The sequence below is a fragment of the Stenotrophomonas sp. 22692 genome (genome assembly GCF_052045015.1).
GTDB lineage: Bacteria > Pseudomonadota > Gammaproteobacteria > Xanthomonadales > Xanthomonadaceae > Stenotrophomonas > Stenotrophomonas geniculata.
This window is the reverse complement of sequence record NZ_JBQEMR010000033.1, coordinates 1-42,789: the sequence shown is the minus strand read 5'-3', so window position 1 is coordinate 42,789 and position 42,789 is coordinate 1. Positions and strand designations below refer to the sequence as shown.

General features: G+C 66.6%; 38 protein-coding genes. 24 read left to right on the top strand and 14 right to left on the bottom strand.

Annotated features, from left to right (window positions below):
* Window positions 1-251: 251 nt before the first annotated feature.
* Together ACTJJM_RS17210 and gshB are read right to left on the bottom strand one after the other, a co-directional pair.
* Window positions 252-1,136, bottom strand: a complete 885-nt coding sequence (locus ACTJJM_RS17210; RefSeq protein ID WP_010482701.1) for an energy transducer TonB family protein — start codon at window positions 1,134-1,136, stop codon at window positions 252-254.
* On the bottom strand, window positions 1,136-2,083 hold the full coding sequence (gene gshB, locus ACTJJM_RS17205) for a glutathione synthase (protein ID WP_012511876.1): 948 nt from the start codon (window positions 2,081-2,083) through the stop codon (window positions 1,136-1,138). The genes ACTJJM_RS17210 and gshB overlap by 1 nt, the downstream gene beginning before the upstream one ends.
* A 240-nt stretch (window positions 2,084-2,323) precedes the next feature.
* On the opposite strand from gshB, the gene pilG reads away from it, so the two are divergent.
* From pilG to ACTJJM_RS17170, 7 genes are all read left to right on the top strand, one after another.
* Window positions 2,324-2,725, top strand: coding sequence for a twitching motility response regulator PilG (gene pilG, locus ACTJJM_RS17200; protein WP_005418455.1), 402 nt, complete (start codon window positions 2,324-2,326; stop codon window positions 2,723-2,725).
* Window positions 2,726-2,743: 18 nt separating this feature from the next.
* Window positions 2,744-3,106, top strand: a complete 363-nt coding sequence (locus tag ACTJJM_RS17195; protein WP_005410717.1) for a response regulator — start codon at window positions 2,744-2,746, stop codon at window positions 3,104-3,106.
* Window positions 3,106-3,636, top strand: coding sequence for a chemotaxis protein CheW (locus tag ACTJJM_RS17190; protein ID WP_171955128.1), 531 nt, complete (start codon window positions 3,106-3,108; stop codon window positions 3,634-3,636). The genes ACTJJM_RS17195 and ACTJJM_RS17190 overlap by 1 nt, the downstream gene beginning before the upstream one ends.
* A gap of 41 nt (window positions 3,637-3,677) precedes the next feature.
* Window positions 3,678-5,714 (top strand): methyl-accepting chemotaxis protein, encoded by a 2,037-nt coding sequence (locus ACTJJM_RS17185; RefSeq protein WP_010482706.1) that lies wholly within the window; start codon window positions 3,678-3,680, stop codon window positions 5,712-5,714.
* A 100-nt stretch (window positions 5,715-5,814) separates the two neighbouring features.
* Window positions 5,815-12,510, top strand: a complete 6,696-nt coding sequence (locus tag ACTJJM_RS17180) for an Hpt domain-containing protein (RefSeq protein WP_440865840.1) — start codon at window positions 5,815-5,817, stop codon at window positions 12,508-12,510.
* Window positions 12,497-13,837 (top strand): chemotaxis protein CheB, encoded by a 1,341-nt coding sequence (locus ACTJJM_RS17175; protein ID WP_049481817.1) that lies wholly within the window; start codon window positions 12,497-12,499, stop codon window positions 13,835-13,837. Before ACTJJM_RS17180 ends, ACTJJM_RS17175 begins: the two co-directional genes overlap by 14 nt.
* Entirely contained in the window at window positions 13,834-14,298 is a 465-nt protein-coding gene (locus tag ACTJJM_RS17170) for a chemotaxis protein CheW (protein WP_010482710.1), read from the top strand. The genes ACTJJM_RS17175 and ACTJJM_RS17170 overlap by 4 nt, the downstream gene beginning before the upstream one ends.
* A 104-nt stretch (window positions 14,299-14,402) precedes the next feature.
* On the opposite strand, the gene ACTJJM_RS17165 is transcribed toward ACTJJM_RS17170, so the two are convergent.
* Window positions 14,403-15,140: a 16S rRNA (uracil(1498)-N(3))-methyltransferase gene (locus ACTJJM_RS17165; RefSeq protein WP_440865839.1), complete on the bottom strand. Its 738-nt coding sequence runs from the start codon at window positions 15,138-15,140 to the stop codon at window positions 14,403-14,405.
* Window positions 15,131-16,522 carry an adenosylmethionine--8-amino-7-oxononanoate transaminase gene (gene bioA, locus ACTJJM_RS17160; RefSeq protein WP_341927164.1) on the bottom strand — a complete coding sequence of 464 codons (1,392 nt, stop codon included), beginning with the start codon at window positions 16,520-16,522 and terminating at the stop codon, window positions 15,131-15,133. The genes ACTJJM_RS17165 and bioA overlap by 10 nt, the downstream gene beginning before the upstream one ends.
* Window positions 16,523-16,599: 77 nt before the next feature.
* Between bioA and nudE the strand changes: the two genes are divergently transcribed.
* The 9 genes from nudE (at window position 16,600) to gcvH (ending at window position 23,310) form a co-directional block, all read left to right on the top strand.
* The gene (nudE, locus tag ACTJJM_RS17155) at window positions 16,600-17,163 is read left to right on the top strand and encodes an ADP compounds hydrolase NudE (protein ID WP_010482713.1); all 564 of its coding nucleotides are present in this window, start codon (window positions 16,600-16,602) and stop codon (window positions 17,161-17,163) included.
* Window positions 17,160-17,963, top strand: a complete 804-nt coding sequence (gene cysQ, locus ACTJJM_RS17150; protein ID WP_010482714.1) for a 3'(2'),5'-bisphosphate nucleotidase CysQ — start codon at window positions 17,160-17,162, stop codon at window positions 17,961-17,963. Before nudE ends, cysQ begins: the two co-directional genes overlap by 4 nt.
* 13 nt (window positions 17,964-17,976) lie before the next feature.
* Window positions 17,977-18,816, top strand: coding sequence for a nucleoside triphosphate pyrophosphohydrolase (mazG, locus tag ACTJJM_RS17145; RefSeq protein WP_440865838.1), 840 nt, complete (start codon window positions 17,977-17,979; stop codon window positions 18,814-18,816).
* A complete protein-coding gene (locus ACTJJM_RS17140; protein ID WP_010482716.1) occupies window positions 18,813-19,142 on the top strand; it encodes a YnfA family protein in 330 nt (109 codons plus the stop codon). The genes mazG and ACTJJM_RS17140 overlap by 4 nt, the downstream gene beginning before the upstream one ends.
* 160 nt (window positions 19,143-19,302) lie before the next feature.
* A complete protein-coding gene (locus ACTJJM_RS17135) occupies window positions 19,303-19,605 on the top strand; it encodes a DUF962 domain-containing protein (protein ID WP_010482717.1) in 303 nt (100 codons plus the stop codon).
* 65 nt (window positions 19,606-19,670) lie between these two features.
* Window positions 19,671-20,630: an SPFH domain-containing protein gene (locus ACTJJM_RS17130; protein ID WP_005410704.1), complete on the top strand. Its 960-nt coding sequence runs from the start codon at window positions 19,671-19,673 to the stop codon at window positions 20,628-20,630.
* Window position 20,631: 1 nt separating this feature from the next.
* Window positions 20,632-21,066 (top strand): NfeD family protein, encoded by a 435-nt coding sequence (locus ACTJJM_RS17125; RefSeq protein WP_043399171.1) that lies wholly within the window; start codon window positions 20,632-20,634, stop codon window positions 21,064-21,066.
* A 642-nt stretch (window positions 21,067-21,708) separates the two neighbouring features.
* Window positions 21,709-22,821: a glycine cleavage system aminomethyltransferase GcvT gene (gene gcvT / locus ACTJJM_RS17120; protein WP_010482722.1), complete on the top strand. Its 1,113-nt coding sequence runs from the start codon at window positions 21,709-21,711 to the stop codon at window positions 22,819-22,821.
* A 93-nt stretch (window positions 22,822-22,914) separates the two neighbouring features.
* Window positions 22,915-23,310 carry a glycine cleavage system protein GcvH gene (gene gcvH / locus ACTJJM_RS17115; RefSeq protein WP_010482723.1) on the top strand — a complete coding sequence of 132 codons (396 nt, stop codon included), beginning with the start codon at window positions 22,915-22,917 and terminating at the stop codon, window positions 23,308-23,310.
* Between the two features lie 292 nt (window positions 23,311-23,602).
* Here gcvH and ACTJJM_RS17110 read toward each other — a convergent pair whose 3' ends face one another.
* Window positions 23,603-23,974 carry a hypothetical protein gene (locus ACTJJM_RS17110; protein ID WP_160317669.1) on the bottom strand — a complete coding sequence of 124 codons (372 nt, stop codon included), beginning with the start codon at window positions 23,972-23,974 and terminating at the stop codon, window positions 23,603-23,605.
* Window positions 23,975-24,085: 111 nt separating this feature from the next.
* Here ACTJJM_RS17110 and ACTJJM_RS17105 point away from each other — a divergent pair, with 111 nt between their 5' ends.
* A complete protein-coding gene (locus ACTJJM_RS17105; protein WP_019338693.1) occupies window positions 24,086-24,604 on the top strand; it encodes a hypothetical protein in 519 nt (172 codons plus the stop codon).
* Window positions 24,605-24,724: 120 nt separating this feature from the next.
* Here the strand turns inward: ACTJJM_RS17105 and ACTJJM_RS17100 are convergent, their stop codons facing one another.
* Entirely contained in the window at window positions 24,725-25,618 is an 894-nt protein-coding gene (locus tag ACTJJM_RS17100; protein ID WP_019338692.1) for a LysR family transcriptional regulator, read from the bottom strand.
* 114 nt (window positions 25,619-25,732) lie between these two features.
* On the opposite strand from ACTJJM_RS17100, the gene ACTJJM_RS17095 reads away from it, so the two are divergent.
* Window positions 25,733-26,491 (top strand): SDR family oxidoreductase, encoded by a 759-nt coding sequence (locus ACTJJM_RS17095; protein WP_099560659.1) that lies wholly within the window; start codon window positions 25,733-25,735, stop codon window positions 26,489-26,491.
* Between the two features lie 141 nt (window positions 26,492-26,632).
* Here the strand turns inward: ACTJJM_RS17095 and ACTJJM_RS17090 are convergent, their stop codons facing one another.
* Entirely contained in the window at window positions 26,633-28,030 is a 1,398-nt protein-coding gene (locus ACTJJM_RS17090) for a serine hydrolase domain-containing protein (RefSeq protein ID WP_440865837.1), read from the bottom strand.
* A gap of 286 nt (window positions 28,031-28,316) precedes the next feature.
* Here ACTJJM_RS17090 and ACTJJM_RS17085 point away from each other — a divergent pair, with 286 nt between their 5' ends.
* On the top strand, window positions 28,317-29,645 hold the full coding sequence (locus ACTJJM_RS17085) for an NTP/NDP exchange transporter (RefSeq protein ID WP_053443390.1): 1,329 nt from the start codon (window positions 28,317-28,319) through the stop codon (window positions 29,643-29,645).
* A gap of 30 nt (window positions 29,646-29,675) precedes the next feature.
* Window positions 29,676-30,023 carry a DUF1304 domain-containing protein gene (locus ACTJJM_RS17080; RefSeq protein ID WP_191849829.1) on the top strand — a complete coding sequence of 116 codons (348 nt, stop codon included), beginning with the start codon at window positions 29,676-29,678 and terminating at the stop codon, window positions 30,021-30,023.
* A gap of 29 nt (window positions 30,024-30,052) precedes the next feature.
* Here the strand turns inward: ACTJJM_RS17080 and ACTJJM_RS17075 are convergent, their stop codons facing one another.
* From ACTJJM_RS17075 to ACTJJM_RS17060, 4 genes are all read right to left on the bottom strand, one after another.
* On the bottom strand, window positions 30,053-30,436 hold the full coding sequence (locus ACTJJM_RS17075; RefSeq protein ID WP_238794406.1) for a hypothetical protein: 384 nt from the start codon (window positions 30,434-30,436) through the stop codon (window positions 30,053-30,055).
* 27 nt (window positions 30,437-30,463) lie between these two features.
* Window positions 30,464-30,943, bottom strand: coding sequence for a hotdog fold domain-containing protein (locus ACTJJM_RS17070; RefSeq protein WP_057503480.1), 480 nt, complete (start codon window positions 30,941-30,943; stop codon window positions 30,464-30,466).
* Between the two features lie 75 nt (window positions 30,944-31,018).
* On the bottom strand, window positions 31,019-33,496 hold the full coding sequence (locus tag ACTJJM_RS17065; protein WP_043399155.1) for an acyl-CoA dehydrogenase: 2,478 nt from the start codon (window positions 33,494-33,496) through the stop codon (window positions 31,019-31,021).
* Window positions 33,493-34,410 (bottom strand): alpha/beta fold hydrolase, encoded by a 918-nt coding sequence (locus tag ACTJJM_RS17060; protein WP_043399152.1) that lies wholly within the window; start codon window positions 34,408-34,410, stop codon window positions 33,493-33,495. The genes ACTJJM_RS17065 and ACTJJM_RS17060 overlap by 4 nt, the downstream gene beginning before the upstream one ends.
* A 141-nt stretch (window positions 34,411-34,551) precedes the next feature.
* On the opposite strand from ACTJJM_RS17060, the gene ACTJJM_RS17055 reads away from it, so the two are divergent.
* Complete coding sequence (locus tag ACTJJM_RS17055) at window positions 34,552-35,154, top strand: TetR/AcrR family transcriptional regulator (protein WP_006464233.1); 603 nt, start codon at window positions 34,552-34,554, stop codon at window positions 35,152-35,154.
* 148 nt (window positions 35,155-35,302) lie between these two features.
* Here the strand turns inward: ACTJJM_RS17055 and ACTJJM_RS17050 are convergent, their stop codons facing one another.
* The 3 genes from ACTJJM_RS17050 to hslO all read right to left on the bottom strand — a co-directional run bounded on the left by ACTJJM_RS17050 (window position 35,303) and on the right by hslO (window position 40,307).
* Complete coding sequence (locus ACTJJM_RS17050; RefSeq protein ID WP_049454381.1) at window positions 35,303-38,065, bottom strand: TonB-dependent receptor domain-containing protein; 2,763 nt, start codon at window positions 38,063-38,065, stop codon at window positions 35,303-35,305.
* 383 nt (window positions 38,066-38,448) lie between these two features.
* The gene (locus tag ACTJJM_RS17045) at window positions 38,449-39,297 is read right to left on the bottom strand and encodes an XOO1806 family protein (protein WP_010482736.1); all 849 of its coding nucleotides are present in this window, start codon (window positions 39,295-39,297) and stop codon (window positions 38,449-38,451) included.
* A gap of 116 nt (window positions 39,298-39,413) precedes the next feature.
* The gene (hslO, locus tag ACTJJM_RS17040) at window positions 39,414-40,307 is read right to left on the bottom strand and encodes an Hsp33 family molecular chaperone HslO (RefSeq protein ID WP_010482737.1); all 894 of its coding nucleotides are present in this window, start codon (window positions 40,305-40,307) and stop codon (window positions 39,414-39,416) included.
* A 77-nt stretch (window positions 40,308-40,384) separates the two neighbouring features.
* Between hslO and mtgA the strand changes: the two genes are divergently transcribed.
* The 3 genes from mtgA (at window position 40,385) to ACTJJM_RS17025 (ending at window position 42,608) form a co-directional block, all read left to right on the top strand.
* The gene (gene mtgA, locus ACTJJM_RS17035; RefSeq protein ID WP_440865836.1) at window positions 40,385-41,134 is read left to right on the top strand and encodes a monofunctional biosynthetic peptidoglycan transglycosylase; all 750 of its coding nucleotides are present in this window, start codon (window positions 40,385-40,387) and stop codon (window positions 41,132-41,134) included.
* A 63-nt stretch (window positions 41,135-41,197) separates the two neighbouring features.
* Window positions 41,198-42,217: a glycosyltransferase family 2 protein gene (locus tag ACTJJM_RS17030; RefSeq protein ID WP_053443387.1), complete on the top strand. Its 1,020-nt coding sequence runs from the start codon at window positions 41,198-41,200 to the stop codon at window positions 42,215-42,217.
* Window positions 42,177-42,608, top strand: a complete 432-nt coding sequence (locus tag ACTJJM_RS17025; protein WP_019336409.1) for a CBS domain-containing protein — start codon at window positions 42,177-42,179, stop codon at window positions 42,606-42,608. The genes ACTJJM_RS17030 and ACTJJM_RS17025 overlap by 41 nt, the downstream gene beginning before the upstream one ends.
* The last annotated feature ends 181 nt before the right edge of the window (window positions 42,609-42,789 follow it).

Below are 42,789 nucleotides of genomic sequence, written 5' to 3'. Positions count from 1 at the left end.
ACCGTTGGCGCCATGGGCCCGAGGCATGCCTCGGGCGGGTTGGGCAGGACGCCCAGCCCCGGTCTTGCCGTATGCGCAGGATGGCGCATACGAGCAAGGCGCCATCGAGCCCCCAGGGACGGGTTTACGGCGTGTCCTGCAAGCCCACACCGCCCCGCCAGGTCCAGCATCCCCGCCGCCGCTTCTGCTGTTGGTTCGGCTGTGGCCGTTGCCTCTGCGGGTCCCGGGCCGCAGGCCCGGGCAACAAAACCCTACCGATCGTCGTGCAGGGTGCCGCCCGGCAGGAACACCCACGTGCGGGTGACCTGCAGGATGTCGATCTCGTCTTCGGTCTTCGGCAACGGCGGGAACGGCTGGGCCAGCTTCACCACCCGCAGTGCCGCCTCATCCAGCAGCGGCGTCCCGCTCGAACGCAGGATCCGGCTGCTCTCCACGCTGCCATCGCGGCGCACCCCCACGCTGATCACCACCTGGCCACCGAGGCGGCGCTGCCGGGCCTCGTCCGGGTAATTCAGATTGCCTACGCGCTCGGCGCGGTCGACCCAGGCACGCAGGTAATTGGCATAGGCATATTCGCGCGTGCTGGCCGACACGAACTTGCGGTTCGGGCGCTTGGCGTACTGCGCCGAGCGCAGATGCACTTCGGCAGCCAACCGCGCCATCTCCACATCGCGCTGCTCGCGCGCGCTCAGCGGTGCGTCCGGTTCGGGCTGATCCGGCGTGGGGCGGGACTGTGCCTGCGCCACCACCTCTTCGCCATTGCGGCTGCTGACCACCCGTGCCTGCGGCGGCGGAACCGGCGCGGCCGATTGCTGCTGCTGCGGCACCGGGCTCAGCCCGGACTGGGCCTGTGGGACGATGCCGGCCTGGTTGTCGCGTGGACGCTGTGCGCGGTCGTGCTCGCCACCGCCTTCCTGGTTGGCCGCGGCCAGGAAATCAGCCTGCTTCGGCGTCAGCGCGGTGCGGGTCTGGCTGAAGATCACTTCCAGCGTCGGCACCAGTGGTGCATCGCCCTTCACGGCAAAGCCCACGCCCAGGATCAGCAGGGCGTGGACCAGCACAGACAGCGCGATGGTCGCCCCCAGCCGTTGCGCTTCGCGCGGCGGCGGGGGCAGGACGGCAGGTGCGGACGGCATCAGCGCAGGCCGGCCTCGAGTGCGTCGAACAGGGTGCCGGCAATGTTCAGGCCGTACTGCGCGTCCAGTTCGCGCACGCAGGTCGGGCTGGTCACGTTGACCTCGGTCAGGTAATCACCGATCACGTCCAGGCCGACGAAGCGCATGCCGCGACGCTTCATCTCCGGGCCCACCTGGGCGGCGATCCAGCGGTCGCGCTCGCTCAGCGGGCGGCCTTCACCGCGGCCACCGGCGGCGAGGTTGCCGCGGAATTCGTCGCCCTGCGGGATGCGCGCCAGGCAGTAGTCGACCGGTTCGCCATCGACCAGCAGGATGCGCTTGTCGCCGGCGGTGATGTCGGGAATGAACTTCTGCGCCAGCGCCATCCTGTGGCCGCCGTCGGTCAGCGTTTCCAGAATCACGTTCAGGTTCGGATCGCCCTGGCCGCTGCGGAAGATCGAGCGGCCGCCCATGCCGTCCAGCGGCTTCAGCACGGCCTGGCCATGCTCCAGCGCGAAGGCCTTCAACGCCTTGGCGTCGCGGCTGACCAGGGTCGGCGGGCAGCACTGCGGGAACAGCAGCGCGGCCAGCTTCTCGTTGTAGTCGCGCAGGCCCTGCGGATTGTTGACCACGCAGGCGCCGGCCGCCGCGGCCACGTCCAGCACCTGGGTGTCGTAGATGTATTCGGCGTCGACCGGCGGGTCCTTGCGCATCAGCACGATCTGGCCGGGGCCGAATTCGGTGCGGCTGAATGCGCCCAGCTCATACCAGCCGGCCGGGTCGTCGCGCACCTGCAGCGGGGCGGTCTGGGCCACCGCTACGCCACCCTCCAGGGCCAGGCCACCCGGACGCACGTAGTGCAGGGCATGGCCGCGGCGCTGGGCTTCCAGCAGCATGGCGAAGGTGGTGTCCTTGGCGATCTTGATGTGGGCGATGGGGTCCATCACCACGATGACGTTCAACGGCATGGGCGCACCTGTCAGGCAAGGCGTTGATGGTAGCGGCAACGCCGCCCGCGCGCCTCCCCGCCGTACTGCAACGCAGCGTCCGCCCGGCGCCCGCGCACGCATTGCGAAACCCGTCACGTTCAGGAGGGTGCCATGCCCCGCGCCATGGGGCGGCCTTGAAGCGGGCGCGGAAAGTGCGATATAGATACGCTTTCGTAGCGGCCCCCGCCAGAGATCGGGCCGTGCGCTTGGGGATAGGCAATGACTGAAAACACGACTGCGGGCGGGGAACTCGCAGGACTCCGGGTGATGGTCATCGATGATTCGAAGACCATCCGCAGGACTGCGGAAACGCTGCTCAAGCGCGAAGGCTGCGAGGTGGTCACCGCCACCGACGGCTTCGAAGCGCTTGCGAAGATCGCAGACCAGCAACCGCAGATCATCTTCGTCGACATCATGATGCCGCGCCTGGATGGGTACCAGACCTGTGCGCTGATCAAGGGCAACCAGCTGTTCAAGGCGACCCCGGTCATCATGCTCTCGTCCAAGGATGGCCTGTTCGACAAGGCGCGGGGACGCATCGTCGGCTCGGAGCAATACCTGACGAAGCCTTTCACGCGTGAAGAACTGCTGGGTGCCATCCGCACATACGTCAACGCCTGACCAGGGGGGAAAGGCACAATGGCTCGTATCGTTCTGATCGAGGATTCACCGACCGACCGCGCGGTGTTCACCCAGTGGCTGCGCCGTGCCGGCCATGAGGTGCTGGAAGCGGACAACGCCGAGGATGGACTGCAGCTGGTCCGCGACCAGGTGCCGCAGCTGGTGCTGATGGACGTGGTCCTGCCCGGCATGAGCGGCTTCCAGGCCACCCGTGCGATGGCCCGTGATGCGGCGATCAAGCACATCCCGGTGATCATCGTCAGCACCAAGGCGATGGAAACCGACAAGGCATGGGGCCTGCGCCAGGGCGCGGCCGATTACATCGTCAAGCCGCCGCGCGAGGATGAACTGATCGCGCGGATCAACGAACTGGTGGCCTGATGCGCTCGCCCTTCGACATTCTCGAAGCCTACGAACGGCGCAGCCTGGCCCACGCGGTGCAGCTGCCCGAGCGGCAGTTCGCCCAGGACCTCTGGCGTGGCGTGGGTTACCGCGTCGGCCAGCGCCGGCTGGTGTCCGATTTCCGCGAAGTGGTGGAAATCGTGCCGATGCCGCCGGTGACCCCGGTGCCGTGCGCACAGCCGTGGCTGCTGGGCGTGGGCAACCTGCGCGGCAACCTGTTCCCGGTGGTCGACCTGAAGTACTTCCTGGAAGGCACGCGTACCGTGCAGCAGGAAGGCCAGCGCGTGCTGATCATGCGCCAGGCCGGCGGCGACGTCGCGCTGACCATCGATGAGCTGTTCGGCCAGCGTAGTTTCGAACTGGACCAGCAGATCGAAGCCGGCACGCTGGCCGAAGGGCGTTACGGCCACTTCGTCGATCGCGCCTTCCACGCCGACGACCACGACTGGGGCGTGTTCTCGCTCTCGCTGCTGTCGCGCACCCCTGAATTCCGGCAAGCCGCGGCCTGAGGCCGGGCAACGCCCCCTGCATTGAAGATCGAGGTTGAACGATGAGTACTGCTTCGGACGCCACCAAGACCGGCAAGCTGCGGCTGGGCGGCAGCAACCTCTGGCTGTTCCTGCTGCTGGCATCGATGATCCTGTTCGGCGTCAACACCGGCGTCGCCACCTGGCAGGGCAGTCGCCTGGCCGATGCCGGTTCCAAGGCGGCCGACCTGCAGGTGCTGTCACAGCAGCTGGCCAACCAGGGCCGTGACGCGGTGGGCGGCAACGCGCAGGCGTTCACCGCCTTCAAGGCCACCCGCAACGCGATCGAACAGAACGTGTCGACCCTGCAGGGGCGCTACGGCAAGGAACCGGGCGTGTCCGGTGCGATCGCCACCCTGGGCGAAACCTGGGCGCCGCTGGGCAAGCAGGCCGGGCAGCTGGTCGCCAGTGAACCGGCGGTGCTAGCCCTGGCCGGCAACGCCAACAACTTCACCGGCGCCGTGCCGGGGCTACAGGCCCAGCTGAACGAGCTGGTGCGTGCGATGTCCGCTTCCGGCGCCCCGTCGTCGCAGGTGTACAGCGCCCTGCAGCAGGTGGTGGTGGCCGGCTCCATGGCCCGCCGCGTGACGGAAATGCGTGCCGGTGGCAGCGCCGCTGCCACCTCGGGCGATGCACTGGCCCGTGACATCACCGTGTTCTCTCAGGTGCTCGACGGCCTGCGCAACGGCAACGAGGAACTGGGCATCACCGCCGTGCGCGGTGCCGCCGCCGTGGCCGCGCTGGAGCAGTCGCAGCAGAAGTGGGAAGCGATGAAGCAGGACGCCGACGCGATCCTGGCCAGCTCGCGCCAGCTGTTCGCCGCGCAGTCCGCAGCCACCGCGCTGGGCCAGGGTTCGGCGCACATGCTGGACGACAGCCGCAAGCTGTTCGAGGCGTTCTCCTCGTTCGGTTCGGTGTCCGATACCCGCCTGTTCCCGAATTTCTGGATCGGCGTGGTCTCCGGTGCGCTGTCGCTGATTGCGATCATCGGTTTCGTCTCCACCAACGTGCGCAGCCGCTCGCGCGAGCAGGAACTGCGCTACCAGACCCAGGTGGAGTTCAACAGCCGCAACCAGCAGGCGATCATGCGGCTGCTGGACGAAATTTCCTCGCTGGGTGAGGGCGACCTGACAGTGAAGGCCTCGGTGACCGAGGACATGACCGGCGCCATCGCCGACGCGATCAACTACGCCGTCGACGAGCTGCGCCACCTGGTGACCACCATCAACGACACCTCGGCCAAGGTCGCGCTGTCCACCCAGGAAACCCAGGCCACCGCCATGCAGCTGGCAGAGGCGGCGGGCCACCAGGCCAACCAGATCACTTCGGCGTCGGACCGCATCGGCGAAATCGCGGCGAGCATCGAACAGGTGTCGCGCAACTCGGCTGAGTCGGCCGACGTGGCACAGCGCTCGGTGGTGATCGCCGCCGAGGGTGCCGGCGTGGTGCGCGAGACCATCCAGGGCATGGACCAGATCCGCGACCAGATCCAGGAAACCTCCAAGCGTATCAAGCGCCTGGGCGAGTCGTCGCAGGAAATCGGCTCGATCGTGGAACTGATCAACGACATTTCCGAGCAGACCAACATCCTGGCGTTGAACGCGGCGGTGCAGGCGGCCTCGGCCGGTGAAGCCGGCCGTGGTTTCGCGGTCGTGGCGGACGAAGTGCAGCGCCTGGCAGAACGTACCTCCGGCGCGACCCGACGCATCGAGAACCTGGTGCAGGCCATCCAGGCCGACACCAATGAAGCGGTCACGTCGATGGAACAGACCACCGCCGAGGTGGTGTCCGGTGCACGCCTGGCCGAGGACGCCGGCACCGCGCTGACCGAAATCGAGCGCGTGTCCAATGCACTGAACACCCTCATCAAGAACATCTCCATCGCCGCCCAGCAGCAGTCGGCCGCGGCCTCGGACATCACCCGCACCATGGGCGTGATCCGGCAGATCACCGGCCAGACCTCGCAGGGTGCCGGGCAGACCGCCGAATCGATCGGCCACCTCGCGCAGCTGGCGGCCGACCTGCGTCGTTCGGTCGCCGACTTCAAGCTGCCGGCGTGACGCGGGCAGGGCGGCGAGCAAGGAACCAGTCGATGAAGCATTTCCATTCCCCACGCCAGAACTCGCGCGGCTTCCGCGCGGCGGCGAACGGAGCGCGTCCATGAGCAGTCTGCGCGATGCGATGAGCCACGCAGCGCTGGGTTGGGTCAAGCCTGAGCTGGACGAGACCCTGCGCCAGGTGCGCAACGAGGTCGAGTACTACGCAGAAGACCCGGCCGATGCCAGCCGCATGCGCATCTGCGCCGGCTACCTGCACCAGGTGCAGGGCACCCTGCGCATGGTCGAACTGTATGCCCCGGCGATGGTGGCCGAGGAGCTTGAACAGCTGGCCAATGCCATCGGCGCCGGTGGTGTGGCAGATCGGGATGAAGCCTGCGCGACCCTGATGCGTGGCAGCGTGCTGCTGCCCGACTACCTGGAGCGCCTGCAGAACGGGCATCGCGATATTCCGATCGTGCTGATGCCACTGCTCAACGAAATCCGTGCCGCGCGTGGCGAAGAAGGGGTGCATGACAGCGTGCTGCTGGCATTCGCACCGGACAGCGTCACCGCCACCGAGGCCGAACTGGACCATGCCCGTGGCAGCCTGAGTGGACGCAATCGCGAACTGCTCGACACCGTCGGCAGTGCGGTGAAGGAAGAACTGCTGCGCATCAAGGATGCGCTGGACCTGCACCTGCGTACCGGCGGCGCGCCCGAACAGCTGCAGACCCAGGCCAACGAACTCGGTGCCGTGGCCGATACACTGGGCATGATGGGCCTGGGCGTGGCCCGCGGCGTGGTCGTGCAGCAGCGGGACGCACTGCGTGGCGTGGTCGAAGGGCGCCAGCAGATCGACGAGAACCTGCTGCTGGATATCGCCGGGGCACTGCTGTACGTGGATGCCTCGCTGGATGACCAGGTTGCTCATCTGGGCGCCGGCGGCAGTGGCGAGGACGATCCGAGCGCGGTGGAGAACCGGCGCACGGTAGAAGTGCTGGCGCATGAGGCCATCGCCAACTTCGCCGCCGCGCGCGAGCACTTCGTCGCGTTCATTGAAACCAGCTGGAACCATGCCGAGCTGCAGGACGTGCCGCGCCTGCTGGGCGATGTCTCCGGCGCGCTGCGCATGCTGGATCTGGGCACGGCTGCCGATTACCTGCGCGGTGTGCAGCAGTACATCGAAGCCGAGCTGATCGGTCGCCAGCGCGTCCCCAGTGGCCGTCAGCTGGACACCCTGGCCGATGCCATGGCCAGCCTGGAGTACTACCTCGAAGCACTGCGCGACCGCCGCCCGGGCCGCGAGGACATTCTCGACATCACCCGCAGCAGCCTTGAAGCGCTGCGCTACTGGCCGTTGCCGGACCGCAACGCGGTGGAACCTGTTGCCGCCGCGCCGATTCCGTTCGCATCGCTGCTGATCGAACGCGAGCCGGTCGCGCTGCAGACCGAGCCGTTGCAGCCGGAGCGCATCGAGATTCCGGTGCAGCCGGCCGCGCCCGCCGCTGGCACTGTGCCGGTGCCGCTGCCGGACTTTACCTTTGATCCGCCACCGGCCACGCCTGCACCGGAGGTGGTGGACAACAGCCTGATGTTCGGTGCGCTGGGGACCGTTGCATCCGCACCGCTGTCGCTGCAGGACGACGCAGATGCGCCCTTGGTCTTCGCCGCCTCCAGCGCGCCTGCACCCGACGTGCCGCAATGGGATCTCGCACCGTTCCATTCCGACTCCGATCCGGCCGCGAGTGCCGAAGACGAGCGCAGTCCGACCTTCGCCAGCTTCGAGCCGGTCAGTTTCGAACGGGCCGAAACCGGAGTGGGATCGGCGCCGCAGTGGACACTGTCGGAGGCAGCGCCGCCGGCAGTGGCCGATGCGGCCGTGATGGCTGTCGAGGGCGACGTCGACGCCTCGGTGCCCTTCGACACCGCTGACTTTGCCGCGCCGGTGTTCGACCCGGTCGCTGCCGAGCACGATGCGGTTGCCGCCGGCGAGGACGTGGTATTCCGTTTCGACGGCGATGCACTGGACAATGCCGACGACGTGCTGTCGCTGCACGCGATGGAGACGCTGTCGCTGGACGACGACGCCGGATTGCATCCGTCGCTGGAGATCGTCGATGCCGCCACGCCCCTGCGGGTAGACGAAAGCCCTGTGGTTGCCGGAGTGGACGCCGTTCCGGCGGATGTGCCGGAGGACGTGCCCGCGCCGATGGCCGAGGTGCTGGCGCCGGCCTCCGATGCACCGGCACCGGCGGTGTCGGTGATTGATATCGACACCATCGCGCCCATCGATTTCAGCGAAGCCGACGCGCAGTTCTTTGCCGAGCTGAGCGCCGCGGCGGCCGACTTCAATCCGCAGGCCATGGCGGCTCCGCCCGCTGCGGACATCCCGGTCGTGGCTGGGACCGAGGCCGGCTTCGAGGCGGGCTTCGACGACGATGCCGAGAACATCGACGAGGACATCCGCGAGGTGTTCCTGGAAGAGTTCGACGACGAGCTGGCCAACCTTGGCACGCTGCTGCCGGCATGGCGTGTGCAGCTGGACAGCATGGACCGGCTGCGGCCGATCCGGCGCATCTTCCACACCCTCAAGGGCAGTGGCCGACTGGTCGGTGCACGCACCCTGGGTGAGTTCGCCTGGAAGATCGAAGGCATGCTCAACCGCGTGCTTGATGGCAGCCGCCCGGCCACTCCGGCCGTGCTGGCGATGGTCGATAACGCACATGCCGCGCTGCCGCAGCTGAACGCCGCGCTGCGCCATGGCCAGCGCATCAGCGTGGACCTGCAGGCGATGCAGGCCATCGCCGATCGTGTCGGCGCCGGTGAGGAAACCTATTACGTGCCGCTGCCGGTAGCGGCCGCGCCTGTGGCACCGGTGGCCGAGGCCGAAGGCGAGGACGAGGACGAGATCAGCCGCATCCTGGCGGCCGAAGCCATCGCGTCGGTACAGGACGAAGCCGAGCCGGTGCCCGAGGCCGTGGGCACGCCAGCCAACATCGACAGCGTGCTGCGCGAGATCCTCGAAGCCGAAGTGGAAGTCCACCAGGCGACCCTGCAGGATTGGCTGCGCTCGGCGCAGCAGGCACCGCAGCCGGTCAGCGACGCGTTGCTGCGCGCAGTGCACACCATGAACGGCGCCTTCGCGATGACCGAAGTGCCGGAAATCACGGCGGTCACCGGCGCTGCCGAGTCCTACATCAAGCGCGCACTGGCCGCCGACGTGGTGCCTGGCGACGAAGGCGTTGCCGCACTGGATGCGACTGCGCAGGCGATCACCGCGACCATGGAGGCGCTGCAGGCCGAACAGCCGCGCATTGTTCCGCAGGGCGCGTTGGTGCAGCGGCTGCAGGCGTTGGCCGGCAAGCTGCCGGAAGCACGCTGGCCGCTGTTCGCGCTGGAAGACGAGGATGAGGAGGGCGTCGAGCTGGCGGCTGATGTCGAGCAGGCATCCGAAGCCGAAGCGCCGCTGGCCGGGCTGGACGCGCTGGACGAAACCGGCATGCCGTCCGCTTTGGATGCGGCGCCCGATCTCATTGCCGAGCCGCAGCTGCTTGCCGAAGATGCGCTGGAACCGGTTCCAGCTGCAGCCGAGTCGCAGCCGCTGGATGTCGCGGCCGACAGCGGCCTGGACGTGGGCGAGCTGACCGCCAGCGATGATCTTTCCCGTTACTTCGACGCCGGCTGGCCGTCGGTGCCAGGCGAAGCTGAACCTGCCGTGGCGGACATCGGCGCGATTGAATCGATCCAGCCGGCCGAGAGTGCGCCTGCTGTCGAAGTGGCCGACGCAGATGCCGTGCCCACGATCGTGACGGTCGACGACGCTGATCTGACCATGGCCGACGATCTGTCGCCGTACCTCGACGCCAGTGCGCTGCCGGTGGATGACCGTGACGCGGAAGAGCTGCCGGTGTCTGCGGAAGTTGACGCGATCGACCTGAATACGTCGCTGTCCTTTGATTCGGGCCGTGGCGATGACCGCGTCATTGACGACGCTGCTGCACTGCCACTCGACAGCGAGCTGTCGAGCCTGCAGGATGAAATGGCTGTGCCGGGTTTTGCAGAACCGGTCACGCTGGCAGCCGCGCTCGAGGCCGGCCTGCACGTGATCGAGGAAGAGCAGACCCTGGACGACGACGGGCAATGGCCCGTGATCGGCCTCCAGGCCAGCGAACTCGCGCCGGGCGAGGCAGATGCCTTTGCCGAGGATGCGGACGTCGGCGGGGAGGCGGCGGTCGGTGAAGGAGAGAGCGCCGATCAGCCGTCCCCGGCGACGGTGATTGAGGAGATCACCGCGGAGGCCCCGCAGGGCGGCGCTGCTGCGGTGCGCTTCTTCGAGATGGAAGAGGCGCCGGGCCAGGGCACGGTCGAAGCCGATGCCGAGATTGCAGAGGCCGACGTCACGCCCCGTGCGCCGCACCTCGAGCAGGCGCCTGATGCGGCCGATGCCGAAGACGGCGCCGACGCACTTGACTTCAGCGTGTACGACCGCGAGCTGGTCGATATCTTTGTCGATGAAGGCAAGGACCTGCTCGACCACTGTGATGGCCTGATCAGCGAACTGCGCAATGCACCGCAGGATCGCGAGGTGCTGGCCGGCCTGCAGCGCGACCTGCACACCCTCAAGGGTGGCGCGCGCATGGCCGGCATCAACGCCATCGGCGATCTCGGCCACAGCATCGAATCGCTGCTGGAAGCCGTCGCCGCCGGCCGCACCGAGATCGAGCGCCGCGATGTGCAGCTGCTGGAGCGTGGCTTCGATCGCCTGCACCAGCTGCTGACCCGCACCGGTGATCATCGCGTGGTGGAACCGGCGCAGGACCTGGTCGACGCGTTCGAAGTGCGTACCACCACCGATATCGCTGCGGCTGCGGCGGCCAACGTGGCGAGCGTCGCAGAAACCGACTCGGCACCGGTCGCCAGCCCGGCTCCGGCACTGCTCGATGCGCCGTTGTCGGCACCGCTGCCGGCAGAAGGCGTGGTCGATGAAGATCCGCTGGCGCGTCCGCAGCAGGAGCAGGTGCGCGTGCGCGCCGACCTGCTCGACCGCCTGGTCAACCATGCCGGTGAAGTGGCGATCTACCGCTCGCGGCTTGAACAGCAGCTCGGTGCCTTCCGTGGTGCCATGGGCGAACTGGAGCGCACCAATGCGCGACTGCGCGACCAGCTGCGCCGACTCGACCTGGAAACCGAGGCGCAGATCGTCGCCCGCTACCAGCGCGAACAGGACCAGGCCGACCAGAAATTCGATCCGCTGGAACTGGACCGCTTCTCCACCCTGCAGCAGCTCAGCCGTGCGCTGAACGAGTCGGCGGCCGACCTGGGTGGCCTGCAGGGCGTGCTTGACGATCTGTCGCGCCAGTACGATTCGCTGCTGCAGCAGCAATCGCGCGTCAGCTCCGAGCTGCAGGATGGCCTGATGCGCGCGCGCATGGTGCCGTTCGACGGCCTGGTGCCGCGCCTGCGCCGCGTGGTCCGCCAGTCCGGCATGGATACCGGCAAGCAGGTCCACCTGACCCTGGAAGGGACCCACGGCGAACTGGACCGCAACGTCCTCGACCGCATGGTCGCGCCGCTGGAACACATGCTGCGCAACTCCGTGGCCCATGGCCTGGAGGCGCCGGAGCAGCGCCGCGCCGCCGGCAAGCCGGAGGAGGGCGAGATCGCCATCCGCCTGCACCGCGAAGGTTCGGAAATCGTGCTGGAAGTGGCCGATGACGGCGCCGGCCTGGACCGCGAAGCGATCCGCCGCCGCGCCATCGACCGCGGCCTGCTGGCCGCCGATGCGCAGCCGAACGAGCAGGAGCTGGACAACCTGATCTTCGCGTCCGGCTTCACCACCGCCGATCAGGTCAGCCAGCTGGCCGGCCGCGGCGTGGGCATGGACGTGGTGCGCAACGAAGTGCGCCAGCTCGGCGGTTCGGTCGACATCCAGTCGGTGCGGGGCCAGGGCGTGCGCTTCACCCTGCGCCTGCCGCAGACGCTGGCCGTCACCCAGGCGGTGTTCGTGCAGATCGGCGAAACCACCTTTGCGGTGCCGGTCGCCTCGGTCAGTGGCATCGGCCGCCTGTCGCGCGAGCGTTTCGAAGCGGCCGACAGCAGCTATCGCTACAGCGGCGAGGACTATCCGCTGTACGACCTCGGCAGCCTGGTCGGGCAGGCTCCGGCGCGTGCCGACGGCCAGGACCAGGTGCCGCTGCTGCTGGTCCGCGCCGGCGACCTGCGTGCCGCCGTGGCAATCGACCAGGTGCTGGGCAACCGCGAAATCGTGGTCAAGCCGGTCGGCCTGCAGATCGCATCGGTGCCGGGCATCTACGGCGCGACCATCACCGGCGATGGCCGTGTGGTGGTGATCCTGGACGTGGCGCCGCTGGTGCGCCGCTTCCTCGCCAATCCGACACTGCCGGTACTGGCCAATGCGCCGCGCCAGGAGCGCCAGGTGCCGCTGGTGATGGTGGTGGACGACTCCCTGACCATGCGCAAGGTCACCGGCCGCATCCTCGAACGCCACAATTTCGAGGTCAGCGTTGCCCGCGACGGCGTGGAGGCGCTGGAACGCCTGGAAGAGCGCGTGCCGGACCTGATGCTACTGGATATCGAGATGCCGCGCATGGATGGCTACGAGCTGGCCACCGCGATGCGCGCCGACCCGCGCTACAAGGATGTGCCGATCGTGATGATCACCTCGCGCAGCGGCGACAAGCACCGCCAGCGCGCCTTCGAGATTGGTGTCCAGCGCTATCTGGGCAAGCCGTACCAGGAACTGGACCTGATGCGTAACGTGTACGACCTGCTGGGGATCGCCCGTGCCCGTGAGTGAAACCCAAACGGCTCCGGCCGTTGCCCTGCTGGCCCGCCCCGGCGCGGCGCGTGAGCGCCTGCGCGAGGCGTTGTCGCACGCCGATGTACAGCTGGTGCTGGAAGATGATCCCAATACGCTGGAGGTGCGGGTCCTGCAGGAGGCGCGCCCGCAGTTCGTGGTGATCGCGCTGGAGGCCGCCATCGAGGATGCATTGGAGCGCCTGGAAGCGGTGCTGTCCGCACCGGGCCTGACCCTGGTCTTCGACGAGGCCGAGCTGGCCGCACGTCGTGATGGTTGGGAGGCTCAGCGCTGGGGCCGTCATCTGGCCGCCAAGCTGCATGGCCACCAGCAGGTGTTGCCGCCGGGGGCCGAAGAAGAACCCGGCCTGCAGCTGGAGCCGGGCCACCCGGCACCACCGCCGGCGCCGCAGGAAGAAGCGTTGCAGCCGCACCTGGACCAGGCATTGAGCTGGGCCGACGAGGTCCCTGCTGACAGCCTGTACTCGCCGCCCGCGCAGCTGCACGAACCGATCGCGCTGGAACAGGCGCTGGCGGCGTTGCAGCCGGTCGTGCCCGAGCCGCTGGAGCCGCCCGTACTGCCGTCGCTGGCAGATACCGCGCCCGCAGCAGCGCCCCTGCCGCCGGTCTCCTTCGACCACACCGCCTGGTCCCTGGTCGAAGACGGGGCCGATGCCCCGGCCGCCGCTCCGCACCACGCTGCAGTGGAGGCATCGCTGCCTTCCTTCGATACCGGTCATCTGAGCCTGGTCGACCTGGATGCCGCAGCGCCCGTGGGCGCACGCGCCGGATCGCTGCTGGTGCTGGCCGGCATCGGTGGCCCGGACGCGTTGCGTCGCCTGCTCGGCGCGCTGCCGTCTTCGCTGAGCGTGCCGGTCCTGGTGCACATGCGCCTGGATGGCGGACGCTACGGCAACCTGGTCAAGCAGATGGCACGCGTGTCGCCGTTGCCGGTGCAGCTCGCCGAAGCTGGCCAGCGTGCAACACCCGGTGAAGTGCACGTGCTGGCCGATGACATTGGCGTGCAGGCAGCCAGTGACGGCCTGCATTTCGTCAGCGACGCGCAGGGCATTTCGATTGCCGCGCTGCCGGCTGACCACACTGCGCTGGTCCTGCTCAGCGGTGCCGATCTTGCACATGTTGGTCCGGCGCTGGATCTGGCCGCCGCCGGCGCCTGGGTGGCCGGGCAGGTCGGCGAGGGCTGCTATGACCCTGCCGCGGCCACGGCGGTGGTCGCCGCTGGCATGGTGGCGGGTGAGCCACAGGAACTGGCGCAGGCCATCGCCTCGCGCTGGGGCTCGGAAGACGATAACGGAGAGGCACCATGAGCTACGCCAGCAATGACGAAATCCGCGGCGTCCTGATCCAGGCCGGCAACGAGCGCGTACTGCTGCCCAATGCCACCGTGGCCGAAATGATGTCGCGCGTGCCGGTGCAGCCGGTCTCCGATGCGCCGCGCTGGCTGGTTGGCGAAATCGGCTGGCACGGCTGGCAGGTGCCGCTGGTGTCGTTCGCACGCCTTTCGGGGCTGGGCGAAGAGGCGGTGGCCGGCCACAACAAAGTGGTGGTGCTGAAGGCCCTGAGCGGCAACGCGCAGCGCCCCTACTATGCGCTGCTGACGCAGAATTTCCCGCAGCTGATCTCGGTGCCGCGCGACGGCTTGCTGGCCGACGCCTCCGAAGAAACCCTGCCGCAGATCGTGCACATGCGCGTGCTGCTGGGTGAGCAGAGCGCGCTGCTGCCAAACCTGGATGCACTGGAAGCCGCGCTGGATTCACTGGCGGCCTGATGGGGAATCCGCCGGGCATGGCCCGGCGCTACCACAGGTGACCCGGATTCCCGGGGTAGCGCCGGGCCATGCCCGGCGAGCGCCGCGGTCACCGGACCTGCTCCTTATCCCAGATCGCCCAACCGCGCTTGCAGTGCCGCGATCGCGGCCAGGCCGGCGGTTTCCGTGCGCAGGATGCGCGGGCCCAGCTGCAGCCCCTGGAAGCCTGCCGCCGCCAGTTGATCGCGGTCGCGCGGCGACCAGCCGCCTTCCGGGCCGATCGCGATCACGATGCCGCCTGCCGGAGCGGCCGCCAGCGTCGACAGCCGATGCGCGCCGTGCGGGTCCAGCGTCAACCGCAGCGTATCCACCGGTAGTGCTGCCGTCGCCTGCGCCAGCGACAGTGGCGAGCCCACCTGCGGAATGCGCGCGCGCCCGGACTGGCCACAGGCAGAGGTCACCACATTGTTCCAGTGCGCCACGCGCTTCTCCGCTCGAGCTGCATCAAGCTTCACCTCAGTGCGCTCGGCGTTGACCGGAATGATCGCCGCCACGCCCAGTTCGGTGGCCTTCTGCAGGATCAGGTCCATCTTCTCGCCGCGCGCGATGCCCTGCAGCAGGGTGATCGCCAGTGGCGATTCATTCTTGATGGCCTGCACGGCGTCGATGCGTACCTGCACCTCGCGTTTGCCGGCCACCGTCAGCGTCGCGCTGTAGTCGTGGCCATCGCCGTTGAACAGGACGCAGGTATCGCCTTCGCGCAGGCGCATCACCCGCACCAGGTGGTTGGCCGTCTCTTCCGGCAGGGTCACGGTCTGGCCGCTGTGCAGCGCCAGGTCGATGGGGCAGCGGGTCACGCGCATGCAATCGCCTCGTCAATCGCTGCCAGTGTGGTATGTGCCAGCAGCTCCAGTTGTTCGTCGTCCACGCAGTAGGGTGGCATCCAGTACAGCACGTCGCCCAGCGGGCGCAGCACCACGCCGCGCTTCAAGGCGGCCTTGTAGGCGTGCAGGCCCAGCCGCATGGCCGGGTCGAACGGCGTGCGCTTGTTACCGTCGCGCGACAGCTCGAAGGCCACCACCATGCCGGCCTGGCGCACGTCGGCCACGTGCGGATGGTCGTTGAACGGTGCCGCCAGCGTACCCATCACGGAAGCGATGCTGCGGTTGCGGGCGATCACATCGTCGTCGCGGAAGATGTCCAGCGTCGCCAGCGCGGCCGCGCAGGCCAGCGGGTTGCCGGTGTAGCTGTGCGAGTGCAGGAACGCGCGCTCGCGCGAGTCGTCAAGGAAGGCGTCGTACAGCGCCTGCGTGGCCAGCACCGCGGCCAGCGGCAGGAAGCCGCCGGTCAGGCCCTTGGACAGGCACATCAGGTCCGGCATCACCCCGGCCTGCTCGCAGGCGAACAGGGTGCCGGTGCGGCCGAAGCCGGTGGCGATCTCGTCGGCGATCATGAACGCGCCATGGGCATCGCACAGTTCGCGCACGCGCTGCAGATAGACCGGGTCATGCATGCGCATGCCGCCGGCACACTGCAGGCGCGGTTCCAGGATCACCGCGCAGATCTCGCCCTGATGCTGGTCGAACAGGGTGGCCAGGCCGTCGGCAGCCTGCCGCGCGCGGTCGGCCGCGCTCTGGCCGGGTTCGGCCAGGTAGGCATCGGGCGACGGCGCGAACAGCGCTTCGGCCAGCAGCGGCGCATAGACGCGGCGATACAGCGGGATGTCACCCAGCGCCAGCGCGCCCAGGGTCTCGCCGTGGTAGCCGTTCTCCAGTGCGATGAAACGCGTACGCCGCGATTCCCCACGGTTCTGGAAATACTGGAAGGCCATCTTCAGGGCCACTTCCACGCCGGCCGAGCCGTTGTCGGCGTAGAACACCTTGGCCAACGGCTCGCGGCCGGGCTGGCGTGGCGCCAGCGCCAGCAGGCGTTCGGCCAGGGTAATGGCCGGCTCATGGCCGAAGCCGGCCAGCATCACCTGTTCCAGCTGCGTCGCCTGGGCGGCGATGGCGCCACCGATGCGCGGTTCGGCATGGCCGAACAGGTTGGTCCACCAGCTGCTGACCGCATCCAGATAGCGGTTGCCATCGTGGTCGATCAGCCAGGCACCTTCGCCACGGGCGATCGGCACCAGCGGCAGGGTGTCCGGATGCTCGCGCATCTGCGTGCAGGGATGCCACAGCACCTGCAGGTCGCGCTGCCGCCAATGGTGGGCCAGCGGGGAGGGGGTTGGGTCTGCTAGCATTTCGGGCTCATGAACATGTTGCTGCCTGCACATTCTATCGGCCCCGGCGCAGGCGCCGGCCGCCGCGGAGATTCCGCATGAACGATGACCGTGCCGGCCGTCGCTTGCCGATCATCCATCGGATCACCGATGAGGAGAACGGTCCCTTCCAGCGCCAGCACCTGGACCTGGAGTTCTCCAACGGCGAACGCCGCCGCTTCGAGCGCCTGGTCAGCCGTGGCCATGGTGCGGTGGTGGTGGTGCCGATGCTCGACGACGAGACCGTGCTGCTGGTACGTGAATACGCCGCAGGGATGCACCGCTACGAACTGGGCCTGGTCAAGGGCCGGATCGATGCCGGCGAGACTCCCGAGCAGGCTGCGGACCGCGAACTGAAGGAAGAGGCCGGTTACGGTGCGCGCCGGGTCGACGTGCTGCGCGCAATGACCCTTGCCCCGACCTATATGAGCCACCAGTCGTGGTTGGTGGTGGCGCGCGACCTGTACCCGGAAAAGCTGGCCGGCGACGAGCCGGAAGAACTGGAAGTTGTCCCGTGGAAGCTGGCCGAGCTGGACCAGCTGATGCTGCGTGAGGACTTCTCCGAGGGACGCTCGCTGGCGGCGCTGTTCATCGCCCGCCAGTGGCTGCAGGGATTGCGATGATCAAACTGACCACGGACCTGCGCGAGACCGCCATCGCCATCGCCCAGGAAGCCGGACAGGCCATCATGCAGGTCTATGCCGATGGCTTCGAGGTGCAGATCAAGGACGACAACAGCCCGGTCACCAGTGCCGACCTGGCGGCCAACCAGGTCATTGAACAGGGCCTGCAGCAGCTGACCCCGGACCTGCCGATCCTGTCCGAGGAATCGGCGCAGGTGGGCTGGGAGCAGCGCCGCCACTGGGGGGCCTACTGGCTGGTCGACCCGCTCGACGGCACCCGCGAGTTCGTCAAGCGCAACGGCGAGTTCAGCGTCAACATCGCGTTGATCTACCAGGGCGCACCGGCTTTCGGCGTGGTGCTGGCCCCGGTCACCGGCATCGTCTGGCATGCCATGCGCGGCGAGTTGGCCTATCGCCGGCAGGGCCTGCACGACACCGTGCTGCGCACCCGTACACCGGCCACCGCACCGTTGCGGGTTGCCGCCAGCCGTTCGCACCGCTCACCGGAGACCGAGGCGCTGCTGGCGAGGATGGGCCGCATCGAGACCATCGCGCAGGGCTCGTCGCTGAAATTCTGCCGGATCGCCGAAGGTGGCCTGGATGTCTATCCGCGGCTGGGTCCGACCTCCGAATGGGATACCGCTGCCGGCCAGTGCGTGCTGCACGCCGCCGGTGGTGCGGTACTGTCGGCCGCGACCGGCAAGCCGTTCCGCTACAACCGCCGCGAGACCCTGTTGAACGGCGATTTCATTGCCCTTGGTGATACCAGCCTGCCATGGCGTGACTGGTTGTCCGATTGACCCTGGAGGCCGCATGATCGCGCACGACACCCCCACCACCGGCAGCGCCGCAAGCAACGAACTGGAGCGCCTGCTCGCGATCATGGCGCGCCTGCGCGACCCGCAGGGCGGCTGCCCGTGGGACCTGGAGCAGAACTTCGCGACCATCGCGCCGTACACCATCGAGGAAGCCTACGAGGTGGCCGATGCGATCGACCGCGGCGACCTCGACGACCTGTGCGACGAGCTGGGCGACCTGTTGCTGCAGGTGGTGTTCCATGCGCGCATGGCCGAAGAGCAGGGCAGCTTCGCCTTCGCAGACGTGGCCCGCGCGATCAGCGACAAGATGCAGCGCCGCCACCCGCACGTGTTCGCCGAGGTCAGCGTCGATGATGCCGATGGGGTGATGCGCAACTGGGAGGCGATCAAGCGGGCCGAGCGCGCCGCCAAGGGCGAACAGGACACCTCCGCGCTGGCCGGCATCTCGCGCGGCCTGCCGGAATGGCAGCGGGCAGTGAAGCTGCAGTCGCGCGCGGCCAAGGTCGGCTTCGACTGGCCGGGCCCGTTGCCGGTGCTGGACAAGGCGGCCGAGGAACTGCAGGAGCTGCGCGAGGAGTTCGAGCGCGGCGATATCGCCGGCAACAAGGCGCGCTTGCAGGAAGAACTGGGCGACCTGCTGTTCGTCTGCGCCAACCTGGCGCGCCACGCCGATATCGATCTGGGTGCGGCGCTGCGCGGGGCCAACCACAAGTTCGAACGTCGCTTCCGTGCGATGGAAGCGCAGGCCGATGCGCAGGGTGGGGCGCTGGCTGCGATGGACCTGGAGGCGCAGGAAGCCCTCTGGCAGCACGCCAAGGCGGCGGAGAAAGCGTGAAGACGCTCGGCCTGTTCCTGCTGACCGCGCTGGCCGAGATCGTGGGCTGCTATCTGCCCTGGTTGTGGCTGCGCAAGGGCGGCAGCATCTGGCTGCTGCTGCCGGCGGCCGCCAGCCTGGCCCTGTTCGCCTGGCTGTTGACCCTGCATCCGACCGCCAGTGGTCGGGTCTATGCCGCCTACGGTGGCGTCTACATCGGCACCGCGCTGTTCTGGCTGTGGCTGGTCGATGGCATCCGTCCCAGTCGCTGGGACCTGTTCGGCGCCGCGCTGTGCCTGGCCGGCATGGCGGTGATCATGTTCGGGCCGCGCACCTCATCGGTGTAGGTCCGGGCAAGGCGGTTCTGTAGAGCCGAGCCCACGCTCGGCTGCTCTTCTTTCCGACCGCGCTGGCACGCGCAAGCCGAGCATGGTTCGGTGCTGCAAGGCAGCGCAGCGCCCCCCGAAAGGCGCATGATGGGCCTGACCATGGCCCCGGAGCATGCGCATGTCCCGCTTCGCCAGCTTCCGCGAGTTCTATCCGTTCTACCTCAGCGAGCACCGCCATCCGGTGTCGCGCCGGCTGCACTTCGTCGGCAGCTGCGGGGTGCTGCTGCTGGTTGCGGCGGCGATCCTGCGCGGCCAACCCATCCTTGTGCTGGCCGCCCTGTTCTGCGGTTACAGCTTCGCCTGGGTCGGCCATTTCTTTTTCGAGAAGAACCGCCCGGCCACCTTCCAGCACCCGCTGTACTCGTTCATGGGCGACTGGGTGATGTTCGCCGACATCCTGCGCGGGCGCGTGCCCTGGTAGCTCCACTGTGAATGCGGCCTTCACGCGCTATGCTGGGCCTGGACGTCATCGATAAGGAAAGCAAGATGTTCCCGACTATGTTCTTTACCGTGGTACTGGCCTTCGTGGCCGTGGTGATCCTGTTCAAGGCCGTACGGATGGTGCCCCAGGGCTACGAGTGGACTGTCGAGCGCTTCGGGCGCTACACGCACACCATGACCCCCGGCCTGCATTTCCTGATCCCGATCGTGTACGGGGTGGGGCGCAAGGTGAACATGATGGAGCAGGTGCTGGATGTGCCCAGCCAGGAAGTGATCACCAAGGACAACGCCGCCGTGCGCGTGGACGGCGTGGTGTTCTTCCAGGTACTGGATGCTGCCAAGGCCGCCTATGAGGTGGCCAACCTGGAAGTGGCGATGATCGCCCTGGTGCAGACCAACATCCGTACCGTGATCGGTTCGATGGACCTGGACGAATCGCTCAGCCAGCGCGAGGTGATCAATGCCCAGCTGCTGAGCGTGGTCGACCATGCCACCAATCCCTGGGGCGTGAAGGTCAACCGCATCGAGATCCGCGACATCCAGCCGCCGCGGGATCTGCTGGACGCGATGGCGCGGCAGATGAAGGCCGAGCGCGAAAAGCGCGCGCAGATCCTCGAGGCAGAGGGTTCACGCCAGTCGGAGATCCTGCGCGCCGATGGCGAAAAGCAGGCCACCGTGCTGGAGGCCGAAGGCCGTCGCGAAGCTGCGTTCCGTGATGCCGAGGCACGCGAGCGCCTGGCCGAGGCCGAAGCGATGGCGACCAAGGTGGTGTCGGCGGCGATTGCCGAGGGCGACGTGCAGGCGATCAACTACTTTGTCGCGCAGAAGTACGTGGAAGCGTTCAAGGAACTGGCCAGTTCGCCGAACCAGAAGCTGGTGCTGATGCCGATGGAGGCCAGTGGCGTGATCGGTTCGATCGCGGGCGTGGCCGAACTGGCGAAGCAGGCGCTGGCCAGCCAGGACAACAAGGCCGCCGGCAAGCGGCCGCCGCCGCTCGGAGGCTGACATGCGCTGGGAAGTCGTCGGTTGGGGTGCGTTGGCGCTGCTGCTGTTCGCGGCAGAGGCGTTGGCACCTGGCGCGTTCATGCTGTGGATCGGCATCGGCGCAGCGGCGGTGTTCGTATTGGTTGCGGTGTTCAGCGGCATTCCGTTGCTGTGGCAGGTCGTTGCCTTCGTCGTGCTGAGCGTGGTCTCGATCCAGTGCTACCGGCGCTGGGGCAAGGCAAGGGCGCGGCCCAGCGATGCACCGTTGCTCAACCGCCGCGCCGAGCAGCTGGTCGGACGGGTGGTGCCATTGCAGCAGGGCATCATCGGCGGGCAGGGCCGGGTCAGTATCGATGATGCGTACTGGCAGGTCAGTGGGCCGGAACTGCAGGCCGGCAGCCTGGTGCGGGTGGTGGCGGTGCAGGGCAGCACGCTTGTGGTCGAAGCGGTGGCCTAGGGTTTCCATCCAACGACGCAGCCCCTCGTGGGTGGTCGCGGAACGCGGTTCATGTGTTTGGGTCGGGCGGGTTAGGTTCGCGGTACACGTCGTAAACCCATCCCTGGGGCTCGATGGCGCCATCCATGGCGTCAACGGTCCCGCGAACCCAACCCGACCGACCCCCGACAGTTTCCGTACGCGTACAGCCCACGGACGAGAAATCAAAAGCGAGAAGCAAAAGCCGGTCGCTGCGCTCTCTGAACTCGGGGTCGGATCCCGTTCCGCAGGAAAGGGCTCCGACACCTCTCTATATTTGTATCGACACCCAAATCTGCTCTTGCTCCTGCATTTGACTTCCGTTCCGTCAGTGGGAACGTTGAAAGGCTGGAGCGATATAGGCGAGCGGGACCGTTCGCGCCATGGATGGCGCGAACGAGCCCCCAGGGATGGGTTCACGGCGTGTCCCGATCACCCATACCGCTCCGGCCAAGCCGTCGACTTCGCCGAGCCGATACGCTCTGGCTGTTGCCGTTGCTTGGCTTGTAGAAAGCGGCGCCGGCCGCAGGCCGGCCAAACATCCCCGCTGCGCTGCGGCGCGACCTGCGGGCGACCGATCTGGGATAATGGGGATTCTTGTTTCCTCTGCTGCCGGACCCGGTCATGACCCAGAAGACGCTGCTCAACGATACCCACCGCGCCCTTGGCGCCAAGATGGTCGATTTCGGGGGTTGGGACATGCCCATCCACTACGGCTCGCAGCTGGACGAGCACCACCAGGTGCGTCGCGAGTCCGGTGTGTTCGACGTCAGCCACATGACGGTGGTCGACCTGCGCGGTGAGCAGGTCAAGCCGTTCCTGCGCCGCCTGCTGGCCAACTCGGTCGACAAGCTGAAGGTGACCGGCAAGGCGCTGTACTCGTGCATGCTGAACCCGCGCGGCGGCGTCATCGACGACCTGATCGTCTACTACTTGGGCGACGATTTCTTCCGCATGGTGGTCAATGCCTCCACCCGCGAGAAGGACCTGGCCTGGCTGCGCGAGCAGGCTGCGCCGTTCGGCGTCACCGTCGAGCAGCGCCCGGACCTGGCCATCCTGGCCGTGCAGGGACCGCAGGCGCGCGACATCGTGATCGGCCTGGCGCGTGATGCGGACCGTCAGGCGCTGACCAAGCTGGGCCGTTTCGCCGCCCTGCAGGTGCAGTCCGATGACGGCGTCGAACTGTTCGTCGCCCGTACCGGTTACACCGGCGAAGACGGTTTCGAGATCCTGCTGCCGCAGGACGCCGTGGTCGCGTTCTGGAACCGCCTGCTGGCGGCGGGCGTGAAGCCGGCCGGCCTCGGCGCACGCGACACGCTGCGCCTGGAAGCCGGCATGAACCTGTACGGCCAGGACATGGACGAAGAGATCAGCCCGTACGAAGCGGCGCTGGCCTGGACCGTGTCGCTGGACGAAGGCCGCGACTTCATCGGCCGCGACGTGCTGGAAGCGCAGAAGGCCGCCGGCACCGCACGCCAGATGATCGGCCTGGTGATGGACGAGAAGGGCGTGCTGCGCCACGGCCAGGCGGTGACCACCGCGGGCGGCCAGGGCGAGATCCTGTCCGGCACCTTCTCGCCGACCCTGGCCAAGGGCATCGCCTTCGCCCGCGTACCGGCCGGTGAACTCGGCGAGGTCACCGTCGACATCCGCGGCCGGCAGGTACCGGTACGCGTGGTCAAGTTCCCGTTCGTGCGCGAAGGCCAGGCCCAGCCCGGCGTGCTCGCCGACGCCTGATCCGAAACTGCCGATCGTCACTGACAGCAGTGGCGGCCGGTTGGTTACACTAGCCCCGTTTTTTCCACCCCTGCATATCTCTGGAGCAGTCCCATGAGCGAGATCCCCGGCGACCTCAAGTTCCTCAAGTCCCATGAGTGGGCCCGTGTCGAAGGCAATGGCCGTGTCACCGTCGGTATTTCCGACCACGCCCAGGGCCTGCTGGGTGACCTGGTCTACGTCGAACTGCCGGAAGTCGGTGCCGACGCAAAGGCTGGCGAGCAGATCGCCGTTGTCGAGTCGGTGAAGGCCGCCTCGGACGTCTACAGCCCGATCAGCGGCAAGGTCGTCGAGGTCAACTCGGCGCTGTCCGACAAGCCGGAAACCATCAATGAAGATGCCTACGGCGAAGGCTGGATGTTCGTGGTCGAACTGACCAACGCCGAAGAGCTCAACGAACTGCTGGATCCGGACGCGTATGCCGAAGCCCTGGAAAACGACGACCACTGAGTCGTCACTTCCGGGTTCTGGAACGGCCACCTTCGGGTGGCCGTTTTTGTTTTGGCGAGTGCGTCGGACTCATGACGGCGGGTTCGCTCTGCACCCTCGGCGTGGCATCAGCCGACAGACGAACGGTGCCGATCGGCGTGCGCAGTTTTGCGCAAATCCGCGTTTCCGCCCTGCGCCGAAGCGATCAGATGTGAAAACTTTTCGCCCCCCGTTGCGGCCCCGTTGTGCTGGCGTTGGCGACGGTGCCGGTGACCATCGGCGATGCACGTGCGCTGTTGTCCAGAACATGTGCCTATCTGCGCAGAGTGCTTATTTCAAGTGTTTTTTGTTCAGAGAGCGCATCGACGTCGTCGCATGCAACGCGCGTGCGCGCCGCTTCAATGGTCGTTGCAGGGCGCGCACGGCGGTGGCGCGGGCGGCGTCCGGGCTGGCGCGGATGTGAAAATTTTTCGCGGGGGTTGTTGACAGTAAAAAAAACCGTGATTAGGTTTCGCCTCAGCAGACCTTGCCTGCCCAACCGAGTGCGCAGAATCAATCGTCCGATGCGAAGCAGCCCCTTCAAGACCACCGCGACCCTGATGACGGTGGACATGGCCCCGCTTCCCCCGGAGAAATGCAAGGCAACTCCCGTTCCGATGTCCGCTCCGCCGATCGAGGCGGGCATTGCCGCATCCGTAACGGCGCGCCTGACGCGCCGGCGGTCCCCGCACGCAGCATCCGCGGGTTTGATCCAACTGGGCGTTTCAACTCCCTATCACTGACGAGGAGCCATCCCATGGCAACCAAGAAAGCTGCGAAGAAGAAGCCCGCCGCCAAGAAAGCGGTGAAGAAGGTCGCGAAGAAGGCTGCTGCCAAGAAGGCAGTGAAGAAGGTCGCGAAGAAGGCGACCGCCAAGAAGGCAGTGAAGAAGGCTGCGAAGAAGGTCGCCAAGAAGGCCACTGCGAAGAAGGCAGTGAAGAAGGCGGCGAAGAAGGTAGCCAAGAAGTCCACTGCCAAGAAGGCCGTCAAGAAGACCGCCAAGAAGGCCGTCAAGAAGGTAGCCAAGAAGGCCACCAAGAAGACTGCCAAGAAGGCAACGGCCCGCAAGCCGGCCAAGAAGGTCGCGAAGAAGGCGACTGCCAAGAAGGCCGTCAAGAAGACCGCCAAGAAGGCAGTAAAGAAGACCGCGAAGAAGGCCACCAAGAAGGCTGCCCCGAAGAAGGCAGCGAAGAAGGTTGCCAAGCGCAAGCCGGCCGCCCGCAAGAAGAAGGCCGCTCCGGTCGCTCTGCCGGCAACCCCGGCGCCGCTGATCTAAGTACTTCCCGATAGCCGCATCCTGAAACCCCCTTCCCTGGCTGCCCAGCGGGGAGGGGGTTTTTTTATGGAGCGGTTTGTAGCGTCGGGCCATGCCCGACGGCTTTTCTGACGGTCGACGCTAGCGGTGCGGCGCCGGTGGAAAGCGCTCCACCAGGAAGTCCAGGAAGCTGCGCAGGCGGGTCGAGTGGTAGCGATCGTGGGCGTAGACCACGTGCATCGGCCGACCGGTCTGGCCATGCTCCGGGAACAGCTGCACCAGACGTCCGGCGTCGACGTCGGCAGCCAGCAGCAGTGCCGACTGCAGCACGATGCCCAGCCCATGCAGCGCCGCCGTGCGCAGTGCTTCGCCGTTGTTGATCTGCAGCCGGCCGTCGGGCACACGCTCAAGCCCGCCAGCATCGACCTGCAGCCACTGCGCCAGTGCGCTGGGTTCGAAGGACAGGCATTGGTGCCGGGCAAGCGCCTGCAGGTCGGAGGGCGTACCGTGCCGGGCGAGGTATCCGGGCGATGCGCACATCATCAAGCGATACGGTGCCAGCGCACGCGCCACCAGCATGCTGCTGTCGGCCAGCGTGCCGATGCGCAGCGCCGCTTCGAAACCCTCCTCGGCGAGGTCGACCACGCGGTCGGTCAGCGTGGCTTCGACCCGGACCTCCGGATGGCGCGCCATGTACTCGGCCAGTGCCGGTACCAGCGCATGCGTGCCGAAGATCACCGGCGCACTGATGCGCAGCGTACCCGCCGGTGCCAGCTGCTGGTGCTGCGCCTGCGCATCGGTTTCTTCCACCAGGCGCAGGATCTCCCGGCAGCGGGTGTAGTAGTCCTCGCCGAAGGGCGTCATATGCTGGCGCCGGGTGGTACGGCTCAACAACTGCATGCCCAACCGTGCCTCCAATGCGCGCAGATGCTTGCCGACCATCGTCGCGGAGATATCCATCGCCGCCGCCGCTGCACTGAGGCTGCCCTTGTCCACGATCAGCACGTAGACCTGCATGCTTTCCAGCAGGTTCATCTGACACTCCGGGTGTTGAATGCTGAAACCTGCGCGGAGTTTATCAATCAGGGGTGATCAAACAGCATGTCGTGCAAGGGCTGGATTGGCCGGCCACGTGGACAGGAGAACACCATGGACTTGAATCTTGCAGGCCGTACCGCATTGGTCACGGGGGCGGGCAGTGGCATCGGTGCCGCCGTCGCCAGGCATCTGGCGGCCCAGGGCGTGCGCGTCGCCATCACGTCGCGGCAGCGCGCGCCCCTGCAGGCGCTGGCGGCGCGGATCGAAGCCGAAGGCGGCGCGGCACCGGTCATCGTGGTCGGCGATGTCACCGTCGCCGACGACGTCCGGTCCATCGCGGAGGCATCCCGGGAGGCATTGCAGCGCGTGGACATCCTGGTCAATGCCGCAGGGGGCTCCCGGCCGACCACGGTGGATGCCGATGACGAGGTCTGGGAGGAAGCGATCGCCCTGAACTTCTCCGCCGCACGACGGCTGACCCAGACGCTGTTGCCCGGCATGCAGGCGCAGGCATGGGGGCGGGTGATCAATTTCAGCGGTTCGATGGAGCCACGTTCGGTGAATGCCGCCACCGCGGCGAAGGCGGCGCTGCATCTGTGGAGCAAGGGGTTGTCGTCGGAGGTGGCCGGGCAGGGGATTACGGTGAATGCGATTGCACCGGGGCGCATCAACAGCCCGCAGATTCTTGATCGCCTGCATCCCACCGAGGAAAGCCGGCGCGAGTTCATTGCACGCAACATTCCGATCGGGCGCTTCGGCGAGCCGGACGAAGTGGCGCCGCTGGTGGCCTTCCTGGCTTCGCCGCTGGCCGGCTACATCACCGGTGCGGTGATTCCGGTGGATGGCGGCATGCACTACTTCGCGCATTAGCGCTGCGGAGCTGTAGAGCCGAGCCCATGCTCGGCTGCCTCGCGCCAGAATTCCGCTCAGCCGATCACGGCTCGGCGCTACACAACAACAAAAAGGGCAGCCCTCAGGCCGCCCTTCATGTTTACGGTCGAGCCCGCCTGATCAGCGCGGGGACGCCACCGCGCGGTTGCTCGAGGCACCCTTGCCCTTGCGCTTGTCCTGCTGCGCCGGGCTTGCGCCCTCGGCCATCAGGTTGTCGCTGCCGAAGTCGGTGTCCACATCCAGCCAGCGCTGCGCCGGCAGGCCGAGCGCGGAATCGAGCACGGTCGGCAGCAGGCCGCTGGGCAGGCCGCTTTCGCCATTCCAGAGGATGGCGATGCCGAGATCGCGTTCCGGCACCAGCGCGACCAGGCCGCGATAGCCCTGCACGGCGCCGGCATGGAACACCACGTCGTGCCCGGCGTAGTCGAAGGTACGCCAGCCCAGCGCGTAGCCGGCCGAATGCAGGCGCTCGCGTCGCCAGCCCGAACGCATCTCCCCGGGGGTGTTGATCAGGCTGGAGTGCAGGGTGGCCAGCAGCGGTGCCGGCAGCACGTCCGGGCGGTGGCCGGTGTGGGCCAGCAGCCATTGCGCCATGTCGCTGGCGCTGGCGTTGACGCCGGCGGCCGGGGCGACGCGGTAGTAGGTCGGCTTCGGTGTCAGCGACACCCAGCCATTGCGGCTGCGCACGTGCGGACGCGCCCAGCGCGAGCTGGCCTGGATGCCAGCCAGGCCAAGGCTGGCATCGTTCATGCCCAGCGGCTTGAAGATGCGGCGCTCGACCGACTGCTCGTAGAAGCTGCCGGAGGCGGCATAGACGACGTCGCCGATCAGGCTGAAGGCCACGTTCTGGTAGGCGTAGCAGTCGCCCGGCAGGCACTTCAGGCTGGTGTTGGCCAGCTTCTGGGTCAGCGAGTAGTACTCGGCGTTGCCTTCGATGTCGCGGTCGTAGGCGTTGTAGGGCAGGCCGACGCGATGGCTGAGCACGTCGGCCACGGTCAGGCGATCGGTCGCTTCCGGCGAGTTCAGGCGGAAGCCCGGCACATAGTCGGTGACCTTGCTGTCCCAGCGCAGCGTGCCGTCGTTGACCAGCAGGCCGGCCATGGTGCCGGCGAAGGCCTTGGACAGCGAGGCCAGGCGGAACACGGTGTGGGCATCGACCGGCAGCGGGTTGTTGACGTCGGTAACGCCATAGCCGCGCGCGCTGAGGATGCGCCCGCCCTGCACGATGGCCACCGCCATGCCCGGCACGCGCTCGCCATAGGTAAGCTGCTGCGCCATCGATTCGATATTGGCCACGTTGAAGCCGGCCGCCGGCAGCTGCACCTGCGGCACCAGGCCGGTGCGGTAGGCGGCGGGCTGCGTGTGGGCGACGGCGGTGGCGGCGGATTCGATGTTGGCCGGCATCGGCGGCAATGGCGGCGGGGTCTGCGCGGTGGTGGACAAGGCAACGGGCATCAACATGCCCAGCAAACCGGTGGCCGCCGAACGGATCGGACGACGCAGGCTGTTCTTTTTCATCGTGGAGACCCGTGCGCGACTGCTGATTGCGATTCTAGCGCCGCTTTTCCCTTGTGCACAAACAAAGCGAAGATGAATGCGCATCTCGTTGAAAAAGTTGGAATTTTGACGCCCAGAATGCATGTATCGGAACGTGTCGTATGGGTGGGGCCGTGACACTGCGTTGCAGCCTTCTGCGTGGTGGCTGCTGGCGATGTTGCAGTGCATTGGCTAACGTACGCGCTTCACCGCCCCCGGAGCCTGCCATGCCGCTGTCCAACCGCCGTCTTCTGGCGAGGGACGCCGCGTGAGCGCGGTGAAGGGCAAGGGGCCGCTGCGTGGGCTGACGGTGGCACTGCGTGAGTCGCCGGCGCTGTGGTGGTCGTTCCTGTACTTCTTCTGCCTGCTCAGTGGCTACTACGTGCTGCGCCCGGTGCGTGAGGCGATGGCTGCCTCGGCTGACCTGGAGACCGTGTTCCCGCCGATGCTGATCGCCTGGTTTGCCAGCCATGGCATCGCGCTGAAGGACTTCGTCCTGCAGTTCCTGTTCTCCTGCGTGTTCGTGATCATGCTGGTACTGCAGCCGGTGTACGGCTGGCTGGTCAGCCGCTTCCCGCGGCGGGTGTTCCTGCCGGCGGTGTATGGGTTCTTCATCGTCACTCTGCTGGTTTTCTATGCGTTGTTCGATAGCAACGTGCCGGGGCGCGGCATGGCCTTCTTCTTCTGGATCAGCGTTTTCAACCTGTTCGCCGTGGCGGTGTTCTGGAGCTTCATGGCCGACGTCTTTTCAAACGCGCAGGCGCGTGCCTTCTACGGATACATCGGCGCGGCCGGCACCATCGGTGCCTTCCTCGGGCCGTTCATCACCAGTGTGCTGGTGCAGCGGGTGGGTATTGCCAACCTGATGCTGGTATCCACCGGATTCCTGATGGTCTGCCTGTTCTGCATCTGGCGCTTGCGGCACTGGGCGGTGCTGCGCGAGCGTGAGCAGCGGCTGGTGTCGGGAGAAAAACCGATGGGCGGTAGTGTGCTCGACGGCCTCAAGCTGATCGTTCGCGAACCCCTGCTGCGTTGGCTGGCGATCATGGTGCTGTTCGGTGTGGGCATTGGCACCCTTCTGTACAACCAGCAGGCCACTATCGTGCGTGCCTCATTCAATGATGCAGGCGCCGCCACCGCGTTCTTCTCGCGCATCGACCTGGCAGTGAACGCACTGGCGCTGCTGATGCAGCTGGGCCTGACCCGCTGGCTGCTGTCGCGCCACGGCATCGCGCCGGCCCTGTTGATCCCTGGCTTTGCGATCCTGATCGGCTTCTCGGTGCTTGCCGCTTCACCCATGCCGTTGATGGTGGCCGTGGTGCAGGTGATGACCCGCGCCAGCGAGTTCGCATTGGCCAAGCCGGCACGTGAAACCATCTATACCCGCGTGGACCGGCAGTGGCGTTACAAGGCCGGCGCGGCCATCGATACGGTGGTGTACCGCGGCGCGGACCTGAGCTTTGCGTGGGTGCACAAGGGCTTGTCGCTGTTTGGTTCACATGTGGTGTTCATCGGTGGCGTGGTGGTTGCTGCGTGCATGACCGCTGCCGCGTTTGGTGTACTGCGCGAAGAAAAAAAGCTGCCGCGCGACCGCTGATCCCGTCCAGTCATTTCGAGGAGAGAAACCATGTCGCTGATCGCGCTGCTGCTGACCGTGCTGGTCGCGGTGCTGCACCTGTACTTCCTGGTGCTGGAGATGTTCCTGTGGACCCGTCCGCTGGGCTTGAAGACGTTCCGCAACACGCCGGAGAAGGCGGAGACCACGCGCGTGCTGGCGGCCAACCAGGGCCTGTACAACGGCTTCCTGGCGGCGGGCATCGTGTTGGGGCTGGTGATGGCGCAGCCGGTGCTGGTGACGTTCTCGTTGGGCTGCGTGGTGGTGGCGGGGGCCTATGGCGCATGGAGCGTAAGCCCGCGCATATTCATGATCCAGGCCGTACCGGCGATCCTGGCACTGGTGTTGCGAGTGCTCTGAAGTGGGCGCGTGCTGGCAAGCGCCATCGCTCAGCGGCTGATGGCGCGCATGAAGCCCAGCCACATTGGCACGGCATGCAGCGCCGCACCCAGCACGAACAGGCCTGTCAGCAGGTGTACGCGCCAGTCGTTGATACGCAGGAAGACGAATTGTTCAAGCGTGCGGCCCACCCAGAACACCGCCATGAAGCCCAGCAGGACCACCCCCAGACGAGTGTCGACCAGGTCCGGGGCAAAGATCAGCGCGATCAGCCCCATTCCCAGGAACACATAGATCACGCGCAGATTCAGGATCTGCATGATCGCGCGATTGGCCGTGCCGAGCTGGGCGAGCTCGCGTTTCCAGCCGAACAGCCGCCAGAACGCCAGATGGAAGGCGGCAAACCCCAAGCTGTGAATGCCTGCCAGGCGCACCAGCAGTTCAGTGGTCGTCATGGTTGATCAGCCTGTGCGCGGAGGACGTGGCGATACCCACATCGCGATGGTCGCATGGAACACCTCGGTCCCTGCCGCATCGGTCACGCTGACCTTCACCGGCAGGTCGTAGCCGTCCGCAGCACTGACGATGGACAACACTGGCGTCGCCACGGCCTTCAACGTGCCCAAGGCCTTGGCCTGGTATTTCACGTCCATGCCCTTGGGGATCCAGCGCATGTCTGCCGGCAGGCTGGCGTCCACCATCAGCCCGGCGGTCAGCTCGGCCAGGTTGCACATCGCGATCGCATGCACCGTGCCGATGTGGTTGCGCACCTTGCGGCGATCGGCCAGCGTGCCTTCGCAGCGGCCGTGTTCCAGGCGGGTGATGCGCGGTGCGATGCTGGCGAAGTAGGGCGCCTTGAAGCAGACCGCGCGCGAGAACAGCCAGTTGCCGGCGGGCCAGCGCTGCAGGCGGCGGTAGAGCGAAAGCAGGGGCGTGGACATGAGCGGTTTCCGGTCGGCGGATAGAACGACGGCGGGCCGAGGCCCGCCGTCGAAGGCAACGCGTGTCGCGGGCAATCAGGCCGCCTGCGAATGCGGATCCTTGTGCTGGCGGTCGTAGTAGCTGGCCGCGCGCAGCTCGTGGGTGTCGAAATCGTCCACGGTGATGGTGTCCAGGGTCAGCGTGCGCAGCTCTTCCAGCAGGCTGCGCTCGTCCTGGGTGATCACGCCCTCGGCCACGGCTTCGTCCAGCTGGGCCTTGAAGTCCAGCGCTTCGATGCCCTTGCTCTTCAGCGCCTTGAGGAACTTGCGTTCCACCGGCTCGGCCATGATCGCCTTGCTCAGGTAGCTGTTGATGCGGCCACCCGGGTTGTTCTCGCACGGGGTCAGGAACACGCCGCTGGCCAGACGATCACGCGCTTCGTTCGGCGCCATCAGCAGGGCGGCGACGCGGCGGCTCAGACGGTCGCCCGGAGCCTCGGCACGACGGCCCAGCGGGAAGATCAGCGCCCACATCAGCCAGCCGATCGGACGGATCGGGAAGTTGCGCAGCGCGGCCGACAGCGATTCCTCGATCTTGTGCACGCTGTCATGGAAGGCCCAGGCCAGCAGCGGCTGGTCGGCCTGCGGTGCGCCTTCGTCGTGGTAGCGCTTGAGCATGGCGCTGGTCATGTAGACGTGGCTCAGCACATCGCCCAGGCGGCCTGACAGCGATTCCTTGAACTTCAGCTTGCCGCCGAGGGTCATCATCGAGATATCGGCCATCAGCGCCAGGTTGGCCGAGTAACGGTCCAGCTTGCGGAAGTAGCGGCGGGTATAGGCGTCGCCCGGGGCGGCGCCGAAGCGCGCGCCGGTCAGGCCGAACCAGAACGAACGCACGGCATTGGAGATACCGAAGCGGATGTGGCCGAACAGGCTGCGGTCGAACTCCTGCAGGCCGGCACGGGTGTCCGGATCCTGCGCGGCCTTCATTTCCTTCAGCACCCACGGGTGGCAGAGGATCGCACCCTGGCCGAAGATCAGCAGGCTGCGGGTCATGATGTTGGCGCCTTCCACGGTGATCGCGATCGGCGCGGCCTGCCAGCTGCGGCCGGCGAAGTTGCGCGGCCCCAGGATGATGCCCTTGCCGCCGATCACGTCCATCATGTCCGAGATCACCTCGCGGCTCATGTTGGTGCAGTGGTACTTGGCGATCGCCGACGGCACCGACGGCACGTCACCACGGTCGACCGCCGCGGCGGTGGCCTGCGACAGCGCGCTGATCTTGTAGGCCTTGCCGCCGATGCGGGCCAGCGCTTCTTCCACGCCCTCGAAGCGGCCGACCGACAGGCCGAACTGCTTGCGGATGCGTGCGTAGGCGCCGGTGACGGCGGCACCGGCCTTGGCACCGCCACTGGCGGTGGACGGCAGCGTGATCGAGCGGCCCACGGCCAGGCACTCGTTGAGCATGTTCCAGCCCTTGCCGGCCATGGCTGCGCCACCGATCAGCTGGGTCAACGGAATGAACACGTCCTTGCCGCGGATCGGACCGTTCTGGAAGGTCGAGTTCAGCGGGAAGTGGCGACGGCCGATTTCAACACCAGCGGTGTCGCGCGGCAGCAGGCCCAGGGTGATGCCGATGTCGCGGGTATCGCCGATCAGGCCATCCGGGTCGTACATGCGGAAGGCCAGGCCGATCAGCGATGCGACCGGCGCCAGGGTGATGTAGCGCTTGTCGAAGGTCAGCTTGACGCCGAGCACCTGCTCGCCGTTCCACTCGCCCTTGCAGACGATGCCGTAGTCCGGAATGGAGGTGGCGTCGGAACCGGCGAACGGACCGGTCAGGCCGAAGCAGGGCACCTCGCGACCATCGGCCAGGCGCGGCAGGTACTGGTCCTTCTGTTCCTGGGTGCCGTAATGCACCAGCAGTTCACCCGGGCCCAGCGAGTTCGGCACGCCGACGGTGGAGCTGACCACCGAAGACACCGAGGCCAGCTTCTGGATGACCTTGTGGTGGGCCAGTGCGGAGAAGCCCAGGCCGCCGTATTCCTTCGGGATGATCATGCCGAAGAACTTGTTCTTCTTGATGAAGGCCCACAGCTCCGGCGGCAGGTCGGCATGGACGTGGGTGATTTCCCAGTCGTTGACCATGGTGCACAGCTCTTCCACCGGGCCATCGAGGAAGGCCTGTTCTTCGGCGGTCAGCTGCGGCTTGGGATAGTTGAGCAGGATGTTCCAGTCCGGATCACCGGTGAACAGTTCGCCCTCGAAGCCGACCGAGCCGGTTTCCAGCGCGATGCGCTCGGTCTGCGACAGCGGCGGCAGCACCTTGCGGAACACCTTCATCATCGGGCCGGTCAGCAGCGGCTTGCGGATGAACGGCAGCAGCAGCGGCACGGCGATGACGGCAAGCACGGCGGCCGCGACGATCGTGGCGGTCTGGTTGACGTAGGGAATGAACCAGCAGGCGGCCAGCAGGGCCACGCTGATCAGCGTCCAGGTAACCAGCCGCATGCGGTGGTAGGCGACGAACGCGCCTGCCAGCAGCAGGGCGAGGAAGGGAAGAACGATGCTCATGAGCGTGCTCCGGTGACGTGCTCGTTTGTGGCGGACGAAGCCGCAGCGTCTGCTGCGGGCAACACGTCCAGATAGTCCAACACAGTAGCGGTAAAGGCGTCGTTGTCATCGCCGGCGACCATGTGCGTGGCCTGCGGCAGCTGTACATGGCGCGCGTGCGGCGCCAACGCCAGGAATTCGGCCACGGTCTGCGGCGTGACCAGGTCGCTGCGGCCGCCGCTGACCAGCAGCAGCGGGCACTTCACCTGCCGCGCGGCCTCGGCCAGTGCATCCTGGTGCTGCTCGCTGTCGCGAGCCAGTTCGGCCACGAGTCGCGGATCCCAGTGCCAGCGCCAGCGGCCATGGCCGTCCTCGCGCAGCAGGGCGCGCAGCGACTGCTCGGATTTGCGCGGGCGGTGCGGCATGTAGGCCGAGATCACGTCGGCGGCCTGGGTGAGCGAGGCGAAGCCGTCGGGATGGGCGGTCATGAAGGCCAGGATGCGTTCAACACCGGCGGTATCCCAACGCGGGGTGATGTCGACCAGCACCATCGCCGAGAACAGGCCCGGCCAGCGCGATTCGGCCAGCAGGCCGAACAGGCCGCCCATCGAGGCTGCGACCAGCACCGGCGGGCGCGGCTGCTCGCCGGCCAGCACGATCAGGTCATCGGCGAACTGTTCGCCGTGGTAGGGCAGGTCGGCGGCATTCCAGTCCGAATCGCCGTGGCCGCGTGCGTCATAAGCCAGGGTCTGCAGGCCGGCTGCAGACAGGGCACGCGCGGTGGCATTCCAGGCATGACGGGTCTGGCCGAAGCCGTGCGCGAACAGCACCCGGCCACGGCGACCGTGGTCGCTGGCAGTGGCGGCGAGGCGGGCGCCATGGGCCGCCTCCAGGCGCAGGTCATGGAACGCAGCGGGAGTAGGGGATGTAACCATACTTGCTAGTATGGATCGCCTGTGAGGGAAGTCAATACTGCATCGTATGGTGCAGTGCGACAGGCCTGCAGGAGAGGCCTTTGGCGGTTTCGACCGCAACGGCGTACTGCAACGAACCCCGGCGTATGGTTAAATCAGCCCATGAATCAACCTGACGCTTCCGCCGGCGAACCGCGCGCCGGCCGCAACAGCCGCCTGAGTGCCGAAGACTGGGCCCAGGCGGCCCTCGACCTGATTGCTGAACAAGGCGTAGGCGCCGTTGCGGTGGAACCGCTGGCGCGGCGACTCGGCGTGACCAAGGGCAGTTTCTATTGGCATTTCCCCTCGCGTGACGCCTTGTTGCAGGCCGCGCTGGAACGCTGGGAACTGTTCGAACAGGAACAGGTGTTCGGCAGCCTGGAAGACGTACCGGACCCGCGCGTGCGCCTGCGCCAGCTGTTCCAGATGGTGGCGCATGAAGTGCAGCCGCACATCATCTACAGCGAGCTGCTGAAGGCATTGGACCATCCGATGGTGCGGCCGGTGATCGACCGCGTGTCGCAGCGCCGCCTCGACTATCTGATCGCCTCGTTCCGCCAGGCAGGGCTCAGCTCGACCGATGCACGCCATCGCGCACGCCTGGCCTACGCCGCCTATGTCGGCTTCCTGCAGCTGTCCCTGCAGCTGCAGCAGCCCAAGCAGGCGCGCGAGGATTTCGAAGCCTATGTCGAGCATCTCATCGAGACGCTGATTCCGAACGGTTGAGCGTTGTTGCTGCGTTGAGTACAGAAAGGCCGCGGCAATGCCGCGGCCTTTTCCGTTGGTGCTGCCGCAACCTGGAACACTGCTGGAACACACAAAAAACAACGGCCCCTTGCGGGGCCGTTGCTGCATCAGCTGATCAGTGGATCGATCAGAACTTCTGCTTGTACTGCATGTACATGTAGCGGCCCGGCAGGTCGTACTGCGGGTCGAACATGTTGTACGAGGTCGAGTACGAGACCGGCGGGTTCTTGTCCCACACGTTGTTCAGGCCGACCATGATGGTGCCCTTCCACGGCGTGTTGTAGCGGAACTGGACGTCGTGGTAGGTGGTGGCGCCCATGTGGTTTTCGCGGTTCTCGGGATCCGAGCAGTAGTTGCGCAGCGAACCACCCAGCAGGCACGACTCGGTCATCCCCGACTTGTAACGCAGGCCGTAGTTGACGCCGAAATCACCATAGGACCAGTCGACGTACAGGTTGGAACGGATGCGCCAGTACGGATCCTGGTCGAGGTAACGTCCCTGGCGACCTTCGACCTGCGAGTCTTCCGTGGCCTTGGTTTCCCACTTGCTCAGATAGGTGCTGTCGAGGGTGACAGTGAACTGGCCGAACGAGGTTTCCGGCAGGCGGTACAGGATGCCCAGATCCCAGCCTTCCACCTTGTACGATGCCAGGTTCTGCAGCGGCATGTTGACGTTGGTGATGGTGTAGTGCTCGGCGGTGGTGCCGTAGGTCGGGTCACGGGTGATCAGGCCGCAGTAGGCTGCCTGCTCAGCCGGCGAACCGCCGTAGCAGTAGTTCATGATGTCCTGGATCGCCGGACGGGTGATGGCGTCCTCGATCTTGATCTGCCACCAGTCCAGGGTGACGTTCAGGCCGGTCACGAAGCTCGGGCTCCACACCAGGCCCAGCGTCTTGCTGGTCGAGGTTTCCGGCTTCAGGTTCGGGTTGGACTTCCAGGTGAACGGTTCGGCGGTCTGGGCGGCACCGGACTGCGGCACGCCATCATCGTCGCGGGTATTGGGCTGCACGAAGCCAGCCGGAACACCCTGGGCAATACATTGCGCCAGCACTGCACCGGTCGGGCCATTGGCGGCCGCGCACGGGTCAGCGTAGGTTTCGAACGAGTCGCCGTCGCCCGCGTACAGGTTGCTGATGCTCGGCGCGCGGAAGCCTTCCGAGTAGTTACCGCGGATCATCAGGTCGTCGATCGGCTTCCAGCGGAAGCCGAACTTGTTGTTGGTGGTGTTGCCGAAGTTGCTGTACTTCGAGTAGCGGGTTGCCGCGCTGAAGTCGAGCAGCTTGGCGCCCGGCAGATCGGCCAGCACCGGGATCGACAGTTCCAGGAAGAACTCGTCCAGGTCATAGCTGCCCTTGGTCGGCTTGGCGCCGTTGCCGGTGCTCAGGCCCGCAGCAATGAAGGCGTCCGGATCGAACTGGCCGGATTCCTTGCGGTACTCGTAGCCCGCGGCGAACGCCAGGGCACCTGCCGGCAGCTGGGCGATTTCACCGGAGATGTTGGCGTAGTAGCCCTTGGACACCAGGCTGGAGGAGTCGTGGGCGGTGAACGAGGTGTAGTCGATGGCGCCCTGGCTGATCGAGCCTTCCGGACCCAGCGCGTTGACCGGTACGCAGCCCTGGATGATGTCGCCACCCGGAGCGGTAACGCACACCGGCACGCCACCACGAAGCTCGGACGGACCATAAGCGTTGCGCAGGTTGGCCAGGTTGAACAGGCCATAGGTCAGGTCGTTCTGGTCGGTCTTGTCGTAGCGGTAGCCGACGTCCCAGTCGAAGTTGCGGTCGGCGAATTCGAAGAAGCCCTCGAAACCACCGTAGAAGTGCCAGTTCTTGACGTTCTGGTTGAACGAACGGCCGCCGCTCTCGTTGAAGCGACGGTTGACGCCGGTCAGGTCTTCACCGGTCGGGTTGTACATGCTGTCCTTGCTCAGGTCCATGCCGGTCACCGGCATGGCAGCCAGCAGCTGCTCGGACTTGCGCTCGTTGTACATCGCCTCGGTGCGGAAGGTGATGTTGTCGGTGACGTTGTACGAGCCCGATGCGAACAGCGAGGTACGCTCCTGCGGGGTCAGCAGGTAGTTGTCCGGTGCGGTGTTGTAGCCGTGGGCGTTGGCGTTGAACGGCGTTTCCACACCGTTGATCTGGACATAGCGTTCGTCATTGCGCAGGTAGGAACCCGGCATGCCGGTGCTGCTCTGGCCGTCGAAGAACGGCGGGCCACCGGCAGAGATCTTGCGATCACCAGCCATGACCTTGTCTTCCTTCACGTAGGAGACACCCAGCATCACCGACGCACGGTCGGTGGTGGTGCCGATGGTGAAGTCGGCCGCTTCGCGTTCGCCGTCACCAGCGCTGTACTGGCCCTTGTAGAAGTTGGCTTCCGCGCCATCGAAGTTCTGCTTGGTGATGATGTTCACCACGCCGGCGATCGCGTCCGAACCGTAGATGGTCGATGCACCGTCCTTCAGGATGTCGATGCGCTCGATCATCGCGGTCGGGATGGTGTTCAGATCGACGCTGCCATCCAGGCCGGTGGTCCAGCGGCGGCCGTTGACCAGCACCAGGGTGCGCGCAGAACCGAGGTTGCGCAGGCTGATGCCGGCCGAACCATCACCACCGTTGTTGAACGTACGGTTCAGGGCGGCACCGTTGGCGGCAACGCGCTGCAGGATGTCGGCGACCGAGGTCACGCCCTGCTTTTCGATATCGGCGCGGGTCAGGCTCAGGACCGGCTGCGAGGTTTCGATGTCGGTGCTCTTGATGCGCGAACCGGTGACCGAGATGCGGTCAAGGTTGGTCGCTTCCTGGGCCTGGGCGGTGGCAGTGGACGCCACACCGGCAACGAGCGCGACCAGAACGGCATCGCGCAGCTTGTTGGACTGGAAATTCATTGGCTCTCTCTCTCCAAGAAATCTTGGCTGGGTTAATGCCCGGCGGGGGAGCGAAAAGCGCTCCCAAATCGCAAGGGCTGAGCCGATAGTAGCGGGCGTTCGCCAAGAATTAAAGCTGCGTTAATCAAGTCTGTGATTTTGGTAAAAATGAAAATTAATGCACAAAATCAATGACTTGAATTGCATGTGCGATCACCGTGTCTCGTTTGTTAGAGCAAAGTGATGAAAAAAGTTTCCATTGGTGTGTATCGCAGTATGTCGACATGAATTGCGCGGTATCCAATTCGTCCAAAAGCGCTTGACGTGTATCACGATCGCGCATACGCAACGGGCGCCTTTCGACGCCCGGGAGGAGTCACTGCAGGAAGACCCGCGTGGTGGGGTCAGAGATCCTGTTCGTAACGCACGTACGGCACGGTGCCGTCGTCGTTGCTTTCATTGCGTGGGGAGAACGGATTCTTGCCGCGGCTGATCACGTTCTCGGCGCCAACGGTAAGCTGGCCGGACCACGGGGTACGCCAGGTCAGGCCGATGCCCAGGCCTTCCCACTTGCCGGGCTTGCCCGGTACGTCGATCACGCGGCCGATGATGCTGCCGGTGAAGTTGCCGTAGCCGGCGCCGATGCTCAGGCTCTTGCTGTCCCAGCGGTCGACGATGGACGGCGCGGCGTCGGCCAGCGGTACCAGGCGGGCCTTGGCGTAGGTACCGGCAATCGAGACAAAACCCTCGCGGCCGATGTTCTTCTGCGCGAATACGGTCAGGTCGTTCTGCTCGGCGCGCAGCGAGGGTGTCTTGTTCGGGCCGGACAGCCACGCCGGCAGCGTTTCACGGCCGGTACCCGCGGTGATGCCGAGGCGGCTGTTGCCGCGGTTCAGCGCGGCGGTGCCGGTGAAGCGGCGGCTGTTGAGGTCGTCGTCGTCACCCAGGCTGGCCAGCATGCAATGACTGGCCAGGCCGCTCATGCTGGTCCCGCTGCTGCTGTTGCAGAGCAGGCCCAGTGAATCGCCGGAGGACAGGCCGAAGGCCGCATCCAGCGAGTTGCGGCCGAAGTGCCAGCGGGCGCCGGCGGCCTGTTCACCCGTGGGCTCCAGGTACAGCAGGGCCTCGACCTTGCCGCTGCCCTTGTTCCACACCGGCAGCACGGTCCGGGTGTCCTTGCTCTGCGCGTGCACGCCCGTGATCGCGCCAAGGGCGATCAGCAGGGCCAGCGGTAGACGCAGGAAGGTACGCATCGGACCAGTTCAGACAGGGACGGACAACGGAAGTTCCCGCAGAGACGGGAACTTGATCCTAGGGTGTTTATGAATTCTTAACAAGCCTTGATCCCCCCAGATGCAAGACAAGCCGTTTACTGAAGCCGTTCGGGCGCCGGTACAGTCCCCTCGGCGCCGTGGAACAGTATGCCGAACTCCGTCAAAGGAAAGTGATACTCCCGCCCGCAGAATTCGCAACGGACCTCGACGGCGCCGGTGTCCACGGCCGCGGCACGGGCCTCGTCCTCGCCCAGCGACTGCAGCATCGATGCGACCCGCTCGCGGGAACAGGAGCAGGCGAAGGACAACGGCTTGTCGCCCATCAGTTCCGGCTTCTCTTCGTGGAACAGGCGGTGCAGCAGCTGCTCGGCCGGGGTCGCCAGCAGCTCGGCCTTGCCCAGGGTCTCGAACAGGGCGCTGGCACGCGCCCAGCCGTCCTCGTCACCCTCGTCGCCCGGCAGCTTCTGCAGCAGCAGGCCGGCGGCGCCATTGCGGTCGGCGGCCAGCAGCAGGCGGGTCGGCAGCTGCTCGGACTGGCGGAAGTAATCCTCGAAGGCCTCGTCCAGCTCCGGTGCGGTCAGCGCGACCAGGCTCTGGTAGCGCTGCGGCTCGCGCGGGTCCAGGCCCGGGTTCTCGATGGTGATCGCGAGGAGGGCGTCATCACCCAAGCGGGACAGGTCGCGCGGCGCATCGGCGCCCTCGCTGAGCTGGGCAATGCCGCGCAGGGTGCCGGCGGCGGTGCACTCGGCGAACAGGGTGCGCAGGGCGGTGCTGCTGCGCAGCTGGATCGAGAGGCGGCCATCGATCTTGGTGTGGCCGGTGAACAGCGCCGAGGCCACGCAGGCCTCGCCGAGCAGTTCGGCGGCGGTATCCGGGTACTCGGCGTGGGACAGGATCTCCTGCCAGGTGGCCTGCAGGCGCACGTGGACGCCACGGACGCCAGCGTCGGGAAGCAGGAAGCGGATCAGGGAATCGGGGTTGGCGGTCATCGGCTCACATCGCGCGTAAACGAGGGCGGTTGCCGGATAATGCGCCGACAACCAGATAGAAGAAGGATGCACCAGTAATGGGGGCAGGGGGAGAGCAGCACAAGGTGGAGGCCATCGCGGAAGTCCCGCGCCGCAGGCGCTGGCGCTGGAAACGGCTGCTCTGGCTGCCGCTGCTGCTGGCCGCTTTCAGCTGCCTGCAGGTACTGGTGCTGCGGTTCATCGATCCGCCGGTATCCACGGTCATGCTGTGGCGCTATGGCGAGGCCTTGGGCGAGGCCGACTGGTCCTATCGCCTGCACTACCAGTGGCGCGACCTGGACCAGATGGCAGCGAGCCTGCCGATCTCGCTGGTGGCCGCAGAGGACCAGCGCTTTCCCGACCACAACGGCTTCGACCTGCAGGCCATCGAGAAGGCCCGCGATCACAACGCCAAGGGCGGGCGCCTGCGGGGGGCCAGCACGATCAGCCAGCAGGTCGCCAAGAACCTGTTCCTCTGGCAGGGCCGCAGCTGGGTGCGCAAGGGCCTGGAAGTCTGGTACACGGTGCTGATCGAAGCACTGTGGCCGAAGGAACGCATCCTGGAGATGTACGCCAACATCGCCGAGTTCGGCGATGGCGTATATGGCGCGCAGGCAGCGGCACAGACGTTCTGGGGCAAGGACGCGACCCGGTTGAGTCCGGCCGAGAGTGCGCGGCTGGCGGCGGTGTTGCCGGCACCGCGACGCTACAACGCGGCCAAGCCAGGGCCGTACGTGCAGCGGCGCGCGGCATGGATCCAGCGCCAGGCACGACAGCTGGGCGGAGCGGCCTATCTGTCGGAGGACTGAGGCGGGCGCGCTGCGATCGGCAGGCGGCGGGTCGTGTGCGCGCCGGCAACGTACAATCCGGACATGAACCGCGAACGGCTCACTTTTGTCATCGCCGCCTACAACGAGGCCCTGGCACTGCCGCTGCTGCATCCACGGCTGTGCGCGGTGCTCGATGGTATGCCCGACATCGATGGTCACATCCTGTATGTGGACGACGGCAGCCACGACGGGACCTGGCAGGTGATCGCAGGATTGGCGCAGGGCGACGCGCGCGTATCGGCGTTGAAGCTGTCGCGCAATTTCGGCAAGGAGGCTGCGCTGACTGCCGGCCTGGATCTGGTGCGCGAAGGCGCAGCGATGATCCTGGACGCCGATGGCCAGGACCCGCCGGAACTGGTGCCGCAGTTCGTTGCGCGCTGGCGCGAAGGGCATGACAACATCTATGGCACGCGCATGGCCCGCGACGGCGAGGCCTGGATCAAGCGCGCCACGGCGGCGGCGTTCTACCGGGTGATCGGTCGCCTGTCACGCACGCCGATCCCTGCCGATACCGGTGACTTCCGCCTGCTGTCGCCGCGCGCGCTGAGCGCGCTGCGCGAGATGCGTGAACGCCATCGCTTCATGAAGGGTCTTTTCAGCTGGGTCGGATTCAAGCGGATTGCCGTGCCCTACCACCGCCACGCGCGCGTGGCCGGCTCCAGCAAGTTCAGCCTTTGGCGGCTGTGGAACTTCGCGCTGGAAGGTATCACCGGGTTCTCGACCGTTCCCCTGCGGGCGGCGACCTACATGGGCCTGGCCACGGCGGCGGTTGCTTTCGTATTCGGTGTATGGGTGATCGCCAAGGCGGCCCTGTACGGTGACCGGGTGGCGGGTTGGCCGACGATGATGGCGGTGATCCTGTTCCTGGGCGGGGTGCAGTTGATCGCCCTGGGCCTGATCGGTGAGTACCTGGGACGGCTGTACGAGGAATCCAAGCAGCGCCCGTTGTACCTGGTTGACGCGTGGCTAGCATCCACCGTGGCAGACTCGGCCCTGCAACCCACCCTCGGAGGGCAGGCAGATGACCACGGTACGGCAACTGTTGGACGGCAAGTCTCCTGAAGTACATGCGGTCGCGCCGGATGCGGCGGTGATCGATGCGATCCGGTTGATGGCGGAAAAGGGCATTGGCGCGGTGCTGGTGATGGACGGGCCGCGGCTGGTCGGGATCCTTTCGGAGCGCGATTACGCGCGCAAGATCGTGCTGCGTGATCGTTCGTCGCGGGATACGGCGGTGGCTGAGATCATGACGGCGAAGGTGGTGACGGTCTCGCCGGGCGAACAGGTAGAGCACTGCCTGCAACTGGTGACCGATTACCGCATCCGCCACCTGCCGGTGGTGGAGGGGGCGCAGGTGCTGGGGGTGATTTCCATCGGCGACCTGGTGAAATCGGTGATCGATGCGCAGCGGCGCGAGCTGGATCAGCTGCAGCAGTACATCGTGGCGGGGTGAGGTATTCGCTGGCGGGCCTGCGGCCCGCCGGCCCGCTTTTCGAAGCCAGAGCCACAGCCACAGCCAAAGCCACAGCCAAAGCCACAGCAGCGCCTTCCTGATACGTTGGGAGGCGGAGGGTGCGGCTGGGCAGGACACGCCGTAAACCCATCCATGGGGGCTCGATGGCGCCATCCATGGC

Bases quoted from the DNA above. Each gene is read 5' to 3' on its own strand.
- ACTJJM_RS17210 (WP_010482701.1), bottom strand. From the start codon at position 1,136: ATGCCGTCCGCACCTGCCGTCCTGCCCCCGCCGCCGCGCGAAGCGCAA.
- gshB (WP_012511876.1), bottom strand. From the start codon at position 2,083: ATGCCGTTGAACGTCATCGTGGTGATGGACCCCATCGCCCACATCAAG.
- pilG (WP_005418455.1), top strand. From the start codon at position 2,324: ATGACTGAAAACACGACTGCGGGCGGGGAACTCGCAGGACTCCGGGTG.
- ACTJJM_RS17195 (WP_005410717.1), top strand. From the start codon at position 2,744: ATGGCTCGTATCGTTCTGATCGAGGATTCACCGACCGACCGCGCGGTG.
- ACTJJM_RS17190 (WP_171955128.1), top strand. From the start codon at position 3,106: ATGCGCTCGCCCTTCGACATTCTCGAAGCCTACGAACGGCGCAGCCTG.
- ACTJJM_RS17185 (WP_010482706.1), top strand. From the start codon at position 3,678: ATGAGTACTGCTTCGGACGCCACCAAGACCGGCAAGCTGCGGCTGGGC.
- ACTJJM_RS17180 (WP_440865840.1), top strand. From the start codon at position 5,815: ATGAGCAGTCTGCGCGATGCGATGAGCCACGCAGCGCTGGGTTGGGTC.
- ACTJJM_RS17170 (WP_010482710.1), top strand. From the start codon at position 13,834: ATGAGCTACGCCAGCAATGACGAAATCCGCGGCGTCCTGATCCAGGCC.
- ACTJJM_RS17165 (WP_440865839.1), bottom strand. From the start codon at position 15,140: ATGCGCGTGACCCGCTGCCCCATCGACCTGGCGCTGCACAGCGGCCAG.
- bioA (WP_341927164.1), bottom strand. From the start codon at position 16,522: ATGCTAGCAGACCCAACCCCCTCCCCGCTGGCCCACCATTGGCGGCAG.
- nudE (WP_010482713.1), top strand. From the start codon at position 16,600: ATGAACGATGACCGTGCCGGCCGTCGCTTGCCGATCATCCATCGGATC.
- cysQ (WP_010482714.1), top strand. From the start codon at position 17,160: ATGATCAAACTGACCACGGACCTGCGCGAGACCGCCATCGCCATCGCC.
- mazG (WP_440865838.1), top strand. From the start codon at position 17,977: ATGATCGCGCACGACACCCCCACCACCGGCAGCGCCGCAAGCAACGAA.
- ACTJJM_RS17135 (WP_010482717.1), top strand. From the start codon at position 19,303: ATGTCCCGCTTCGCCAGCTTCCGCGAGTTCTATCCGTTCTACCTCAGC.
- ACTJJM_RS17130 (WP_005410704.1), top strand. From the start codon at position 19,671: ATGTTCCCGACTATGTTCTTTACCGTGGTACTGGCCTTCGTGGCCGTG.
- ACTJJM_RS17125 (WP_043399171.1), top strand. From the start codon at position 20,632: ATGCGCTGGGAAGTCGTCGGTTGGGGTGCGTTGGCGCTGCTGCTGTTC.
- gcvT (WP_010482722.1), top strand. From the start codon at position 21,709: ATGACCCAGAAGACGCTGCTCAACGATACCCACCGCGCCCTTGGCGCC.
- gcvH (WP_010482723.1), top strand. From the start codon at position 22,915: ATGAGCGAGATCCCCGGCGACCTCAAGTTCCTCAAGTCCCATGAGTGG.
- ACTJJM_RS17110 (WP_160317669.1), bottom strand. From the start codon at position 23,974: ATGCCCGCCTCGATCGGCGGAGCGGACATCGGAACGGGAGTTGCCTTG.
- ACTJJM_RS17105 (WP_019338693.1), top strand. From the start codon at position 24,086: ATGGCAACCAAGAAAGCTGCGAAGAAGAAGCCCGCCGCCAAGAAAGCG.
- ACTJJM_RS17100 (WP_019338692.1), bottom strand. From the start codon at position 25,618: ATGAACCTGCTGGAAAGCATGCAGGTCTACGTGCTGATCGTGGACAAG.
- ACTJJM_RS17095 (WP_099560659.1), top strand. From the start codon at position 25,733: ATGGACTTGAATCTTGCAGGCCGTACCGCATTGGTCACGGGGGCGGGC.
- ACTJJM_RS17090 (WP_440865837.1), bottom strand. From the start codon at position 28,030: ATGAAAAAGAACAGCCTGCGTCGTCCGATCCGTTCGGCGGCCACCGGT.
- ACTJJM_RS17080 (WP_191849829.1), top strand. From the start codon at position 29,676: ATGTCGCTGATCGCGCTGCTGCTGACCGTGCTGGTCGCGGTGCTGCAC.
- ACTJJM_RS17070 (WP_057503480.1), bottom strand. From the start codon at position 30,943: ATGTCCACGCCCCTGCTTTCGCTCTACCGCCGCCTGCAGCGCTGGCCC.
- ACTJJM_RS17065 (WP_043399155.1), bottom strand. From the start codon at position 33,496: ATGAGCATCGTTCTTCCCTTCCTCGCCCTGCTGCTGGCAGGCGCGTTC.
- ACTJJM_RS17060 (WP_043399152.1), bottom strand. From the start codon at position 34,410: ATGGTTACATCCCCTACTCCCGCTGCGTTCCATGACCTGCGCCTGGAG.
- ACTJJM_RS17055 (WP_006464233.1), top strand. From the start codon at position 34,552: ATGAATCAACCTGACGCTTCCGCCGGCGAACCGCGCGCCGGCCGCAAC.
- ACTJJM_RS17050 (WP_049454381.1), bottom strand. From the start codon at position 38,065: ATGAATTTCCAGTCCAACAAGCTGCGCGATGCCGTTCTGGTCGCGCTC.
- ACTJJM_RS17045 (WP_010482736.1), bottom strand. From the start codon at position 39,297: ATGCGTACCTTCCTGCGTCTACCGCTGGCCCTGCTGATCGCCCTTGGC.
- hslO (WP_010482737.1), bottom strand. From the start codon at position 40,307: ATGACCGCCAACCCCGATTCCCTGATCCGCTTCCTGCTTCCCGACGCT.
- mtgA (WP_440865836.1), top strand. From the start codon at position 40,385: ATGGGGGCAGGGGGAGAGCAGCACAAGGTGGAGGCCATCGCGGAAGTC.
- ACTJJM_RS17030 (WP_053443387.1), top strand. From the start codon at position 41,198: ATGAACCGCGAACGGCTCACTTTTGTCATCGCCGCCTACAACGAGGCC.
- ACTJJM_RS17025 (WP_019336409.1), top strand. From the start codon at position 42,177: ATGACCACGGTACGGCAACTGTTGGACGGCAAGTCTCCTGAAGTACAT.